This window comes from Nitrincola lacisaponensis (assembly GCF_000691225.1).
GTDB lineage: Bacteria > Pseudomonadota > Gammaproteobacteria > Pseudomonadales > Balneatricaceae > Nitrincola > Nitrincola lacisaponensis.
On sequence record NZ_JMSZ01000028.1, the window covers coordinates 57672 to 101913 of the forward strand.

34 protein-coding genes (1 of these 34 running past the window's edge) are annotated in these 44242 nt (G+C 52.7%); 19 read left to right on the top strand and 15 right to left on the bottom strand.

Annotation, left to right across the window (positions count from 1 at the left end):
• On the bottom strand, positions 1-456 hold the 5' portion of the coding sequence (locus tag ADINL_RS09460) for a zinc ribbon-containing protein (RefSeq protein WP_036547007.1). 96 nt of this gene lie to the left of the window's left edge; the window shows 456 of its 552 coding nt (coding positions 1-456); the start codon lies at positions 454-456; the stop codon falls past the left edge of the window.
• A gap of 160 nt (positions 457-616) precedes the next feature.
• Between ADINL_RS09460 and leuS the strand changes: the two genes are divergently transcribed.
• The 6 genes from leuS to ADINL_RS16490 all read left to right on the top strand — a co-directional run bounded on the left by leuS (position 617) and on the right by ADINL_RS16490 (position 6968).
• A complete protein-coding gene (gene leuS / locus ADINL_RS09465; RefSeq protein ID WP_036547009.1) occupies positions 617-3211 on the top strand; it encodes a leucine--tRNA ligase in 2595 nt (864 codons plus the stop codon).
• A gap of 10 nt (positions 3212-3221) precedes the next feature.
• Positions 3222-3758: an LPS-assembly lipoprotein LptE gene (locus tag ADINL_RS09470; RefSeq protein WP_036547011.1), complete on the top strand. Its 537-nt coding sequence runs from the start codon at positions 3222-3224 to the stop codon at positions 3756-3758.
• Complete coding sequence (gene holA / locus ADINL_RS09475) at positions 3755-4792, top strand: DNA polymerase III subunit delta (protein ID WP_036547013.1); 1038 nt, start codon at positions 3755-3757, stop codon at positions 4790-4792. The genes ADINL_RS09470 and holA overlap by 4 nt, the downstream gene beginning before the upstream one ends.
• The gene (locus ADINL_RS09480) at positions 4789-5148 is read left to right on the top strand and encodes a c-type cytochrome (RefSeq protein ID WP_036547015.1); all 360 of its coding nucleotides are present in this window, start codon (positions 4789-4791) and stop codon (positions 5146-5148) included. Before holA ends, ADINL_RS09480 begins: the two co-directional genes overlap by 4 nt.
• A 234-nt stretch (positions 5149-5382) precedes the next feature.
• A complete protein-coding gene (locus ADINL_RS09485; protein WP_036547017.1) occupies positions 5383-6759 on the top strand; it encodes an ammonium transporter in 1377 nt (458 codons plus the stop codon).
• A 32-nt stretch (positions 6760-6791) separates the two neighbouring features.
• Positions 6792-6968, top strand: coding sequence for a hypothetical protein (locus ADINL_RS16490; RefSeq protein WP_168713132.1), 177 nt, complete (start codon positions 6792-6794; stop codon positions 6966-6968).
• A gap of 74 nt (positions 6969-7042) precedes the next feature.
• On the opposite strand, the gene glnG is transcribed toward ADINL_RS16490, so the two are convergent.
• The 3 genes from glnG to glnA all read right to left on the bottom strand — a co-directional run bounded on the left by glnG (position 7043) and on the right by glnA (position 11220).
• Positions 7043-8470 carry a nitrogen regulation protein NR(I) gene (gene glnG / locus ADINL_RS09490; RefSeq protein WP_036547020.1) on the bottom strand — a complete coding sequence of 476 codons (1428 nt, stop codon included), beginning with the start codon at positions 8468-8470 and terminating at the stop codon, positions 7043-7045.
• Positions 8454-9527 carry a nitrogen regulation protein NR(II) gene (gene glnL, locus ADINL_RS09495; protein WP_036547023.1) on the bottom strand — a complete coding sequence of 358 codons (1074 nt, stop codon included), beginning with the start codon at positions 9525-9527 and terminating at the stop codon, positions 8454-8456. The genes glnG and glnL overlap by 17 nt, the downstream gene beginning before the upstream one ends.
• 286 nt (positions 9528-9813) lie before the next feature.
• Entirely contained in the window at positions 9814-11220 is a 1407-nt protein-coding gene (glnA, locus tag ADINL_RS09500) for a glutamate--ammonia ligase (RefSeq protein ID WP_036547025.1), read from the bottom strand.
• Positions 11221-11609: 389 nt separating this feature from the next.
• Between glnA and typA the strand changes: the two genes are divergently transcribed.
• The 4 genes from typA to ADINL_RS09520 all read left to right on the top strand — a co-directional run bounded on the left by typA (position 11610) and on the right by ADINL_RS09520 (position 16432).
• Positions 11610-13418, top strand: a complete 1809-nt coding sequence (gene typA, locus ADINL_RS09505) for a translational GTPase TypA (protein ID WP_036547027.1) — start codon at positions 11610-11612, stop codon at positions 13416-13418.
• Positions 13419-13502: 84 nt separating this feature from the next.
• Positions 13503-14453, top strand: coding sequence for a prolyl aminopeptidase (gene pip / locus ADINL_RS09510; RefSeq protein ID WP_036547030.1), 951 nt, complete (start codon positions 13503-13505; stop codon positions 14451-14453).
• Positions 14454-14456: 3 nt separating this feature from the next.
• Entirely contained in the window at positions 14457-14894 is a 438-nt protein-coding gene (dtd, locus tag ADINL_RS09515) for a D-aminoacyl-tRNA deacylase (RefSeq protein WP_036547032.1), read from the top strand.
• Between the two features lie 98 nt (positions 14895-14992).
• Positions 14993-16432, top strand: coding sequence for a sodium-dependent transporter (locus tag ADINL_RS09520; protein ID WP_036547035.1), 1440 nt, complete (start codon positions 14993-14995; stop codon positions 16430-16432).
• On the opposite strand, the gene ADINL_RS09525 is transcribed toward ADINL_RS09520, so the two are convergent.
• From ADINL_RS09525 to ADINL_RS09535, 3 genes are all read right to left on the bottom strand, one after another.
• Positions 16423-17073 carry a hypothetical protein gene (locus ADINL_RS09525; RefSeq protein WP_036547038.1) on the bottom strand — a complete coding sequence of 217 codons (651 nt, stop codon included), beginning with the start codon at positions 17071-17073 and terminating at the stop codon, positions 16423-16425. The genes ADINL_RS09520 and ADINL_RS09525 overlap by 10 nt on opposite strands.
• 85 nt (positions 17074-17158) lie before the next feature.
• Positions 17159-18142, bottom strand: a complete 984-nt coding sequence (locus ADINL_RS09530) for an alpha-E domain-containing protein (protein ID WP_036547041.1) — start codon at positions 18140-18142, stop codon at positions 17159-17161.
• Positions 18143-18145: 3 nt separating this feature from the next.
• Complete coding sequence (locus tag ADINL_RS09535; RefSeq protein WP_036547043.1) at positions 18146-19603, bottom strand: circularly permuted type 2 ATP-grasp protein; 1458 nt, start codon at positions 19601-19603, stop codon at positions 18146-18148.
• 318 nt (positions 19604-19921) lie between these two features.
• On the opposite strand from ADINL_RS09535, the gene ADINL_RS09545 reads away from it, so the two are divergent.
• The 4 genes from ADINL_RS09545 to ADINL_RS09560 are packed head-to-tail and all read left to right on the top strand — an operon-like array spanning position 19922 to position 27768.
• Positions 19922-23254 carry a transglutaminase family protein gene (locus ADINL_RS09545; RefSeq protein WP_036547047.1) on the top strand — a complete coding sequence of 1111 codons (3333 nt, stop codon included), beginning with the start codon at positions 19922-19924 and terminating at the stop codon, positions 23252-23254.
• Entirely contained in the window at positions 23238-25892 is a 2655-nt protein-coding gene (locus tag ADINL_RS09550) for a circularly permuted type 2 ATP-grasp protein (protein WP_084154462.1), read from the top strand. Before ADINL_RS09545 ends, ADINL_RS09550 begins: the two co-directional genes overlap by 17 nt.
• A gap of 43 nt (positions 25893-25935) precedes the next feature.
• Positions 25936-26841: a transglutaminase family protein gene (locus ADINL_RS09555; protein ID WP_036547049.1), complete on the top strand. Its 906-nt coding sequence runs from the start codon at positions 25936-25938 to the stop codon at positions 26839-26841.
• A gap of 18 nt (positions 26842-26859) precedes the next feature.
• Positions 26860-27768 (top strand): DMT family transporter, encoded by a 909-nt coding sequence (locus tag ADINL_RS09560; protein WP_152547659.1) that lies wholly within the window; start codon positions 26860-26862, stop codon positions 27766-27768.
• Position 27769: 1 nt separating this feature from the next.
• Here ADINL_RS09560 and ADINL_RS09565 read toward each other — a convergent pair whose 3' ends face one another.
• From ADINL_RS09565 to ADINL_RS09590, 6 genes are all read right to left on the bottom strand, one after another.
• Positions 27770-29917, bottom strand: coding sequence for a hypothetical protein (locus ADINL_RS09565; protein ID WP_051632697.1), 2148 nt, complete (start codon positions 29915-29917; stop codon positions 27770-27772).
• 14 nt (positions 29918-29931) lie between these two features.
• Entirely contained in the window at positions 29932-30360 is a 429-nt protein-coding gene (locus ADINL_RS09570) for a protein tyrosine phosphatase family protein (RefSeq protein ID WP_084154463.1), read from the bottom strand.
• A 77-nt stretch (positions 30361-30437) separates the two neighbouring features.
• The gene (locus ADINL_RS09575) at positions 30438-31040 is read right to left on the bottom strand and encodes an ABC-type transport auxiliary lipoprotein family protein (RefSeq protein ID WP_036547057.1); all 603 of its coding nucleotides are present in this window, start codon (positions 31038-31040) and stop codon (positions 30438-30440) included.
• Positions 31037-31936: an MlaD family protein gene (locus tag ADINL_RS15975; RefSeq protein ID WP_051632698.1), complete on the bottom strand. Its 900-nt coding sequence runs from the start codon at positions 31934-31936 to the stop codon at positions 31037-31039. The genes ADINL_RS09575 and ADINL_RS15975 overlap by 4 nt, the downstream gene beginning before the upstream one ends.
• Complete coding sequence (locus tag ADINL_RS09585) at positions 31933-32715, bottom strand: ABC transporter ATP-binding protein (RefSeq protein ID WP_036547061.1); 783 nt, start codon at positions 32713-32715, stop codon at positions 31933-31935. Before ADINL_RS09585 ends, ADINL_RS15975 begins: the two co-directional genes overlap by 4 nt.
• Positions 32716-32717: 2 nt before the next feature.
• Positions 32718-33803 carry an MlaE family ABC transporter permease gene (locus tag ADINL_RS09590; RefSeq protein WP_051632699.1) on the bottom strand — a complete coding sequence of 362 codons (1086 nt, stop codon included), beginning with the start codon at positions 33801-33803 and terminating at the stop codon, positions 32718-32720.
• Between the two features lie 126 nt (positions 33804-33929).
• Here ADINL_RS09590 and dacB point away from each other — a divergent pair, with 126 nt between their 5' ends.
• The 5 genes from dacB (at position 33930) to ADINL_RS09615 (ending at position 43275) form a co-directional block, all read left to right on the top strand.
• Positions 33930-35381, top strand: coding sequence for a D-alanyl-D-alanine carboxypeptidase/D-alanyl-D-alanine endopeptidase (gene dacB / locus ADINL_RS09595; RefSeq protein WP_084154465.1), 1452 nt, complete (start codon positions 33930-33932; stop codon positions 35379-35381).
• Positions 35382-35422: 41 nt separating this feature from the next.
• Positions 35423-37564 carry a TonB-dependent receptor plug domain-containing protein gene (locus ADINL_RS09600; RefSeq protein WP_036547064.1) on the top strand — a complete coding sequence of 714 codons (2142 nt, stop codon included), beginning with the start codon at positions 35423-35425 and terminating at the stop codon, positions 37562-37564.
• Between the two features lie 40 nt (positions 37565-37604).
• Positions 37605-39680, top strand: coding sequence for a TonB-dependent receptor plug domain-containing protein (locus tag ADINL_RS09605; protein ID WP_036547066.1), 2076 nt, complete (start codon positions 37605-37607; stop codon positions 39678-39680).
• A 68-nt stretch (positions 39681-39748) separates the two neighbouring features.
• Complete coding sequence (locus tag ADINL_RS09610) at positions 39749-40654, top strand: ABC transporter substrate-binding protein (RefSeq protein WP_036547067.1); 906 nt, start codon at positions 39749-39751, stop codon at positions 40652-40654.
• Complete coding sequence (locus ADINL_RS09615; protein ID WP_036547069.1) at positions 40651-43275, top strand: ATP-binding protein; 2625 nt, start codon at positions 40651-40653, stop codon at positions 43273-43275. Before ADINL_RS09610 ends, ADINL_RS09615 begins: the two co-directional genes overlap by 4 nt.
• Before the next feature lies 1 nt (position 43276).
• On the opposite strand, the gene ADINL_RS09620 is transcribed toward ADINL_RS09615, so the two are convergent.
• Complete coding sequence (locus tag ADINL_RS09620) at positions 43277-43651, bottom strand: hypothetical protein (protein ID WP_036547071.1); 375 nt, start codon at positions 43649-43651, stop codon at positions 43277-43279.
• The gene (locus ADINL_RS09625; protein ID WP_161667745.1) at positions 43651-44118 is read right to left on the bottom strand and encodes a DUF2489 domain-containing protein; all 468 of its coding nucleotides are present in this window, start codon (positions 44116-44118) and stop codon (positions 43651-43653) included. The genes ADINL_RS09620 and ADINL_RS09625 overlap by 1 nt, the downstream gene beginning before the upstream one ends.
• Between the last annotated feature and the right edge of the window lie 124 nt (positions 44119-44242).

Here is a 44242-nt window from a genome sequence, read left to right on the forward strand (position 1 = left end):
CTGCTGCTCACCGCAGCTGACACATTCCAGTCGGCCCGGTAAGGTAATTTCACCCGCCAGGTACTGCTGCTCGGAATGACTCAATTGCTCCCTGAGCAACTCATGCTGGACCCGGGTTTTGTCTGCCAGCTCCCACAACCGGTTCATTACCGTCTGCTCCAGCGCATTCAGGTCAAAGTTAAGCCAAGCAGCAATGCCTTCACCGGTTTCATGCGCATAGTAGCCAATTTGCTTCAGATCGCGCTCAATATAGGCGTTCAGGAGATCCATCTCGTCGCGGGTCATCTCCTCCGCAGCCATCTCCAATTCAATGGCTTCCTGAATACGCGCTCTGAGCGATTCCCAGGTCGTTTCTCCGGCTTCATCCAGACTGCGCCGCAAACGATCCAGTATCCGATCATAGGCTTCTGGAGCCACTTCGGAATGCTGTACCGGTTTTTTATCTGAATCACGCATAGTCACTCCTTAATCACCCGAGGGTGATGAGATTAAGCCCTGTTTGCAGGCTTGTATATATTGTATGCTATGCCGCATTCAGAAATCTTTCCAATCCAACCGGGTCACTGAAGCCAATCACTGTGTTTTCAGGCCCAGAATTAGGTTTTAACCAGAGACAATGAACGAGCACTATCAGCCACAGGAAATTGAGCCTCTTGCACAAAGTTTTTGGCAAGAGAATGATAGCTTCAAGGCCATCGATGATCCGCAGAAAGAAAAATTCTACTGTCTGTCGATGTTTCCCTACCCCAGTGGCCGACTGCACATGGGGCATGTTCGCAACTACACCATCGGCGATGTGATCTCACGTTACCAGCGCATGCAGGGCAAAAGTGTTCTGCAGCCGATGGGCTGGGATGCGTTCGGACTGCCCGCTGAGAATGCCGCCATCAACAACAAGGTGGCACCGGCAAAGTGGACCTATGAAAACATTGACTACATGCGCAATCAGTTATGCCGCATGGGCTTTGGCTATGACTGGTCACGTGAACTCGCCACCTGCCACCCGGAATACTATCGTTGGGAACAGTGGTTCTTTACCCGTCTGATGAAAAAAGGACTGGTATACAAACGTGAAGCTGAAGTGAACTGGGACCCGGTGGACCAGACCGTACTGGCCAATGAACAGGTCATTGACGGACGCGGCTGGCGCTCGGGCGCCTTGGTCGAGCGCAAGAAAATTCCGCAATGGTTCCTGAAAATCACTGACTATGCCGATCAGCTACTGGATGATCTGGACAAGCTGGAACACTGGCCTGAACAGGTCAAGACCATGCAGCGCAACTGGATCGGGCGCTCTCAGGGTGCAGAGATCAGTTTCCATGTACCCAACTATGGCGATCTGGAAGTCTTTACCACACGTCCGGATACGCTGATGGGAGCCACCTATGTCGCGGTAGCGCCCCAGCACCCGCTGGCACTGCAAGCGGCTGAAAAAAATGCCGATATCGCCGACTTTATTGCCGAGTGCCGTAACATGAAGGTCGCTGAGGCTGACATGGCGGTGATGGAGAAAAAAGGCATAGACCTGGGCATTGAAGCAGTACACCCGCTGACCGGCGAACTTCTGCCCGTCTGGGCCGCCAACTTTGTACTGATGGAATACGGTTCTGGCGCGGTCATGTCTGTACCCGCCCATGACCAGCGTGACTGGGAGTTTGCCCAGAAGTACCAGTTACCGATAAAGCAGGTCATAGCGGCACTTGATACGGCCACCGTCATTGACCTGTCAAAAGAAGCCTACACAGACAAGGGGCTGCTGATCAATTCAGGCGATTTTGATGACCTTGAGTTTGATATGGCGTTCAAAGCCATCACCAGTGAGCTGACTCGCCGCAAACGCGGCAAGGTGGCAATTCACTACCGCCTGCGTGACTGGGGTGTGTCTCGCCAACGCTACTGGGGCGCACCGATTCCGGTCATCAACTGCCCAAGCTGTGGACCCGTACCGGTACCGGAAGACCAGTTACCAGTCGTACTGCCGGAAGACGTCGAATTTGATGGTGTAGGTTCGCCGATCAAACGCATGGACAGTTTCATTCAGACCACCTGTCCATGCTGTGGCGGTGCTGCGGAGCGTGAAACCGACACCTTTGATACCTTCATGGAGTCCAGCTGGTACGCGGCCCGTTTTGCCAGCCGTGATGCCGCGGATGCCATGCTGGACCCGGAAAAGGCCAACTACTGGCTGCCAGTAGATCAGTATATTGGCGGTATTGAGCACGCAATTCTGCATCTGCTGTACTCACGCTTCTACCATAAACTGATGCGTGATGAAGGTCTGGTCAACTCCGATGAGCCCTTCACTCGCCTGCTCTGTCAAGGCATGGTACTGGCGGAAACCTATTACCGTGAAGATGCCCGGGGCGGACAGGTCTGGATCGCACCCACGGATGTCATCACAGAAACCGACGACAAGGGCCGTATTATCAGCGCCCGTCACCGGGTCGATGGTGAACCGGTGATCGTATCGGGCATGGCCAAGATGTCCAAGTCAAAAAACAACGGTATCGATCCCCAGGTGATGATCGATCGCTATGGCGCTGACACAGTACGTCTGTTCATGATGTTTGCAGCCCCGCCTGAGCAGTCACTGGAGTGGTCTGACTCTGCTGTTGAGGGTGCACATCGCTTCCTGAAACGTCTGTGGAAGCAGGTCTTTGATCATCAGGTACGTGGACTCCCGGTCGCCCCGTTGCAGCCGGAGCAACTCAATGAAGAGCAGCGCGAATTGCGACGCAAAGTACATGAAACACTGCTGAAAGTGACTGATGACACCGAACGTCGCCAGACATTCAATACCGCTATCGCCGCAATCATGGAGCTGTCCAACGCGATCGGCCGCTTCCAGGATGTCAGCGAACAGGGACGCGCAGTGCTGCATGAAGCACTGGAAACAGCAGTGCTGCTGCTTTCTCCGATTGTGCCACATATCTGTCACAGCCTCTGGCAGGCTCTTGGTCACAGCGGTGCGGTGATACATGCTCCCTGGCCAAAAGCTGACGAAAGTGCACTGACTCGCGCCAGCGTCGAAATTGTTGTGCAGGTAAATGGCAAGGTCCGTGCCCGTATCGAAGTCGCTGCAGATGCAGACAAGGATACTCTGTTACATCTGGCACTGGCGGAAGAGAATGTGCAGAAGCATATCGGCGACATGACCATCCGCAAACATATCGCAGTACCAAACAAACTGCTCAATATCGTGGTTGGCTAGGAGAAATGCCATGTACCGTCTGACAGTCCGACCTACATCCTTTGCCCGGCTGCTACCTTGGCTGCTACCTTGGCTGCTGCTTGGACTGCTGTTGCTGTCCGCCAGCGGCTGTGGTTTCAAGCTGCGCGGGCTGTATGACATTCCTGAAAGCCTCAAGCGGGTCGCCATTGATGCAGGCTCGCAGCAGGACTCACAACTGTCGCGCACACTGGAACAGGCTCTGGAAGCCAACGGTGTCGTGATCGATAATCAGGCGCCCTATCGCATTGAACTCCTGCAACAAGGCATTACTCGCCGTACGCTGTCACTGGATAGCAGTGCCAGGGCGTCTGAGTATGAATTGCGCGGTGAAGTCACTTTCCAGGTCAGTGATCGTGACGGAAACCTGCTGCTGCCCGAACGCACCTTGATGTCTGAGCGCGCCTATAACGTCGACAGCTCCAACATCACTGCCAGCGATTCGCAGGAACCGATATTGCGCCAGCAGATTCATCAGGATCTCGCTCAGCAGATTATGCGCCAGTACATCCGGATTCAGATGCCGTGAAAACCCGCAGTGACCAGCTCCAGAACGTGTTGCAACGCTACCAGGGTGCAGACGTTTTTCTGGTGCTGGGTGATGAACCCCTGCAGTCACAGGAAGCCAGCGACGCCCTGCGCCGCTGGTTAAGATCCCAGGGCTACAGTGAGCGGGATCTGCACCATGCAGACGGGCACTTCAGCTGGGAACGGATCCTGTTAGGCACTAACGAGCTGTCACTGTTTGCCGAACGCAAGCTGGTTGAAATCCGCCTCGGCGGACACAAGATCAACAAGGCAGACGGCCAGTTGCTGCTTGCATGGCTAAAGGACCCGGCACCGGACACAGCCTTGCTGATTGTGCTGGACAAGGCGGATGCGGCCAGTCGCAAAAGCGCCTGGTTCAAGCAGATCGAGGCGCAAGGACTGCTGGTTGAAGTACACACGCCCGATGCGACACAGCTTCCGCAATGGCTGGCTCAGCGTGCAGTACAACAAGGTCTGCAACTGGATGCTGATGCCCTGCATGTTCTGTCTGAACGCATTGAAGGCAATCTGCTGGCTGCCCATCAGGAGCTGGCTAAACTGCACTTGCTGTTCCCAAATGAACAGATTTCGGCAGAACAGGTAATTGCATCCGTCTCTGACAGCTCACGTTATGATGTGTTTGCACTAACAGAAGCGGCACTGGCACAACAACCGGAACGTTGTGAAAAAATCCTTACCGCATTGATCCATGAAGGGCTTGAAGCACCGGTCGTGCTCTGGGCACTCACACGCGAGATTCGTACCGTCTATACTGTACAACAGGGGCTGCAACAAGGGCAGCCATACGACAATCTGTGTCAGAAAGAACGTATCTGGGGTAAGCGCAAGACACTGGTGCGCAAAGCCAGTCAACAGCTGCAGGCGGGCACTCTGGAACAGATGCTGCAATCAGCCTCTCTGGCGGATCAGGCCATCAAAGGCATGCGCGATGATAACCCCTGGCTGATCATTCGGCACATTACCCTTAAACTGGCAGGCATCAACCTGCTCCCGGTACAGATGGACAGCCTATGACTCGACTGCTCTCAGTTTTTTTGTTGCTGACTCTGTTACTGCTCAGCGGTTGTGACCGTGAGCCGTCTCCAGCCAAAATGACGCGCGGTGATCAGCTGTATGCTTACTACTGCCAGGAGTGTCATACCTACAGAGGTCTGGGCGCAGAACTGCAAAACCTGCCTGCAGGCGTCAGCCAGTTACAGGTTCATGATGTAGTACTGATCATCAAGCATGGCTATCAGTTTGGCCATCCTATGGGACACTTTCCCAATCTAAGCAATGAACAGGCTGTTACAGTTGCAGAATATGCCGTGGAGCTGCGTCGCCGTCAGCGTGAGCAGCGCTTGCAGCAAGAGCAGGAATCAGGCCAGTAAACGCCCCAGAGACAGGCACGTGCGATGAAACCGAGCCAAAATGGCGCACTTTATATCCAATCGTTAACCCCCCTCCTTTACTGAACATCTTGAGTTTCAAGCAATAAGTACATTTATTCCGCCTCCGGTACAGCTTGGCACAAAGACTGCTTATTTTCTCTGTCAGAACTTTTTATAACCCTTAATAAATAAAATATTTGCTAGCCGCCCCGCAACCTGATTGAGGATTGACCTATGGATGAGCTACAACCCCCTTCCCTGGAAGAGCTACAGGCTCTGATCGAGATGACCAACACCCTGAATATGGAGATTTTCTACTGGTGGTGTACAGCCTTGATGGTGCTGATACATGCCGGATTCCTGTCCTATGAAATTGGTGCTTCGCGCCTGAAAAACGCACTGGCCGCCGGTGTCAAAAATATACTGGCCTTTGCCCTGGTCATTCCGATGGTCTATCTGATCGGCTGGGCCATTTACAACGCCTTCCCGGATGGTCTGGTACCACGCATGGATGACCTCCTGGCATCCATGCCTTGGAACGAATCCATGGGCCCCAATATTCAGGATAATGCCACCGGCATTTTCTGGGGGGCTTTTGCTTTGTTCGCTGCCACGACCGGTTCCATTTTTTCCGGTGCCATCATTGAACGGGCCAGAGTCAGTGCGTTCCTGATTCTGGCCATGTTACTCGGTGGCGTCCTCTGGCTGCTGGCTGCGGCCTGGGGCTGGCACCCGGAGGGCTGGCTGACCGTCAAGTGGGGTTATCACGATGTGGGCGCAGCAGGCGTCGTGCATATGGTCGCCGGTTTCTTTGCCCTGGCGGTGGTGATTAACCTTGGACCGCGTATCGGTCGCTTTAACCCCGATGGCAGTGTAAATCCGATTGCCGGTCACAGCATGCCCATGAGTGTCGTCGGACTGATGCTGATTATCGTCGGCTTCTTCGGCTTTCTGGGCGGCTGTATTATCTACAATGAAGGTGGCCAATGGATCAATATCTATGGCCAGCCGACAACCCTCTCCGCGTTTTCCTTTAATACTCTGATGGGCTTTGCCGGTGGCGTCGTCGGTGCTTACCTCATCAGTCGCGAACCTTTCTGGATGATGTCAGGCGGACTGGTGGGAATTATTTCCGTCGCCCCCGGGCTGGATCTTTATCATCCGGGACTGGCCTACCTGATTGCACTGGGTGTCGGCTGCCTGGCCCCGATGGTCAATCAACTGCTGTTACGACTGCGCATTGATGATGCGGTGGGCGCTTTTGCCGTGCATGGCTTTGCCGGATTTGCAGGGCTGCTGATCAGCGGTATCTTCCTGAGTGGTTATCCCAACATGGAAGGTATGGCCGATATCAGTTTCAGCGGACAGCTCATCGGCGCACTGGTGATGGCATCACTGGGCTTCATTCCCGGTTATCTGATCTCTTACCTGCTGAAACAGGCAGGTATGCTGCGTGTTCCGGCACATGCAGAAGAGCGCGGTCTGGATTTAACCGAAGTGCCAGCACAAGCCTACCCCGAGTGGGCCGCCATGCAGGGACAGGCTCCGGTGAAGCGTTTTGAGAATACAACACCGGAACCCGGCATCGCTATGGAAAACAAACTGGCCTGACGCCATCTCACACCTAAGACAGGAGAACGAACATGAGTTTAAAGACATTCGAAGGTGCTGGTGCAGTATTCACGTTTTTTGATCAGCCACTGGTGCTGGGTCTGATCACGTTGGGAGTTGTGGCTGCCGTTGTACTGGTCGTGGTTGCCAGCGCAATCCATGAAAAGCACAGTTTTAGCAGTCCGATGGATCCACGAAAAAACCGTTAAGCAGCCTGTGGCCGACCGACAGCTTGCTCCATGCAGGCTGTCGGTCTTAGTAGCGATATTATCCGGATAACAACTCAGCTGTCGTCATCCTCATCATCAGACTCCATTCCCAGTTCCTTGATTTTCCGGGTCAGGGTATTACGCCCCCACCCCAGCAATTCTGCTGCGTCCCGCTTGCGCCCGGCCGTATGCTTCAGGGCAACTTCAATCATTGCCTGCTCAAATGTCGGCAACGCTTCATTCAGGATCGCTTTGCGCCCTCGCGTCAGTTGCTGATCTGCCCAGCTGCGCAACAGCTGATCCCAGCTACCTCCCACCGGATGCGCGGTTTCGGGACGATCCAGTAATTCAGGCGGCAGATCTGAAATCAACACTTCCCGACCGGACGCCATCACCGTTAACCAGCGGCAGGTGTTTTCCAGCTGGCGCACATTACCTGGCCAGGGCAAGTCACAGATAAACTCTTCTGTTTCCGCCTTGAGTGTTTTCGGTTCGACATTCAGCTCTTCTGCAGAGCGGGCTAAAAAGTAGCGCGCCAGACGAGGTATATCCTCACGCCGCTGCGACAGACGCGGAATATGAATACGTATTACGTTCAGACGGTGAAACAGGTCCTCACGAAAGCGCCCTTCACGTACCAGATTTTCCAGGTTCTGATGGGTTGCGGCAATAATACGCACATCCACCTTGACCGGCGTATGGCCGCCCACCCGGTAAAATTCACCGTCAGCCAGTACACGCAACAAGCGGGTTTGCGTATCGGCAGGCATATCACCGATTTCGTCCAGAAACAGGGTGCCACCATCAGCCTGCTCAAAGCGGCCACGGCGTGCCGCGGCAGCGCCGGTAAAGGCACCCTTTTCATGTCCGAACAGTTCTGACTCAATCAGATCTTTAGGTATTGCCGCCATATTCAACGGAATAAATGGATGGGCCACACGCGGACTGTGACGGTGCAGCGCATGTGCCACCAGCTCTTTACCCGTACCAGAGTCACCATTGATCAACACAGTAATATTGGATTGTGACAAACGCCCTATGGCCCGAAAAACCTCCTGCATCGCAGGTGCTTCACCAATAATTTCGGCGGTATCCGCTTCCATCAGGTCAGGCGCTTTCTCGCGCTGCTCATGGGCATGTTCAACGGCGCGGGCAACCAGCGCAACTGCATCATCCACATCAAACGGCTTGGGCAGATATTCAAATGCGCCGCCTCGGTAAGAAGCAACTGCGCTGTCGAGATCCGAATGTGCGGTCATGATAATGATCGGCATGTTCGGATAATCACGATGAATGCGTTCCAGCATTTCCAGTCCATCCATGCCGGGCATGCGGATGTCGCTGATGATCGCGTCCGGCTGTTCAATGCTCAGGCGTTTCAACAAAGGGTCAGCACCGTCAAACAATGCCGTTTTCAGACCCGCAGAGGCCAATGCCTTGTCCAGCACCCAACGAATTGATCGGTCATCATCAACCACCCAGACATTACCGGTTGTTTTCATGATTCTGCTCCAGTGGTATTAATAATTGAAATCGTGTTTGTCCAGGCTCGGTAGTGCACTCAATCAAGCCTCGATGGCGATTGATAATCGATTGGGCAATCGACAGACCAAGACCCGAGCCTTCTGCACGCCCAGTCACCATCGGATAAAAAATGGAAGACAACAGCTCCTCAGGAATACCGGGACCGTTGTCGATAATTTCGATGGAACACACCAGACGATGGCGCTCTGTACCCAGGGTCATTTGCCGCAGTGCACGTGTACGAATGATAATCGCGGGCTGCTCAGTAGCTGACTCATGCATCGCCTGCATGGCATTGCGCACAATATTGAGGATGGCCTGTATCAACTGTTCCTTGTCACCTGAAAATTCCGGAATACTGGGATCATAGTCCCGCGTAAGCTGAATACGTTCAGCTGACTCAGCACGGACTAAACTGCACACGCGTTCCAGGATGGCATGAATATTCACGCTTTCCAGATGCGGTAATTTATGCGGACCCAGCAAACGGTCCACCAGATTTCGTAAACGATCCGCTTCATCAATAATGACCCGGGTGTAGTCGTGCAACTCTTCATCAGCCAGCTCACGTTCCAGCAGTTGTGCAGCGCCACGTATACCACCCAGGGGATTTTTGATTTCATGCGCCAGCCCCCTGACCAATGAACGTGCAGTGGCATGCCGGGTCAGCAACTCTTCTTCACGCTCTATGCGTAACAATCGATCCCGAGCCTGCACTTCCAGCAACAACCCTATGGTGGGCGTGATATTCACACTGTAGTCAATCAGCAACTCCTGCCCCATGGCATTCATCAAACGGGCTTCGCGCTTGCTGTATGGATGCAAGGTCAAGAGCGCATCTTTCATCAGCTCAAGGTCTTCTTCACTGAACACCAGCCATTCATGGATGGCCTTACCCTGTAAACGACGTGATGATGCTTGCAGCAACATTTCCGCTGCCGGATTCATATACTGGATGAATAACTGCTCATCAAGCAGGATGACCGAGGTGGTCAAATTATCCAGAATTTGCTGATGAATGGGTTTTATGGGCATCAAAAACTCTCCTCTTGCATAGACTTAGCAAGAAAGGTGCCACTTGATAGCAGCTCTTCGGTCCAAATAAGTGCAGAGATTACGGCACTCAGAGCCAGCTGATCATAGAACACACACCTGACTCATGCACTATTTTTGTGCACATGCATTTTTTCGGGTCGTGAATCTGCAATAGGAAGAGGCAATCACGGGCATCGCCGCTCCTGCGCATCCATGCGCTCGCGGCATACCGCACCCTGCACATAAAAAAAAACCTCCTGACGGAGGTTTTTTTTCAAGCTGAATATCAGACTGAGTAGTAGAGATCGAACTCGACAGGGTGCGTAGTCATATTGACACGTTCCACATCGGCACGCTTCAGTTTGATGTATGCATCCAGCATATCCTTGGAGAACACACCGCCCTTGGTCAGGAACTCGTGGTCTGCTTCCAGGGCATCCAGTGCTTCAGTCAGACTGGAAGCCACTGTCGGGATCGCCAGTGCTTCTTCAGGCGGCAGATCGTACAGGTCTTTATCTGCTGGATCGCCAGGATGGATCTTGTTCTGGATACCATCGATACCCGCCATCAACAGTGCGGCAAAGCACAGGTAAGGGTTGGCAGCAGGATCCGGGAAACGTGCTTCTACACGACGCGCCTTAGGCGTAGTGGTGTAAGGAATACGCAGTGATGCAGAGCGGTTACGGGCAGAATACGCCAGCATAACAGGTGCTTCAAAACCAGGTACCAGACGCTTGTAGGAGTTGGTAGACGGGTTACACAGTGCATTCAATGCTTTAGCGTGCTTGATAATACCGCCGATGTAGTAGAGTGCATATTCACTCAGACCACCGTAGCCGTCACCCGCGAAGATATTCTTGCCATCTTTGGACATGGACAGGTGAACATGCATACCTGAACCGTTATCACCTACCAGAGGCTTAGGCATGAAGGTTGCTGTTTTACCGTAGGCATGCGCAACGTTGTGTACGCAGTATTTCAGAATCTGAACTTCGTCCGCTTTCTTGACCAGGGTGTTACCACGCACACCGATTTCACACTGACCAGCAGTCGCTACTTCGTGGTGGTGAACTTCGATAGTCAGCCCCATGGCTTCCATGGCATCACACATCGCGGCACGCAGGTCGTGCAGAGAATCGATTGGCGGAACAGGGAAGTACCCCCCTTTCACGCGTGGACGGTGACCGGTATTACCACCTTCGATTTTGTGGTTAGACGCCCAGGAGGCTTCTTCAGAAGAAATGGTGTAACCGCAGCCACCAATATCCGCATGCCAGGTCACTTCATCAAATACGAAGAATTCAGGCTCCGGGCCCAACATGGCGGAGTCAGCAATACCGGTAGATGCCAGATACTGTTCTGCACGCAGTGCAACAGAACGCGGATCACGGTCATAACCCTGACCTGTTGCAGGCTCGACGATGTTGCAGCGAACAATGATGGTCGGCGCTTCAGAGAACGGATCCAGGATAGAGGCGGAATCATCCGGCATCAGGATCATGTCAGACTCGTTGATGCCTTTCCATCCGGCGATAGAAGAACCATCGAACATTTTACCTTCTTCGAAGAAGGAATCACCCATATCTGACACAGGGATGGTCACATGCTGCTCTTTACCTTTGAAATCGGTGAAACGCATATCCACCCATTTCGCATTGTGTTCTTTAATCAGATTCAGAGTATGCTCTGACATAGGACGCTCCTACATTGCTTCAATATAAATTGCTATAAGCCGGATCCGCCGGTTTCATGCCGACACGACTGCTTGAAATTAATAAAGCAAACCCCGTGCCAGCCGCTGAAACCCTGTTATTTCCAGCAAATATAACCGTTACAGCCTTTCGCGCCATCTTTTTATGCACCACAAGAGTGCATATTAGATTAAATCAGCACCTAAACAGTGCATCGAGGCCCAGTAAGTTCTGTTAATGTGCATCGACTCGCTAATACTACGCCAATTCAGGGTTTCTTGCGCTATCGCAGTGCACCATTTTGATTAAATCACCTGAACAAACTTTCGTCGATTGTTCCGACAGAGTCACGTATAATGCGCCTCTTTACAAAGAAATCTGGAACACTCCTGTGATCGAAAACCTGAGAAATATCGCCATCATCGCCCACGTTGACCATGGTAAAACCACCCTGGTTGATAAACTCCTGCAACAGTCCGGTACACTGACACGTCGTGACGAAAGTGCTGAACGTATCATGGACTCCAATGACCAGGAGCGTGAGCGCGGCATCACCATTCTGGCCAAAAACACGGCTATTAAATGGAACGACTACCGTATCAATATCGTTGACACCCCCGGGCACGCCGACTTCGGCGGCGAGGTTGAACGTGTACTTTCCATGGTGGACTCTGTGCTGCTGCTGGTCGATGCGGTAGATGGCCCGATGCCTCAGACCCGTTTCGTTACTCAGAAAGCCTTTGCCCAGGGTCTGAATCCTATTGTGGTCATCAACAAAATTGACCGTCCCGGTGCACGCCCGGATTGGGTTATGGACCAGGTATTTGACCTGTTTGACAATCTGGGGGCGACCGATGAGCAGTTGGACTTCCCTGTAGTTTATGCGTCAGCACTGAACGGTATTGCCGGTCTGGACCATGAAGCTATGGCCGATGACATGACGCCACTCTTCGAAGCGATCGTCAAACATGTGCATCCACCGCGCGTTGATGCAGATGGTCCATTGCAGATGCAGATTTCAGCACTGGACTACAACAGTTATGTAGGCGTCATCGGTGTGGGTCGTATCTCTCGTGGCCGCATCAAAACCAACACACCGGTCAAAGTAATCGACAGCCATGCTGGGCTGCGCTCAGGTCGCGTATTACAGATCATGGGTTACCACGGTCTTGAGCGTGTCGAAGTTACTGAAGCAGAAGCCGGCGATATCGTGTGTGTCACTGGTCTTGACCAGCTGAACATCTCCGACACGCTGTGTGATCCCAACTGCGTTGAGGCACTGCCCGCGCTGTCAGTTGATGAGCCTACCGTTTCCATGACCTTCCAGGTCAATGACTCACCTTTCGCAGGTCAGGATGGCAAGTTTGTCACCAGTCGTAACATCAAGGAGCGCCTGGAGCGTGAACTGATTCACAACGTTGCCCTGCGTGTAGAGCCAGGCGAAACACCGGAGAAGTTCAAGGTTTCCGGTCGTGGTGAGCTGCACCTGTCAGTCCTGATTGAATCCATGCGTCGCGAAGGCTTCGAGCTGGGTGTTTCCCGTCCTGAAGTTATTCAGAAAGAGATCGATGGCGAAATCCGCGAGCCTTATGAGCTGGTCATGCTGGACGTTGAAGAACAGCATCAGGGCTCGGTCATTGAAGAACTGGGTAAACGCAAAGGTGACATGACCAACATGGAAGTGGATGGCAAAGGCCGTGTCCGCGTTACCTTCATGATCCCGTCACGAGGCCTGATCGGTTTCCGCAGTCAGTTCATGACCATGACCTCTGGTACCGGTATCATGACATCGATCTTCGACCACTATGGTCGAGTCAAAGACGGTGAAATGGGCGAGCGTAACAACGGCGTACTGGTCTCGATGGTCAATGGCAAGGTACTGGCTTTCGCTCTGTTCAATCTGCAGGACCGTGGCCGTCTGTTCATCCCACCAAATATCGATGTCTACGAGGGCATGGTTATCGGTATCCACAGCCGCTCCAATGACCTGGTGGTCAACCCGACCAAAGGCAAGCAGCTGACCAATATCCGCGCATCCGGTACTGATGAAAACATCGTGCTGACGCCGCCTATCCAGTTCTCACTGGAGCAGGCTCTGGACTTTATTGAAGATGACGAACTGGTTGAGGTGACACCGAACCACATTCGTATCCGCAAAAAGTTACTGAAAGAAAACGAACGCAAGCGCAACAAAAAGTAACTCTCTGGTACACTGAAAGGGCAGCTTAAGGCTGCCTTTTTGCTGTCTGTCACTTTCACGCTGCGATTTCTGGAGTCCATGATCATGCGTACGCTGTACCCTGACATCTCGCCCTATGCTGAATACTGGCTGGATGTCGATTCAACACACCGCCTCTATGTTGAGGAAAGCGGTAATCCATCAGGCATCCCGGTGATTTTTATTCACGGTGGTCCCGGCGGCGGTACATCAGCAGCACACCGATCCTTCTTCAATCCCGAACGCTACCGTATCATTCTGTTTGATCAGCGCGGCTGCGGACGCTCAACGCCTCATGCCAGCCTGGAAAATAACACTACGGCAGATCTGGTTCAGGATATGGAGAAGATCCGCGATCACCTGAATATCGACACCTGGCTGCTGTTTGGCGGCTCCTGGGGCTCAACACTGGCGCTAGCCTATGGCCAGGCACACCCGGAGCGGGTCAGCGGCATGATCCTGCGTGGTATTTTTCTGTGTCGCAAGCAGGATATTGACTGGTTTTATCAACAGGGCGCCAGCGCGCTGTTTCCGGATTACTGGGCCGACTACCTGCAACCCATCCCGGTTGATGAGCGCCAGAATCTGTTACAGGCGTACTACCAGCGCCTGACATCAGATAACGAGATCGCACGCATGGCAGCTGCCAAGGCCTGGTCAATCTGGGAGGGACGCTGCTCGACGCTACATCCCAATCAGGATATCGCCCAGCATTTCGGCGAACCTCATGTCGCCCTGGCCATGGCGCGTATTGAAGCGCATTATTTCTATCACGGCTGTTTCATGCGCGAAAATCAGCTCATCGAAGATGCCGGGAAACTGCGTGACATCCCGATCACACTGGTGCATGGGCGCTACGATGTCGTCTGCCCGATTGAGCAGGCATTTGCCTTGCATCAGGTGCTCCCGCATGCGGAGTTCAATATCATCCGTGATGCAGGCCATTCGGCGTTTGAACCCGGCATCACGGATAACCTGATTCGGGCAACAGATCGCTTCGCACGCCAGCAGGCCTGACCGATGAAAGGTCTGATCCAGCGTGTCAGTCATGCCTCAGTCAGCGTCGACCAGCAGCCAGTCGGCAGTATAGGTGCCGGTCTGCTGCTATTACTGGGCGTGGAACGACAGGATACTGAACAGACCGCCGACAAGCTGCTGCATAAGCTGATCAACTACCGGGTGTTTGCCGATGCCGAAGGCAAAATGAATCTGAGCCTGCTGCAAACTGGCGGCGGTTTACTGATCGTCTCCCAGTTCACCCTGGTAGCCGACACCCGTAAAGGACTCCGCCCTGGCTTTTCACAGGGCGCGACACCCGCTGAAGGCGAACGCCTGTATCACTATTTTATACAGCAAGCCCGGCAGCAACTGCCACAAGTAGCCAGTGGCCGCTTTGGTGCCAATATGCAGATCAGCCTGTGTAACGACGGTCCGGTGACTTTTTTACTGGAAAGCTGATCTGAGTCGATATAATTACCTGACGAACCCGGTGATTTTCTGTAAAATCGCGCACTTTATTGCGTCTTTAGTCTAATCTATTCTGGAATTTCTCAACCATGAGTTCACCTAAAATCTGGACCCACAAAGGCACCTTCCTGCTGGCAGCGGTAGGCTCTGCCGTAGGACTGGGTAACCTGTGGCGTTTCCCTTATCTCACCGGCGAAAACGGCGGTGGTGCGTTTATCCTGGTCTATGCCTTAACCATCGCGTTAGTCGGCATCCCGATTCTGATCGCAGAAACTCTGCTCGGCCGCGCCAGCCGCAAAAGCCCGATCATGGGTATGCAGTATCTGACCGAGTCACACAATACCAGCCGTAACTGGCGTGCGATTGGCTGGATGGGAGCCTTTGCGGCGTTTATCATTCTCAGCTTCTATTCCGTTATTGCTGGCTGGGCAATTCATTACACCGGGCTGATGTTCTCAGGGTCCTTAGTGGGTGCCGATGCGGCCACCATTGGTGAGTCCTTTGGCGACCTGCTGGCCTCACCCGGACTGTTGCTGACCTACCACACTCTGTTCATTCTGGCATCCGGACTGATCGTGGGCATGGGCATTCATAAAGGGATCGAAAACGGTCTGCGCTTCATGATGCCCGCCCTGTTTGTCATCCTGCTGATCGTACTCGGTTATGGCGTGGTCGCAGGCGATGTTGGCGCTGCGATGAGCTTTCTGTTTACCTTCAACCTGGCTGACCTGAGTCTGGAAGGCTGGTTACAGGCCATGGGGCAGTCCTTCTTCACCCTCAGTCTGGGCATGGGCGCCATCATGGCATACGGTGCATACATGTCCAGTGAAGCATCGCTGACACGCACAGCCATCTCGATCGCATTTGTGGATACTGCCATCGCGCTGCTGGCTGGCATTGCGATCTTCTCGCTGGTGTTTGGCAGCGGTCTGGAAGCCGGACAGGGGCCGGGATTGATGTTTGTCACCTTGCCGATTGCCTTTGCGGAACTGCCTGCAGGCTGGCTAATTGGCGGCGTATTCTTCATTCTGGTTATAGGTGCGGCAATTACCTCCTCTATCTCACTGGTAGAGCCTGTAGCCGCTTACCTGGTAGAGCGCTTTGGTCTGAGCCGTCCGATTGCGGTCACGCTGATGATCACTTTTTGCTGGCTTCTCGGATTGCTGACCGTATTCAGTTTCAACTACTGGTCAGAAGGCACTATTACGCATGACTGGTTTGGACGTTCGCCTTTCGATGTACTGGAGTTCATCACCAACATTCTGATGCCGCTGGGCGGTCTGTTGATTGCCTTGTTTGCGGGCTGGGCATTGAGCCGTGAAGAAGTGCTGCGCGAGATGTCAACCAATGATACCTGGTTCCAGTGCTGGCAGTTCCTGGTACGTTTTGTGGCACCGACCGCCGTTGCGTTTGTCTTCCTGCGCACCATGCCACAAATTGATGGTTATCTGATCCCGGCAGTGGGATCGGTCCTGCTCATCGGTGCATTCACCGCTGGCAGAACCTTTATCCAGCAGCGTCAGTCGTAAGACGCTGATCCCTGTTTGTCCGCTTGCCAATGCAGGCGGGCAAACAGCACCGAGCCGTACAAAACCAATACATAACCCAGTAATTCCAGCCCCTCCTGCACTGAGTTCTTTACCAGTGCTGGCGCATTCATGCCCGCTCCCGAATCAAGAATGGCGCTCCAGAGTGAACCGGTACCAAAGATGCGGCTAAAGAACAGGACGATTGCCAATCCAGCCAGGATGTAGGCAAACGGATAAGAGCGCGTCGCTTCAGCCATGGCGGGAACCACTGTACGCCGACAGATAGCTGCCAGCCCAAGGCTTAACAGCACAACCAGTGCGACCGGATACTTCCAGAAACCATGCCGGATCATATCAAACAGATAATCCAGCTCACGCAGCCACATGGACAGCAGCAGTCCCGCAACCAGAATCAGAAAACCTCGCTGTTCTGGTAACCTGAACGCCATCACATAGATTAACAACGTAGATGCCAGCAACATCAGTTCCTGACTGATCTCAGTAACACCATGTTCAGGCATACCATGCTTGAGCACCGTCACATCCAGAATAACGGCCACAGGTGCCCAGAGCATGCCCAGTACCAGCAACAGAAAGCTCAATGCAGCCTGCTTGATCCTTTTCAGATCGTTATTTTCCATCTGCGCCTCTCTCCACAGGATTCAAAAGCGCTATTGTCATCCAGACAGCAGTCCTTTGTCGAGGCGCGACTCAGTGGCCAGCAAGTCAGGCCGAGGTTTGCCGCTGCGCCAGCTCCGCCAACGCACGACTTTCCTCCACCAAGCGGAACCAGGTATCTGCAATCTGATCATGCAACTGACTGATATCAATCTGTATCTCATCGATAAAGTCATGCAGTTTATCTGGCTCTGCAGCCAGTAATGAGACATCGGCCTGGGTCAGATCCTGCCGGCAGTGTTCAACCGCAGCCAGAGCATTGGCACTGCCCGGAAGGGTTTCCAGTTCCCGGCCTATGCGTGCGATACAACAGGCTACCGCCCGGGGAAAGCGCTGATCCTGCAACAGGAAACGCAGCACATCCGGTCCACGAACACGCAAACGTACATGCTGACGGTACATCTGAAAGCCTGTCAATGACTTGAGTACACTGACCCATTGCAGCGTTTCGAAGGGTGTAAAATCATCTGAATTACGTGGCAACAAATTGGCAGAACGCACATCGATGATACGGGTCGTCATATCGGCACGCTCGATCTGACGTCCGAGCATCAAAAACGTGCGCGTCTGGGTGTAACTCAAGGTACCCGCAATCATGCCATTGACTGCCTCACAGCTGCGAATGACCCGGTTCAGAAATACATCACGGTTACGAGGATTAATGCCGGACTCCACCTGGTGGCTGACGGTCAGGTATAGCTGGTTAACCTCCTCCCAGATACGACGCGGCATCACATCGCGTGTGGTGCGCAGGTTTTCTCGCGCCGCGGCCAGCGAAGCGATAATAGAACCGCTATAACGCCGGTCACCACAGAGGAAGTTCAACACACTGGTTTCATCGCGCTCACTGTAGTGTTGATCAAACACCTCTTCACTGCCGGTAATGGTTACCAGGGTCGACCAGCCCAGTCGATTGGCACGCGGAAAATCCAGTAATAAATGACTGTTAACACTGATCAGACGAGCAGTATCCTCTGCACGCTCCAGATAGCGCGCCAGCCAATACACGTTTTCAGCAACTCTTGATAACATGGCTCAGCCCTCTTTCTCGTCAACAATCCAGGTATCTTTACTGCCACCCCCCTGAGAGGAATTTACCACCAATGAACCTTTGGTCATGGCGACACGGGTCAGACCACCGGTTGTCACATAGGTCTCACCACCTCCCGACAGGATAAAAGGCCGCAAATCGACATGGCGCGGTTCCATGGCATGACCACACAGCGTCGGCGCTGTCGATAACTTCAGGGTCGGTTGCGCCATATAGTTGCGCGGATTGGCACGAATCAGTTCAGCGAAGGCTTTACGTTCACGTTTGGTAGCATGCGGACCGATCAACATGCCATAACCTCCTGATTCATTCGCTGGTTTGACCACCAGCTTGTCGAGGTTGGCCAGTACATACTCCCGATCCTCCTCAAACATGCACAGATAACTGGGCACATTGGGCAATAGTGGTTCCTGATCGAGATAATAACGAATGATCTGAGGCACAAAGGCATAGACAACCTTATCATCAGCCACACCTGCACCCGGTGCATTAGCCAGCGCCACCTTGCCAGCACGCCAGGCACGCATCAGGCCCGGAACACCCAGCATGGAATCCGGATGAAACACTTCGGGGTCCAGAAACATATCGTCAATACGACGGTAAATGACATCAACACGCTGCAGGCCATTGACTGTTTTCATGTACACGCAGTCATCATCACTGACCAGCAGATCCGAACCCTCGACCAGCTCCACTCCCATTTGTTGTGCCAGATAGGAGTGTTCGTAGTAAGCAGAATTATAAATACCCGGGGTCAACACCACGATCTGAGGATCATCCCCCGGCCGGGGAGACATGGATGCCAGCATGTCAAACAGCTGATCTGTATAGTCATCCACTGGCTGGATCCGCCCGGTTGCAAACAACTCTGGCAAAACTCGCTTGGTGACATTACGGTTTTCCAGCATATAGGAAACGCCGGACGGCACACGCAGGTTATCCTCCAGCACATAGAGCGTCCCGTCATTGTCACGTACCAGATCAGAACCACAGATATGTGCCCATACACGGTGTGGTGGCGAAATGCCGACACACTGGGGACGGAAATTCACTGACTGGGCCAGTACCTCAGCGGGTACGACACCATCTTTGATAATACGTTGATCGTGATACAGATCGTCAATAAACAGATTGAGCGCCTGGACACGCTGGCGCAAGCCCGCTGCCGTTTTCTCCCATTCAGGGCGCGGTATGATTCTGGGTACCGGATCAAAAGGCCAGGCTCGATCAATCATGCTGCCTTCTGTATAGACCGTGAAGGTGATCCCCATGGTCTGAATTGCAACATCCACCGCATGCTTGTGCTCTATCAGCTCAGCGGCTTCCAGTTTCTCAAAATAATCACACAGCATTCGGGCCTCAGGCCTGGGCTGTCCGGGTGCGGCGATCAACTCATCATAAAAACCATTGCACGCATACTCTTGCCAGTTCACTTTCGTCATAGCGTGTATCCACTGTTGTCATCTGAACGATAGTGTTTCTTTTGCAATTGCTGTACCAGCTTCTGTAGGCCATACGCCCCAGCCAGCCTTTGCAAGCCGGAGCACGCACCCAAACAGCTCATGTGCACCATTATAGTGCCAAATACGCCCCTCAACTGGGCGCTTTGCCGCATTTCGTCTCACAGTACGAAGGGCGGAAACCTTTACCAATCCCCAGATCCGGTTATTTTTCTGAAAGACTGCCGGGTTGTGGCATATCTGTTGCTGATGAACCATGATAGTTCCAGTTAGCCAATTTGCTCAGCAGGGTATGAGATCATGACGATTCGCGTTGCACTCAAGCACACCACCCGCTACGACTTCGATAAACCGGTACAGGTTTCGCCTCACCTGATTCGCTTACGACCTGCGCCTCACTGCAGAACACCGGTCGATGCCTACTCCCTGAAAGTGTCTGGCGGAGAATACTTTATCAACTGGCAACAGGACCCTTTCGGCAACCATCTGGCCCGCTTGGTGTTCCCGGAGAAAATTAAGCACCTGGAAGTCGCTGTCGAACTCATCGCACCGATGACCGTCATCAACCCGTTTGACTTTTTCCTTGAAGACTATGCTGACAACTTTCCATTCAGCTACCCTGAAGCGCTGCGTAAAGAACTCACACCCTATCTGGAAATTACTGAAAAAGGCCCATTGCTTAAACGCTGGTTGCAAGGCGTGTCCAGAGAGCCCAGAGCGGTTGTCGATTTTCTGGTCGCGCTCAATCAGCAACTGGAACAGGAAATCGAATACACCATTCGCATGGAGCCCGGTGTTCAGACAGCGGAACAAACGCTGGAGAAACGACTGGGCTCCTGCCGGGACTCAGCCTGGCTGCTGGTACAGATTCTGCGCCATCTGGGACTGGCAGCGCGTTTTGTGTCCGGTTACCTGATTCAGCTGACCGCCGATGTCAAAGCACTGGATGGCCCTTCCGGAACAGAAACAGATTTCACTGACCTGCATGCCTGGACCGAAGTTTTTATCCCGGGTGCAGGCTGGATAGGGCTGGACCCGACTTCAGGACTGCTGGCTGGTGAAGGGCACCTGCCGCTGGCCGCCACACCCGACCCATCCAGTGCTGCACCAATCACCGGTGCTACCGAACCTTGTGAGGTCTCGTTTGACTTTTCCATGTCAGTCGAGCGCATCCATGAAGATCCACGTGTTACCAAACCCTACACAGAGGAAGCCTGGGCTGAGATCAATGCACTGGGCGAAAAGGTCGATGCCACGCTGGAAGCAGAAGACCTGCGGCTGACCATGGGAGGTGAGCCAACGTTTGTCTCGATTGATGATATGGACTCACCTGAGTGGACCATCGCTGCTCAGGGACCCAACAAACGCCGTCTGGCCGAAACGCTGATGCGTCGTCTGCGCCCCCACTTTGCTCCGCAAAGCCTGATGCATTACCAGCAGGGCAAGTGGTACCCCGGAGAATCCCTGCCACGCTGGGCGCTGGCCTGTTACTGGCGCCGTGATGGCAAGCCCATGTGGAAGGATGACCGCTGGCTGGCCGATATTTACAAGGACTATCGCGTTGATGTAGAAGACGCCCGGCAGTTTGCGCTGGCACTGACACGACGCCTGAACATTCAGGAAAAGTTCCTGATTCCCTGTTATGAAGATGCCTACTACTATCTGTGGCTGGAGCGCAAGCAACCCGTTGATATCGATCTGAGTAAAGAAGATCTCAAGTCAGATGAAAATCGACGCCGTCTGGCCGCACTGCTGGAGCGCGGCCTGGACGAAATCACCGGTTTTACACTGCCGTTGAGCCGGGATCTGAAACACTCCCGCTGGCACTCCGGAAACTGGTCGGTCAAACGCCGTCAGTTGTATCTGATTCCGGGCGACTCCCCTATGGGCTATCGTCTGCCATTAAGCGAACTGCCCCTGGCTGGCCGTGAAGAACCGCATCAGCCCGCCTCCCTGTTTGAGATCAAGCCCCCTCTGCCGGACCTGCATGGAGAGGTCTCCAGTCGGTACAGCGCCTGGCAGCAACAGCAACCTGCTGCGCAGCTAACAGAAACGGTACCCTCGCAAGGACATCAGGAACAACAGCCATCATCAGATCCACGCGTACTGCATACCGCGCTCTGTGTTGAACCTCGGGAGGGCAAGCTGTTTGTGTTCATGCCTCCACTGGCCGAACTGGAGGATTATCTGGAACTGCTGGTGCATATCGAACACACCGCCGCCCTGCTGGAACTGCCGGTCTGCCTTGAGGGCTACCCGCCTCCGTCTGACACCCGTATTGAAAAGTTTATGATCACACCCGATCCGGGTGTCATCGAAGTGAATATCATGCCGTCGAAAAGCTGGCATGAACTGGTCAACACCACCACACGTCTCTATGAAGAAGCGCGCCTGTCTCGTTTAGGCACCGAAAAATTCATGCTGGATGGCCGCCATACCGGCACCGGTGGTGGTAATCATGTCACCCTGGGAGGCGCAACCCCGGCTGATTCGCCGTTCCTGAGGCGCCCCAGTCTGCTCACCAGCATGATCACTTACTGGCAACATCATCCCAGCCTGTCCTATCTGTTTGCCGGTTTATTTCTGGGCCCGACCAGCCAGGCACCACGGATCGATGAAGCACGCCATGAAGCCCTCTATGAGCTGGAAATTGCGTTACAACAGATGCCCCTGGGTGAAGTACCACAACCCTGGATGGTTGACCGCTTGCTGCGCAACCTGTTGACCGACATCACCGGTAATACCCACCGGGCTGAATTCTGTATTGATAAGCTTTTCTCACCCGACTCTGCCACCGGCCGTCTGGGGCTGCTGGAGCTGCGAGGCTTCGAGATGCCGCCTCATGCACGCATGAGCCTGATGCAGCAGCTGTTGATTCGTGCGTTAGTCGCCCGTTTTACCCGCAGCCCGTATCGTAAAAAGCTGGTTCGCTGGGGAACCCAGTTACATGATCGCTGGATGCTGCCCCACTACCTCTGGCATGACCTGCTGGATGTGCTTGACGATCTGCGCAGCTTTGGTTTCGACTTCAACCCGGAGTGGTTTGAACCCTTCCTGGAGTTCCGCTTCCCTCTTTACGGTGAGGTCATTTACGATCAGGTGCGTCTGGAACTACGTCAGGCCATTGAACCCTGGCATGTGCTCGGTGAAGAAGTCAGCGGCAGTGGTACAGCGCGCTATGTCGACTCCTCGGTAGAGCGTTTGCAAGTCAAGGTCTTTGGTTTCAATCCAGCCCGTCACCTGCTGACCTGCAATGGTCGTCGTGTGCCACTGCAGCCCACCGGCGTCAACTCTGAGGCGGTCGCCGGTGTCCGTTACCGTGCCTGGCAACCACCTTCTGCCCTGCACCCGATGATCCCTGTGCATGCACCGCTGGTGTTTGATCTGATCGATACCTGGAATCAGCGTTCGGTCGGTGGCTGCACCTACCATGTGTCGCATCCGGCCGGACGCAATTATGAAAGTTTCCCGGTCAATGCAAACGAAGCTGAAGCACGTCGTCTGGCACGTTTCTGGGCACAAGGTCACACTCAGGGAAGATGGCAGGTCCCGCCGGAAGCCGTGCCTGGAGAGTATCCCCACACTCTGGATTTGCGTTACAACCACAGCAATCCGGGTGAGACTGAGATATGATGAACGCTTTTACAGCGAATTAACCACAACCATGTACGATTTCAGTCAACTCAACAGTGAAATGCAACGCCGCCTGGAAGCCTATGTCGCCAGCCGACAGGCGCTTGACCCGAAAACACTGGGGTTTGATGAGTTACTGCAGCGTACTGGCCGTATTCGCGCACACTGGCAACTGGTACTGGATGAACTGTCGATCTATGACCGTGAAGGCCTGCGCAGCCGCTGTGAAGAAGCACAAAATCTGCTGCATGAAAACGGGGTTACCTTTAACACCTATGAAGATGACCCGGGAAAACTGCGCTCCTGGCAGCTCGACAGTCTGCCCTATGTGATCAGTACTGAAGAGTGGGATCAACTGGAACAGGGGCTGATGCAACGCTCTCGCCTGCTGGAGGCGATTGCGGAAGACCTCTATGGTCCACGCACCCTGATCAACAGCGGATTACTGCCTGCAGAGTTGATTCACAGTTTCCCCAGCTATCTGTTACCTGCTGTAACAGACCAGCCGGCACGCCGCCCGATGCTGATTTTTCACGGCACCGATCTGATCCGCAATGCCGAAGGGCAGTGGCAAGTGCTCTGCGACTGGACGCAATCACCCTCGGGGACAGGATATGCATTGGAAAACCGCATCACGCTGGCCAGAGCACTCCCGGGACTCTACCGCGAAGCCCCGCTGAAGCGACTGGCAGGTTTCCTGCAGGCCCAGCACCGCGCACTGGCGTCACTGTGCAACAGTCAACGGGAACAGCCCAATATCGTCCTCTTGTCACCTGGCCCTGGCAGCCCTGGCTATTTTGAACATGCCTGGCTGGCTAATTATATGAACTTCTCACTGGTCGAAGGGGCGGATCTGGTGGTGCGCGATGGTCAGGTCTCCATGCGCACACTGGGCGGATTGCGACAGGTAGATGTTATCGTCCGCCAGATCAACGATCCCTGGTGCGATCCGCTGGAACTTCGCGGCGACTCCTTGCTCGGCGTCCCAGGCCTGATGCAGGCCGCCCGGGATGGCGAGGTTGAAATTGCCAATGCCCTGGGAACCGGTATTCTGGAACACCCCGCTCTGGCCGCCTATCTGGAGACCATCTGCCAACGCCTGCTCGGTGAAAGCCTGCTGCTTGATCACCGCGAAACACTCTGGGCTGGCGATGCTGAGCACCTGCCTCGTATTCTGGCGGCGCCGGAGCTATGGATTTTCCGGGATATCACGGAACCCGCCAAACACCTGCGCAGTGAGCGCCTGTCAGCAGCTGAGCAAAGCGCGCTATTGAACCAGTTACAGAAAACACCCTGGCGCTATGTTGCACAAGCCAGACTCCAGGCGGCGACTTCACCTGTCTACAATACCCGTAGTGACAGCTTTGAAGCACGCAACATCAACCTGCGATTATTCAGCCTGATTGAACCTGATCATCTGTTTGTCGCACCCGCTGAGCGCCAGTATCGTATTATGCCGGGTGGACTGGCCTGGGTCGGAGAGCCCGGTACCCTGTTGATGGAAAGCCATACGGTAAAGGATATCTGGGTCATGGCGCCGGTTCCGCAGCCACATATCAGTCTGTTGCGTCAGGCCAATGGCCCGATTGTGGTGACACGTGATGGTACAGACCTGCCCTGTCGCGTGGCTGACAGTCTGTTCTGGATGGGACGCTATGGTGAGCGCCTGGACATCCGCTCACGTCTGTTACGTGAAACCCTTGGGCGCTTCCTTCAGGAAGATCAGTCGGCAGAAGAAAGCGGCATGCTGCCCGACCTGTTTACAGCCCTGGAAATTCAGAGCCCTGATCCTCTGGAGACAGATGACCCCATCGCGGAGACGGATGTTCCATTCAAATACAAACAGCTCTATCTGAACTACCGCAATCGTTTGCTGGAGTTATTTGAGGAGCACCATGCCGATGGCATGCCCTGGTTATTTAACCATTTTCTGCGTAACTGCCGGGCTGTGCGTGATCATCTGGGCGATGATGCCTGGCGTACGGTCAACAGCCTGCGCCAACGCTTCAACGATATGCCACGGACGCAAGGCATCATTGTCGGACAGCGCCAGCTGGAAGGCGTGGTCACAGACCTGGCAGCCTTTTTCGGACTGTGCAACGAAACCATGCCTCATCACTATGGCTGGCGCTTTCTGGATATAGGTCGCTTTATTGAGCGCGTACTCTGCACCCTTGAATTATTGAAACTGGCGTTACTCAGTGCCCGTCAACCCGGCATACCGCTTTGGGAGGTCGTGCTGGCAACCACGGATAACTTTACCGTCTACCGGCGCCGCTACCGTTCCCAGTTGCACCCCAGTGCCATACTGGATCTGTTACTCTTTGACGAGACCAATCCACGCTCAGTCGGCTATATGCTCAAGCGTCTCGAACGTCAGATCCAGCGCTTGCCACAGCTGAGCAGCTCGCCCTATCGCAATCAGGAATCACGACTGGTTATTCAGGCGACCAGCGCCTTGCATCTGGTGGATATCGACCGTTTAAGTGATATTGAACATAGCGCAGATTCGCGTGCAGTATTGGCACAACTGCTGGATCAGTTGATTGCACCACTGTCAGAACTGACCAATGCAATATCTCACAGTCATTTCAGCCATGTGGAAGCGCCTATTCAGCTGGTGACAATGCAATCTTAGGTTTACTATAGGCGCTCATCAGCGAAACACTGACCGGAATTCCATGAAATACCAACTCCGTCATACAACCCGGTATGACTACAGCAGTGATGTCACGCTCAGCCACAACGAAGCCAGACTTCTACCCAGAGATCTGCCCTGGCAGCGAGTCAGTGACACAAGTTTGGTCATTACGCCACAGCCTGTGCGTGTACGTGAACGGCTGGATTTTTTTGGCAACCGGGTCAGCTATTTCAGCATTCAGGAACTGCACTCCAGTCTGGAAGTGACGCTGAACAGCCAGATCACGACCTTGCCCAGACAGTTACCGCCCGCCACACTGGATTTGGCCTGGCAAAACTGTGTGGCACAGATCACCACAGATACACTGGCACCTGTTTCACTGGCCGAAGCACGCCTCATGATGCTGGACTCTGACTTTGTACGCAGCCATACAGATCTGGCAGACTATGCCCGCCAGTCTTTTCGGGAAGACTGCTCACTGGTAGATGCCATTCAGGCCTTCAATCGGCAGATTTTCGAAGAGTTCACCTACGACCCGGAACACACCACCATCGCAACACCGGTGCTGGATGTGCTGAACAGCCGTCGTGGCGTCTGCCAGGATTTTGCACACCTGGCCATCGGCTGCTTACGCTCACTTGGCCTGCCCGCGCGCTATGTCAGTGGTTATATGGAAACCTTGCCTCCACCTGGACAAACCAAGCTGCAAGGAGCTGATGCCACGCATGCCTGGCTGGCCGTGGCCATCCCTGGCTGGGGCTGGCTGGAGATAGATCCGACCAATGGCACCCTGCCTGATGAGCGCTACATTACGCTGGCCTGGGGACGGGATTTTGCAGACGTAACCCCGCTCAAAGGCGTTATGAATGGCGGTGGCAAAGACCAGCTCTCCGTTGCTGTTGATGTAACCCCCTTGACTGACGAACACCTACTGGAACTTTTCTGATTACCTATGACTTCTTCAATGGATTGGCGTGCCCGTCTGGCACTGCTGCTTGCCATGGCAATCTGGGGCAGCTCGTTTATAGCACTGAAGGTGGCAGTCGATACCATCCATCCAATGCAGGTTATTTTTCTGCGTATGCTGATTGGCAGTATCACCTTTTTACTGCTTCTGCCACTCTGGCGACGCGGTTTTAATTACCAAGCCGGAGACTGGAAGTGGCTGGCAGCCATGGTGTTGTTTGAGCCCTGCCTCTACTTCATTTTCGAAAGCCTGGCATTGAAATATACCAGTGCCGGTCAAGCAGGTATGGTCACCAGCATTCTGCCTTTGCTGGTTGCAATAGGTGCCTGGCTAATGCTGAAAGAACGGATTTCAAACCATCAATGGCTCGGCTTTCTGATCGCCTTTGCCGGGGTCGTATGGATGTCCTGGGGCAGTGATATCAGCAGCCACGCACCAAACCCACTGCTGGGAAACAGTCTGGAGCTGATGGCGATGATCTGTGCTGTCGGCTACACCCTGGTGGTAAAAAAGCTGACCGACCGATACAGCCCGCTGTTCCTGACCGCCATTCAGACCCTTTTCGGGGTTATTTTTTTCCTGCCTCTTGCACTGCTGGCACCACTCCCTGAGCAAGTATCCTGGGAGGTCATGGGCTATATCACGTATCTGGGTATTTTCTCTACCCTGGGTGCCTATGGCCTCTACAACTATGCACTCAGCCGGACACATGCCAGTCATGTCGGAGCCTATGTGAACCTGATTCCGGTGTTTACCCTGTTGTTTGCTTTTATATTGCTCAACGAAGTATTAAATACACAACAATGGCTTGCCGTATTACTGGTCTTCACTGGTGTGGCGGTCAGTCAACGCAGTCGTCGCGGGCGCAAGGCGCTGGATCAGATTCCACCCGGTGCGGTCAGCTGAATCAGGCAGGCAGATCTGTCTGGTTATGCCGGTTCAGTGATCGCCAGTGCTGATTTTCATCTGACAGAATGCGCGTCAGTGTCGCAAACAGCTGCCGCAGCTCCTGGGTCTGGCGCCAGCGTTGTGCTTCACTGGTTTCACCTCGTGCAGCCGTGATGTGCTGATAGTCGGTACAAGCATCATCCAGCACACTCAGTTGTCCGGATACCTGACCAGCCAGGGATGACATACGCACCACCTCATTGTGATTCAACAGGCCATGAATGGCGGCCCCCCAGGCCGGGAAAAAGGCGGTGAAGATGAGTATCCAGGAAATTTTCACAAAAAAATGCAGTGTGACTGCCAGAAAAGTAATAAAAAACAACGCAAACGCCAAGCGGTGCAGATACACATGATCACGATGCAGATTGTGATGACTGCGGCGAAAATACTGACGATGCTCATCAATGACCTGCTGCAGATAGCCCGCCATCTCCTGGTTATGTTCAGCCAGGCTATAGTACTGAGCATCCTGACGGCTTTCTGGTAACCCGGTCGCAATCAGCACACGCTGCAGTAACCAGTTCTCAGCACTCAGCAAGCGCGGTTCACGGCGACTTCCTTGAGGACTCCAGAGTGGACGTACAAATGCTTGTGGCAACACCAGCAAAGGATAACCTATGCGCAAATAGCGTAACTGCTCCGCCAGATAGCGATAGCTCATCCAGTGGCCATGCCAGTCACGAAATCGTGCCTGCAACACATATCCGACAATAAAACGCAGCAGTAAAAACTCACTAACCGCCCAGATCATGATCAGGCCTGACACATTCGCAGGCCACAAGCTCAGGGCTCCGGCAACCGCACAAAACACGGCAAAAGCAGCCGCATAGTAAATCATCCAGATACCGTCACGATGACGTCGTCCAAAACAGCTGGCCTGAGCTTCGGCCCAGTTAAATACCTGTGCCAGCTCGGGTTCATGTATAGGATGCTGCTCTGAACGCACAGGCATCACCTGATGGTACCCCCGCGGGGCACCCGGAGGCCGCAAGGCCGCGCGAAGATCCGCAGGGTTCAACTTGGCAATGGCGGAACAGAACAGATGCAAACGGGCAATAATACGTTCACGTCGACTCAGAACATCCTGCTTATGACTGAGAATCTCCAGTAAACGCGAGGCCTGAGAGCGCTCAGGAGGGTCAAGCATCACCCTGAACCACTCGCCAGCACCCGATAACCAGCTACCGAGTCCCGGAGGACGAGGTGCACGGCCAGCCAATACTAAAAAGAGTAGCCAGCGGTATAAAAAGCTTAGCAATGAAGGCTGTTGAGCAATCCGGGTTAAACGCTGACTTTCAGCAGTCTGGGTATTCAAGGCGGGCATGAAAGGCAATAACAGTAACGAAGTCCACTCCTGCAACGCTACCGTCAGTTGCGTTTCCTGCTCGATCAGCGAAAAATAGGCCAATAACGATTCGGTGTCACTGCTCAGGGCTTCCAGCTCCAGCAACCGGGCATCGGTGAGCGCAGAGGGCCTGTTCAACAACACCTGCGGCGTATCCTGATCAGCCAGTAAACGCAGCAGCAACACCGGCTTTCGGCGCAGCAAGGCTGTACGGATCATCCGGGCAGTGCCACTGGTAACAATCAGCGGCTCGCGGGTATCCCATACCGCCACTAACAGATCTGCGAAACTCAGGGCCAGCTCATCCCGTAATGAGTGATCATCCTGAGACAGCGGCTGATCAGCCGCAGGGGCATGCATGCCGATCACTAAACGCCGCTCTGCAGGAAACCTGTCAACCTGCGTCTGTTCCTGAGCACTGATGTATGAGAGTTGATAACCGCAGCTGGACGCCAAGCTGGCCGCTAACTGGTCAACACCGCTGGCTTCGCCTGTCAGCAGACGAAACACTGGCGGTCTCTTTGAATAGAGTGCAGCCCCCTGCATAAAGGCCTGCTCTGCAGCCTGATGTACCTGACCCAGCAAACCCTGCAGGCACTGCGTCAGGCACTGCTGTTTATCGGAACAGGGCCCGAAACCATTACGCGTCAGTCGCTGTTGTCGATGCCCGGCTACCAGAATACTGAAGACCGGGTTGAGTTGAGGGCTCTGTGTTTCAGACTGGCCAGACACAGAGCCTGCAGCAGAAGGTTGCGAAGGCAAACCTGACCTCCAGCTTAGCCCGTCAGGCGTTTGAAAAAGTCCGGCATATCATAACCTGCGTGCTGTAAGTGCTGTACCAGCTGTGCTCCAGATTGCTGCGTACGCTGACTGAGTGCCCAAAGCATGCCACAACGTGCACCTGAGCGACAAAAAGCCACTACAGGCGTTGCTGCACTTGCCAATATTGCAGCAAACTCATCGCCCTGCTGATCTTCAACCTGTCCGGATATCACTGGCTGGTAATACCATTGCATGCCCAACTGCTCCGCCACTGCCTGCAGGCTGGCAGTCGAAGGCTGCCCTGGCTCTTCCTGATCAGGCCGATTGCAGATCAGGCTTTTCACCCCCGCTGCTGCCAACGCTTCTATATCACTGGCAGTCAGTTGGCCACAAGCACTCAGGGTTTCCGTCAATTGTCGCATGGGCGGTAGCGTGTGAGACATTCAGTACTCCTTGGTGATCAATATATCAAGCCTAGGCGATTATCTCGCCCCTGTCAGATTAGCGTTGCACATACAGATTAGCGTTGCACATAGGGCAACAGGCGTTCATTCAACTCTGTCAGCCATTTCTGTAGCCAGATCTGCCCAGCCGCGGCGAGCCCCTGCGGGCTGACTTCAGGCAGTGCTTCAGATTGTTGCCACTGCCAGCTGACCAGCGGCTGGCCATCCGCACGAATCAGATCTGCATGTATCACCACCAGCAGACGCTGTGATGTTTGATCCAGATGCCACTGATGCAGATGGATGCGCAAACGGAAATCTCCGCTGACACCCGGCTGATCTACCAGCACATTCACACCGGACAGATTCGCACTGAAGTATTCCGAAGCCAGACGCTCAATCTGTAATGGCAGCGGCTCAGTCCAGATATGATCCCGGAAAGGTGTCAACTGGTGCTCTCCCGTCTGATACCAGAGCGCACGGCTGTTCAGGGCGGTGGTGGCTTGAGGTGTTTCCAGAATCAAGGTGCCCCGGTCAGTGGACCACACTGTTTCAGAACTGCGATCAATCCCTGGTACAGACATCAACTGTAGCTGAACAGGTGCAGGGCCGGCTTCAGGCAACACACCACAACCAACCAGTCCTGCACACACCAACACAAGTATTGCGCGCTTTATCATCGTGTTTCTCCTGGCCCGGGAGGAAGCTCACCGGTACCTTTAATCAATATATCACCCTGACGCGTTAACATTTCACTCAATGTCCGGGTCTCCCGGATCAGGGGTGCCAGCTCACGCGCCAACACCTGGCTGTCTCTGGACATGGCTGTCAGCTGCTGATTGGTTCGCTCCAGATTCTCTGCCAGCAATTGCCGGAAGGCTGCCATCTCATCCGGGAACCCCTGGCTCTGCTGGGTCAGTGAATCCGCCAGTGTGGTCATGGAGTGAGCCAGTGTCGTCCAGGCATCCAGGTCAACTTTTTCCAGCTGTCGTTCCGCCGTTTGTGACAAACTGACCAGCGACTGGATCATACTGTCCAGCTGTGTACGCATACGCTCATCACTCAGTGCACTGAGATGATTGGTCAGCTGTGACAGATTTTCTGACAGCTGATTGAAGCGATTCAGCGTTTCATTCATCGCTTCGGTGATCTGCAGCAGCCGGGAAGGACGACTCCGAATTACCGCTGGCTCTGACGATGATGTTTCCAAACGTGATGATTCAGGGTCACCGCTGCTGATTTCAATAAACAGTAATCCGGTAATACCCTGGTTCTGCAAGCTGGCAATGGAGCTTTCCCGTATCGGCACATCCGGATCAATACGCAGATCCAGACGAACACGTCCTTCGCGCTCCTGATCCAGTGAGATGCGCTCCACCACGCCCACAGGCACACCCAGAAAACGCACACTGGCACGCTCGTTCAGCCCCGCAACAGACTCTTCAAAATAGGTGACATAGGATAACCGCTGAGTTTGGCGATCATCACGTGTCATCAGCGCCAGCATCGCCAGCCCCACACCGATCAGCAGGATCACAAAGGCCCCCACCCAGGTATAGTTGATCCTCGGGTTCATACCATCTGCTCCTGTCGTATCGCACGTCGTGCGCGATCATTGGCAAAATAGGTTTTAATCACAGGATGTTCATTCCTCACCATCTGTTGTATGGGTTGCTTCACCAATACCCGACGCTCTCCCAAAAACGCTACCTGATCGGTAACTGTCCAGATAGAGTCCAGATCATGGGTCACCAGAATCAGGGTTAAATTCAATGCCGCATGCAATTCCAGCAGCATCTGATCAAACGCTGCAGCCCCAGCCGGGTCCAGACCTGCCGTCGGTTCATCCAGCAACAGCAATGGCGGATCCAGCGCCAGCGCTCGGGCAACAGCGGCACGTTTCAGCATCCCGCCACTGAGTGACTGAGGATACAAATGTGCCGCATGATCAGGCAAGCCGGTGAGCCGCAGTTTCAACATGGCCAGCTCTTGCAGTACGGAAGCCGAGAGCCGCTGGTGCTCCTGAATAGGCAACATGATATTCTCCAGCACTGTCAGGCTGGAAAACAAGGCCCCTTGTTGAAACATCATACCGATACGCTGTCGCTGCGCGGTCAGCTGTCGTCCGGTTAACTGTGTAATGGGCTGCCCAAACAGGCAAATTTCACCGGCATCAGGCTCCCGTAGCATGGCAATCTCCGACAGCAACACCGATTTCCCGGTACCACTGCCGCCCACCAGCGCGACCCGCTCACCTTCATAGATCGTCAGATCCAGCTGCTCATGTACGACATGCTGACCAAATCGTGTTGCCAGCTGCTGCAACTCAACCACTGTACGTTGCGCTACTGTCATTGTTACCATCCCAACTGCGCAAACAAAATCGAAAATAACGCGTCCACGATGATCACCAGAAAGATACTCTGTACTACACTGCGCGTCGTGCGATGCCCTACAGCTTCTGCACCACCTTTCGCCAGCATACCCTGCATACAGCCAACATTGACAATCAGCAAGGCAAATACTGGCGCCTTGATCAGGCCGACCCAGAAGTGGATCGGGTCCACAACAGCGCCAAATCGCTGCACAAATTCTACCGGACTCAAATCCAGCTGAATCGAAGCCACCAGCATACCGCCACCGATGCCAGTCAGCATCGATAAAACTGTCAATAACGGCATCACCAGCATCAACCCCAGCAGCTTAGGCAACACCAGCCAGGCAAAAGGGTCCTGCCCCAGGCTTTTCAGTGCCAGGACCTCCTGATTCATTTGCATGGTCGCCAGCTGTGCTGCGTACGCAGAACCGGACCGCCCTGCGACAATAATGGCACAAATCAACGGCGCTAATTCCCGCAGCATGATCAACGAAATCAATTCGACAACAAAAATATTGGCACCATAAGTTGCCAACTGTAACCCGCCTTGAAATGCAATCACCGCTCCCAGCAAAAAGGCCAGCAGCGCAATAATTGGCACCGCATGCAAACCATCGCGCTGCAGTACATCGAGCAACATTTTAATCTTCAGCTGACGTGGATGGCGCACCAGACTGACCAGCAGAACCGATAACTGTCCGGCAAAATCCAGTAGCTCTTTGGCATGTCGGGTCAGATGGAAAACCTGACGTCCCAGTTCAGCCACGGCACCGAGACGCGGTTGGCTTTCGGGCACGGCCACAGCACGTGATCGAACCAGATCCAGCAAACCATATTGCTCTGTGGTCAGGCCTTCCGGCCAGTCCTTGGGGTCAGAGCCTATAATCTGTAACAACAGCAACGCACCATTGGTATCCAGACGACCAATATCCACTAGCTGTACCACACGTCGCCCACCACTGGCCAGAACCTGCTGCTGCTTCAAGAAAGCTGTAGTCCAGTCACCACTGATCTGAACACTGTCACCTGACCCGAATATTCGGGGAGCCTGTAACCTTTCACTCATGTTAAAACTCCATGCTACTGGCACCATGGTAGCAGAACATTTTACTTCAGCGTATCGACATCTGATGCTTGTGTCTGGCGTTGGCTTTGGGATAATGCCATCAGCGTATCTAACCGGAGAACTCTGATGCTTGCGCCACGTTTCAATACTCTGTCACGTATCACTCAACAACTACTCGTGTGCCTGGCCTGTGTAGCCAGCCCGGCCGCTATGGCGCAGTTACCGGACAGTCTCAGGCAGACCATTAATGCCCAATCCTTGCCTGCCGATTCGATGGGTATCTGGGTACAGTCGACTGACAGCTCGACGCCCCTGGTCGCACACAATGCAGACAGACTGTTCAATCCGGCATCCACCATCAAGCTGGCCACAACACTGGCTGCTTTGCTGGAGCTAGGACCTGCTTATACCTGGCGTACCGACTTTCGCTCCAATGTACCCGTTGAGAACGGTGTCCTGCGCGGTGATCTGATTATCCGGGGCACAGGTGATCCAGGTGCAGTCAGCGAGGAGCACTGGCGTATGCTGAGAGACCTGCAACGCATGACCGGGCTGAAGCGCATTGAAGGCAATGTGATTCTGGATGCCGGTTACTTTATGCTGCCGCCAGGTGATCCCGGTGAGTTTGATGGCCAGCCCTATCGTGCCTATAACCAGCTCCCCTATGCATTGCATGTCAATTCCAACGCCATACGTTTTCATATCATCCCGGATACCAACGGAATACGGATTGAGGCTGAGCCACCTTTACCAGGACTCACGCTGGTCAACCGCTTAACTGCCGGCAGCGGCAATTGTGATGCATGGCAGCGCGGCATTCGCTATGAAGTGGATCATCAACAGGTGACATTCAGCGGCAGCTACCCGGTTAACTGCGGCACCTATGAGCTCCTTCGCACAGCTGTTGCGGCAGATGTTAACGCTGCAGAGCTGTTCAAGCTGCATTGGGCCCAGTGGGGCGGTGAGCTGACCGGAGACGTGCTCAGTCACCAGGGATCACCACTCAGCTACAACCATACACTCATGGTACATCATTCCAGACCACTGGCTGACCTGATACGCGTTGCCAACAAGTGGAGTCATAATGTCATGACTCGCCATATGGCACTGACACTCGGCGCTCAACGCATGGGAGAACCGGCCACACTTGAAAAAGCACGTGTGTCACTGATTGACGTGCTGTCGACAGCTGGTGTGGATACACAGGGTATGTTTATCGACAATGGTTCCGGGCTGAGTCGGGTTGCCCGTATTTCGCCCAGACAACTGGGGCAGATTCTGCAGGTCGGCTGGGAGAGCCCCAGACGCCCTGAATTTGTCTCCTCGCTGTCAATTTCCGGCATCGACGGGACCACCCGTCGACAGTATCGGAATGAAGCCCGCACCGGACAAATGCACCTGAAAACAGGTTTATTAAATCAGGTCTCCGCTATCAGCGGATATGTGCGTAATCAGTGTAATGAAGATATGATGGTTGTACTGTTGGTCAACCACCCGGAGGCGCATCTGGGTCATGGAACGCGTATGCAACAGACACTCCTGGACTGGGTGTATACTACCGGGAACTGTCCCCGGTAATCTGACATAATAGACAGAGACTCAACAGGTAAGCAGCATCAATGCAAAAGCGATACATCCACTCAACGTTACTGACCTGCCTGACAGGCCTTTTCGGTATGACCAGCGTCAGTGTGGCGGCATCGCAACTGGATGAAAGCGCCTTTTTGATTGATATCCCGATTGTGACGTCAGCAACACGCCTGTCACAACAGCAAAGCGACGCACCGGTTGCCATGACGGTGATAGATCGAGCCACTATCGCCGCCTCCGGTGCCCAGACAGTCCCCGACCTGTTCCGCCTGGTGCCCGGTTTCCAGGTTGCACATGTTAATACCAACAAATACGCGGTGACCTATCATGGTCACAGTGATGACTTCCCGCGTCGACTGGAAGTCATGATTGATGGGCGCTCAGTGTATATGCCATTAATTTCATCCCCGGATTGGACCTCATTAGGGCTGCATCTGGATGATATAGAGCGGATCGAAGTTGTTCGCGGCTCAAACACTGCAACACATGGTTCAAATGCTTTTATGGGTGCTATCAATATTATTACCCGGCATCCCTCAACTGAAGCCAGAGCCAGTGGTTCAATTACACTTGGATCATTGAATACACAGAACAGCAACTTACGCTTCAGCGGACATAATTCGATCGGGCACTACAGACTCTCAGGCGGTTACGAAGAAAACACAGGCAGCCAGCGTTTTGGTGATGGTGCCAGACGTAACTATTTAAATTTCAGTGGGAGCTTTGCACCAACTATCAGGGATCAGATCGAAATCTGGGCTGGTGTTGATCGTGGACATACTACGGGCGGCTCTTTGAAAATGAACGAGAATCAAACATTAAACAATATTGTAACGATGCGGCGAGACTATCGTTCAGATTTTCAGCATCTATCTTGGAATCGCATACTAGATACCAACCTTTCATTGGAATTAAAGGGTTACAGAAACGCACTTGACCTCGCTGAGCAGCAACCTAGTATAGATGACATTTTGAGAGCTGAGCTGAATAATGATGTGTATTTATTCTGGAAAAACAATCCAGGAATATTTAATAACTGTGCAATATTACCTGTAAACCTGATTGCAACATGTAACCAGTATAATCGTTATTTGAACGCATTTAACAGCACTCCAGCTTTGAGACTATTAAATGAAAATGGTTCAACAACGCAAGAAGATATACAGGTATCATTAACTCACCAAGAAAGTTGGATATCTACCTCATCTGGAATAGGATACCGGCGTGACTCCGGCAGTGGCCGAACACTCTTTGACCAAGGAGACATTAGCTCTTCACGTTATAGGGCATTTGTAAATGCTGCAGTAACCCCCAGTCCAGCCTATACCTTGAACATAGGCACCATGTATGAAAAAGAAGACTCTGGCCCCTCTGCTATTTCCGCCAGAGCAGGGCTGAACATACATCTAACCCCCGATCTTAGCTTAAGACTAGGCCTCAGCCAAAGCGAGCGGCTACCATCCCTACATGAACGCTATGGTGAGTCAACCATCTATTATAATGGTGATGGAAATGAGATTTTTAATGCATTTCGTCGTCCCAACCCTGACCTGAAACCCGAACGAGTAGTAAGTCATGAATTTGGTGCCCTATATAGATTTTCTACAATACCCGGAACACTTGACTTAAGGTTATTTAAAGAGGATGTATCTCGAGGGATTGAAACTTATAGAGCAACATTTCCAGAAACACAAGAAAATGGCAGTTCAACAACCCATGTCAGCAAAAATCTTTCCAGCTGGACGAGTCAGGGAGCGGAAGTACAGTTAAAACTACAACCTAGGAATGACCTGTGGATGCTATTGAATTACGCCTATATTAATAGCACCAAACCTCCTTACTTCAATGGCAATCAATGGACAAGCCGTACTGATGCTCTCGCACCTCGCCACAGCGCATCGGCGCTAGTGAGCTGGCACCCCCGACCCGATCTTCAGCTCAGTGCCAGCCACTATTTCGTGGATCGCTTTCATTGGTTTGAAGGTGATACACGTGATGCATACAACCGTACTGATTTACGTATTGCCAAGCTCTGGACACCAAACATGCAGACTCAGGCTGAGCTGTCACTCACCCTGCAAAATGCATTGGGCCCAACCTATCAGGAGTTCTATGACTACCATGATTTTGAGCGTCGTGTTTTTATGCAGTTTCGTTTAAAATACCACTAATTTTATGTAAGCTAATGGACCTGACTGTGGATGGAGCCGCATGCTGTATTCTTCATTTTTAAAACAGAACACTTCAAGCTGCTTGAAACGTGCCACAGCGGTGACTGTTCTGCCGGGTATGCTGACACTTTCCCTGTCTTTATCTGCTGATACCCTTTTTCTGAAAGAAACCGATCTGCTGAGCGATCTGCCTGTCGTCACCTCAGCCAGCCGGTTGAAACAGAATCAACACACCTCACCTGCATCCGTCACTATTCTCGACCGCGAAACCATCTCAGCCTCAGGTGCCCAGACACTGCCCGACCTCCTTGCTCTGGTCCCTGGATTTCAACTGTTCCAGATCAACAGCAACCGACAGGGTGTAAACTATCATGGTGTAAATGATGAGTTTCCAAACCAGCTCGATATTATGGTGAATGGACGCTCTGTCTACCTACCGCTGCTGTCCACCGTTCTCTGGCACACGCTGGGCATTCATCCGGAAGATATTGAGCGGGTTGAGGTCGTTCGAGGCTCGAACGCCGCTACACATGGTTCCAATGCATTTCTGGGTGCCGTAAATTTCATTACCCGTCACTCTGCCGCCGATGCCGATTGGCGCGTCAGCGGCACCTTCGGCTCCATGAACAGCCAGAATGGCTATGCAAGCCATAGCGGTCAACTCGATGGGCTGTTATATCGAGTCAGTGTCGCCAGTGAGTCCAATGATGGTAGTAACCGCTTCCACGATGCGACCCGACGCCACTATCTGAATGCTGAGTTCAACTGGTCACCCAGTCTTCATGATAATCTGACGTTGCAGCTCGGATATGATAAAGGTATGTCGCATATTGGATATTTATTCGATTACCGAGGCTTCCCTGAGGGAGAGCATTATATCAGTCAGCAGGATTACCAAGCTTACCATCAACAACTCACTTGGACCCGGTGGCTGAATAATGACACACAATTACATGCCCACCTTTATCGCAATGCACTTAGGTTGGATGAAACACCTCCAAGCCCATCCGACATCCAGCGGTTTTATCAGCTTGATGATGAAAATCTAGCGTCTTTATTCCTGTCAATGAACCCTGGTTTTCGAGGTTATCGAGAGCATGGGCGAACCCATGTTATAGATGCAGAAATAGCACTGGAACATCGTAGAGGTTCTACTCGGAGTTATACCGGCATGGGGATACGACGAGATAAAGCATCCAGCCCGGTATTATTACAGAGTAGTAATATTGAAAGTGAACGTCTGAGACTTTTTCACAGCAGTATGATTGAGTTTAACCCAAAGCTACGGATCAATCTTGGGCTGATGCATGAACATCAATCCGCTACATTACATGGGACATCCGGCCGTATCGCTCTGAATCATCAAATAACACCTCAGACCAGCTTACGAATAGGCTATAGTCACAGTGAACGACTCCCATCCATACTTGAAAAAAACGGGAACTACAGCACCCTGCGTCCTGACAATACTATCAATCAGGTCGATCTGAGTAATCCTGCATTACAAGCTGAGCATGTCCAAAGCTGGGAGCTGGGTATGCACCACCAGTTTACTCATCTGGAGGGCTTTATTGATATTCGTGCTTTTCACGAAGAAGTCTCTGATGCAATTGTTAATGTAATGGTTAATATTGACGACAATGATCGAGCTGGCCAAAAGCAGAATGCTGGCTATTGGCGTAATCAAGGTATTGAAGCTCAACTTAAGCTACAGCCTGTTAACCATTTCTGGATGCTTTTCAACTATAGTTACCTTGATAACCAGGTCGGAAACTGGAGTCAGGGGCTGGCAAGCTTTTTTGACGGAGGGCAACTCGCCCCCAGACATACCCTGTCGGCACTTGCCAACTGGCAGCTATTACCTGACCTGAACCTGAGCACAAGTTACTATGCCATGGACAGTGTGCGCTGGCGACGCAGTTACGGCACATTGGCGCCGCAACCTCGCTTCCAGCGTATAGACCTGAAGCTGGCGAAAAGCTGGAGCGGACCTGGCCACCAGTTGGAATTGGCGGCGGTCGTGCAAAATGCGTTGCACAAGTCTTATCAAACCTTTTATCAGGACCATCGGTTTGATCGCAGAACACTGGTACAGCTCAAACTGACAATGGATTAATGGCAGACAGGATGTGTAGTACGGAAGGATTCAAATCACACAGACGTGACAGTCTCGCATATCACTGCATGCGAGTGATACTGTCAATATTACTCTGGCTGCCAATCTCGGCGCAGGCGGAGAGCATCATCATTCTGCTGAGTGATACACAGCAAATCTACCGCGACATGGCGGCAGTAATTGAACCCGGACATCCGCAACAAACACGCACTGTTTTGCTGGATGAGTTTATTCAGTCTGGCATGGACTCAAATGCACACACCCTGGTTGCTATCGGTACCCGCGCCTGTGAATCTGGCATTCAGTTCAATCCGGCTCAATACAGGGTTATTTGTACCTTCCTGCCCTCTCAAACCTTTGAACAGCTCGTAACTCACCATATTGATGCGATCATAAATCAGCAGTCCGTCACTGCCGTTTTTATGGATCAACCACTGCAACGCCAGATCGATCTGGCACGATTAATTGCGCCAAATGCCCGCACACTGGGTACTGTTTTTGGAAACACCTCAGTCTACCAACAAGAAGCATTTGAACGCCTGGCTCATACAGCAGGCTTCGCGCCCCAACATGCGTTTCTGGATGAACGCCAGAATCCGGTACAGATTTTGACCCCTTTAATCCAGCGCAGTGATATCTTTTTATCCTTACCGGATAGTGCCAGCTTTAATCGTAACGTGACGCGCTGGAGCCTGTACATCACGTTGCGAAACCGGGTGCCGTTAATCGGTTTTTCTGCCAGTTACGCAGAGGCCGGAGCTGTGGTATCACTCTACTCAACTGTGCAGCAACTGGCAGAACAAACCAATGAGGTCATTCGTATTGTTGAACAGGGAGGCGAGTTGCCTGCACCAGCCTACCCCAGTGCATTCACCATCAATATCAACCGCTCAGCAGCGCGCACACTGCGAATGGAATTGCCTGAAAGTGAGACCCTGGCCCAGCAGCTGAAACAGCGCGGAGACGGACAATGAAAGCGATACTTAAGAGTGATATTCGCCAACGTGTCCTGTTTCTATCCTTGATTCCCATGCTCGCTATTACCTGCATATTGGGGTTCTTCTTTACCTATACCCAATTACAAAACGCACGTTCAGGGATGATCGAGAAGGGGCAGGAATTAAGTGAACTTCTGGCCGCCGCTGCAGAGTTCGGCATTCTCAGTAACAACCCCGCTGAACTGCAACCCCTAAGTCAACAGCTCATGCAAAACCCGTTGGTGGTTGATGTGCTCTTTATGGATCAAGAGATGCATATTATTCACCGCGAGAGCCAGTTTGAACTGGCATTGAGCTTTCCACCCGATTCTGTGGCTCTGGCAGATAAACACTGGTATTTCAGCCACCCGGTATCACTGGCTCCCATTCGTACTGCCACTGTACCGGAGCTGTTTGCCGAGCAGAGTTCTGTCGAAGTCATGGGGTGGGTCACACTGGTATTCTCCGATGACCCGATACAGCAACAGCAGCTGATCATTATTCGCAACAGCCTGATTATTATCTTCAGCGGCTTTTTACTGACATTTTCTATCTCGAGCTTCTTTGGACGTAAGATCAGCCAGCCGGTAAAACAGCTCTCCAGCATTATTACTCAGCTCAGACGCGGTAATTTGGGTGTTCGGGCAAGCCAGTCACAAACTGAAGAGTTTAATCAGCTTGCCGAGGGAATTAATGAGCTGGCCAAGTCACTGGAGCAATCCAATCGACACATGGAAACCCGTATCACGCAGGCGACCCAGGCATTATCCGTCAGTCTTCAGGAACTGGAACGCAAGAATCTCCAGTTGATGCGCGCACATGAAAAAGCAGACTCGGCCAACCGGGCCAAAGATGCTTTTCTCGCGAGGATGAGCCATGAGCTCAGAACACCACTCACATCCGTTATTGGCTTCACCCGCATGATTCAGGAGGGTAGCTCTGAGCAGGAGCGCAGCCATTATCTCAATATCATCGATCATACCTCGCAAATGCTACTCACCTTGATTGATGACTTGCTGGACTTTACCCGTCTGGAGTCTGACGCGCTGGAGCTGGAAAATATCGAGTTTCATCCTGAACAGCTTTTTCACCAGGCTTTGGAGATGCAGGCACCCGCAGCACATACCAAAGGGTTGGAACTGATTTTCAGCGGCGCCTGCAACCTGCCTGTGCATTTTTCAGGCGACCCCACGCGTATACGGCAAATTATTACCAATCTGATTGGCAATGCCATCAAGTTTACTGAAACCGGCTATATACAGTTACACACAGACTATCAGCAAAGTAACCAGCTGCTGACACTCTGTATCAGTGATACAGGCATAGGTATTTCGCCGGAGTATCAGAGCAAAATGTTTGAGTCATTTACACAGGCAGATAACAGCATCAGCCGCAAATATGGTGGATCAGGACTGGGCCTGGCAATCGTATATCGCCTGGTGAAACTGATGAATGGCGATATACAGGTTGAAAGCGAACTGGGCAAAGGTACACGCTTTACTCTGGAAATCCCCCTTAAGTCCGATAATGAACCTGTCAGTCTGGGCCTGATTGATGATTTCAGTATCAAAACAACCCGTTCAGATTTTTCCGTGCTGGTAATTGAGAAGAATTCACCTTCACGCCGCAATCTACTGCAACTGTTTGAGTACTATGGTTATCGCTGCAAAGTCACAGAGCGCCATGAAGATGCCCTCGCCAACGAAGACAATTTCAGCCATATACTACTCAGCCATCCGGCCTCTGAACCCGATGCAGAACTGTTGCAACGCCAGACAGAATCGCTTAGACAACGCTTCCCGGGTGCAAAACTGCTGTTGCTGCTACCGGCTACAATACGACGTGACTCCCTGCAAAGCATAAAAGCACAGATGCTGACCAAACCCGTATCGCCAACACAGATTTTGACGGCACTGGAAAACCCCAGACAATATGAGCATGGCCGTGATTATGCCAACTATCAGCTGCAGGAACTGGAAATTCTGATCGCGGAAGACAATGACTATAACCGCCTGCTGATCAAACGCATTCTGAAGCAAGCCGGTATTCAAAGTCGCGAGGTCACGACTGGAGAGCAAGCCATTCAGGCAGTAAACAGCAAGATGCCGGATATTGTGCTCATGGATATCAACATGCCCGATATGGATGGCATTGAGGCATCAAGGCAGATCCTGGCACAGCACCCTGATACCCACATCATTGCCTTGACCGCAAACATCTCCTCACGCGAGCAACAGCTACTAAACCAACTGGGTATTAACAAAATATTAATCAAGCCACTGAATATAGAAAAGCTCTATGCCCTGCTGAGCACACTCGATGTCAAAAAGGCCAATATGCAAAACCCGCCTGCAGATCCTCTATGGCAGAAGCAGGAGTTCGAACATGAAATTAACCGTCAGCTAAACGAGATACAATCGCACATCTATGCCAAAGACTATGCCAGCATTGGCCGTAACGCACATCAGTTACATGGTTTTGCAGGTCTGTTTGAGCACCCGGAAATAGAGATGATTGCACACCAGCTAGGTAAGGCGGTGATCAGTAAAGATATTCGCAAAATATGGAATGCTTACAACCAGCTGGCCAGAGTCGTACAGGGGATGAAACGGTTATAGGTTAAAACTCGCGTGTGACAGGCGCTTCCGCGATAAGCTTCTCAAGACGCTCAATCACTGCAACCAAACGCTGCCGGGACTCTCGGTCATAAATATAGCCATTGATGCCTTCCCGCGCAGGCTTATGACCATCTGTGCCTTCATGCAAGGCGACCAACCAGCGACGGATGGCTTCCAGTTCAGGATCATGACTGATCGGATAGCCTATCAGCATATCCCAGGCCTGAGGGCTGGTAGTGCGTGTTTCAATACCCTTTATCAAATCAAGAACATACTGGCGGTCAGGTCGATAACTGGGTGACTTGCCAAATGCCATGGCAACACCGATCAACAGCAAGAACACGGCACTGACAATAAAGACGATCAAAAACTCCATCAATGTAACCGCTGTTCAAAAGGATAATCCTGTAAACACCGAGCAGCAGCCTGTATCGCCTCTCGATATTCGTTTTCCAGGTCATCAATTTCCTGCTGAAAGACTTTACGCTGAGCGGCAGGTAAACGCTTCCAGGCAGCCAGTGTGGGTATATGCTCGGTTTTGCGATACATGGTCTCAATAACCTGCAACTCTGCCTGATGATGCAGCTGGGGTGACAGGTTATCAATCATGACCTTGATACGAATACAGCCCTCTGCAAGCGGGCACTGACCCTCCAGAATACCCCGAGAGAGGATTCTGATACTGTCTATCAGATAGTCTCGTTGCTGTTGAGCAGACGCGGCATAGGCCTCCTGCGCAGCCTGAGCGTTCTTGCGCTGCTGTTGCAATCGCTTTAGCAACACCCACACATAGACTGCCAGTCCAATCGTTAACAGGCTGAACAGTGCGATCAATGAATACATCAAGGTATCCGACATAAACCAACCTTAGTATCAAATGAATATCTGCTGTATTTTATCTGCTATACGAAAGAACTGCGAACCTGCAGCGGTGGAGAGAGTTTTTTGCATAAAAAAAGGGGTTACC

Coding starts and splice junctions, on each gene's coding strand:
- ADINL_RS09535 (WP_036547043.1), bottom strand. CDS start 19,603: ATGACGAAAGTGAACTGGCAAGAGTATGCGTGCAATGGTTTTTATGAT.
- ADINL_RS09525 (WP_036547038.1), bottom strand. CDS start 17,073: ATGGAAAATAACGATCTGAAAAGGATCAAGCAGGCTGCATTGAGCTTT.
- ADINL_RS09590 (WP_051632699.1), bottom strand. CDS start 33,803: ATGAGTGAAAGGTTACAGGCTCCCCGAATATTCGGGTCAGGTGACAGT.
- ADINL_RS09555 (WP_036547049.1), top strand. CDS start 25,936: ATGAAATACCAACTCCGTCATACAACCCGGTATGACTACAGCAGTGAT.
- ADINL_RS09615 (WP_036547069.1), top strand. CDS start 40,651: ATGAAAGCGATACTTAAGAGTGATATTCGCCAACGTGTCCTGTTTCTA.
- leuS (WP_036547009.1), top strand. CDS start 617: ATGAACGAGCACTATCAGCCACAGGAAATTGAGCCTCTTGCACAAAGT.
- ADINL_RS09620 (WP_036547071.1), bottom strand. CDS start 43,651: ATGGAGTTTTTGATCGTCTTTATTGTCAGTGCCGTGTTCTTGCTGTTG.
- ADINL_RS09560 (WP_152547659.1), top strand. CDS start 26,860: ATGGATTGGCGTGCCCGTCTGGCACTGCTGCTTGCCATGGCAATCTGG.
- glnA (WP_036547025.1), bottom strand. CDS start 11,220: ATGTCAGAGCATACTCTGAATCTGATTAAAGAACACAATGCGAAATGG.
- ADINL_RS09530 (WP_036547041.1), bottom strand. CDS start 18,142: ATGTTATCAAGAGTTGCTGAAAACGTGTATTGGCTGGCGCGCTATCTG.
- ADINL_RS09610 (WP_036547067.1), top strand. CDS start 39,749: ATGCGAGTGATACTGTCAATATTACTCTGGCTGCCAATCTCGGCGCAG.
- ADINL_RS09480 (WP_036547015.1), top strand. CDS start 4,789: ATGACTCGACTGCTCTCAGTTTTTTTGTTGCTGACTCTGTTACTGCTC.
- ADINL_RS09545 (WP_036547047.1), top strand. CDS start 19,922: ATGACGATTCGCGTTGCACTCAAGCACACCACCCGCTACGACTTCGAT.
- ADINL_RS09575 (WP_036547057.1), bottom strand. CDS start 31,040: ATGATAAAGCGCGCAATACTTGTGTTGGTGTGTGCAGGACTGGTTGGT.
- ADINL_RS09485 (WP_036547017.1), top strand. CDS start 5,383: ATGGATGAGCTACAACCCCCTTCCCTGGAAGAGCTACAGGCTCTGATC.
- glnG (WP_036547020.1), bottom strand. CDS start 8,470: ATGAAAACAACCGGTAATGTCTGGGTGGTTGATGATGACCGATCAATT.
- ADINL_RS09585 (WP_036547061.1), bottom strand. CDS start 32,715: ATGACAGTAGCGCAACGTACAGTGGTTGAGTTGCAGCAGCTGGCAACA.
- ADINL_RS09520 (WP_036547035.1), top strand. CDS start 14,993: ATGAGTTCACCTAAAATCTGGACCCACAAAGGCACCTTCCTGCTGGCA.
- dacB (WP_084154465.1), top strand. CDS start 33,930: ATGCTTGCGCCACGTTTCAATACTCTGTCACGTATCACTCAACAACTA.
- ADINL_RS16490 (WP_168713132.1), top strand. CDS start 6,792: ATGAGTTTAAAGACATTCGAAGGTGCTGGTGCAGTATTCACGTTTTTT.
- ADINL_RS09605 (WP_036547066.1), top strand. CDS start 37,605: ATGCTGTATTCTTCATTTTTAAAACAGAACACTTCAAGCTGCTTGAAA.
- pip (WP_036547030.1), top strand. CDS start 13,503: ATGCGTACGCTGTACCCTGACATCTCGCCCTATGCTGAATACTGGCTG.
- ADINL_RS15975 (WP_051632698.1), bottom strand. CDS start 31,936: ATGAACCCGAGGATCAACTATACCTGGGTGGGGGCCTTTGTGATCCTG.
- ADINL_RS09570 (WP_084154463.1), bottom strand. CDS start 30,360: ATGTCTCACACGCTACCGCCCATGCGACAATTGACGGAAACCCTGAGT.
- ADINL_RS09625 (WP_161667745.1), bottom strand. CDS start 44,118: ATGTATTCATTGATCGCACTGTTCAGCCTGTTAACGATTGGACTGGCA.
- ADINL_RS09600 (WP_036547064.1), top strand. CDS start 35,423: ATGCAAAAGCGATACATCCACTCAACGTTACTGACCTGCCTGACAGGC.
- dtd (WP_036547032.1), top strand. CDS start 14,457: ATGAAAGGTCTGATCCAGCGTGTCAGTCATGCCTCAGTCAGCGTCGAC.
- glnL (WP_036547023.1), bottom strand. CDS start 9,527: ATGCCCATAAAACCCATTCATCAGCAAATTCTGGATAATTTGACCACC.
- ADINL_RS09470 (WP_036547011.1), top strand. CDS start 3,222: ATGTACCGTCTGACAGTCCGACCTACATCCTTTGCCCGGCTGCTACCT.